This window comes from Nocardia sp. SSK8, from assembly GCF_037034205.1.
In the GTDB taxonomy this organism is placed as follows: domain Bacteria; phylum Actinomycetota; class Actinomycetes; order Mycobacteriales; family Mycobacteriaceae; genus Nocardia.
The window spans coordinates 1-54408 of record NZ_JBAGKD010000005.1 but is presented as its reverse complement, the minus strand read 5'-3'; the positions used below and the strand labels follow the sequence as shown (position 1 = coordinate 54408).

Below are 54408 nucleotides of genomic sequence, written 5' to 3'. Positions count from 1 at the left end.
GCGTCGACCTCGACCACCGGCCCGAACAGGCCGGGGGTGCCCTCCGGGTCGGTCTCGCGCAGGAACTCGCGCAGGATCGCCAGATCGCGCGGATCGGCGCCGAACGACTGCCCGGTCGACACGGCCAGGTCCCAGCCGTGGATGACGAGCTCGTCGAGCGCGACGGTCGCCATGACCGGCGCGGGCAGCACGATGCCGCCCGCTTCGGCGTCACCGTCCCAGGCCTCGGGCGCGTGCCAGGCGGCGGTCAGCGCGGTGAGCCGGGCGGGGGCCAGCGTCCGCCAGTCGGCGGGCAGGGGAATGTCGAGGCTGGGCGGGGCGCTCTGGCCCGCGGACTCCTTGGTCGCGGCCTGACGGAAGGCCTCGGTGAGGCCGACGACGTGGGACAACATCTGGGAGACCACGGTGTCGGCGCACGGGGTGGGAGCGCTGAGCTGGTCGTCGGTGATGCCCTCGACCACGGTGGCCAGCGATCGGGCGGCGGCGGCGAGATCGAATTGCGGTTGCATGCGGACTCCTCGGCGGCGATGGACGGCGTTACCTGTAGAGACGACGCCACGGCCCGGGATTCATCGGCCCGCGCGGGTTGCCGAGCGCGCGTGATCGGCGCACGCTGGAATCGCAGGACCGTTCCATCACCACGTCCGAGGTAGTACCGAGGAGGATCGATGAGCGAGTACGACCCCGCCCGCCCGCTGGACGAAGTCCCCGAGGCCGATCGCGTCGAACAGGAACAATCGGCCTTCCGGGACGACGACGCGGACGATCCGGCCTTCGCCGACGCGGCCGACTACGCCGAGGTCGCCGCGCACGTCGCCCAGGACGCGGGCAACGCCAACCCCGCGGACGTGATCGAGCAGACCCTCTCCGTCCCCTACGAGGACGAGGAGCTCGGCGCCGACCGCTAGCTAGCCCGCGATCTTCGCGCGCACGGTCGCGTGCAGTTCGCGCAGGCTGGAGCGTTCCGTCGCGACCTCGAGCACCCGCAGCCCGTGCGCGTCCCCGGTCAGCTCCACCGCCAGCTCGGTGGGGTCGACCTGGCGGTGCGGGATGCGGTAGGCCGCGCACAGCGCCGCCAGATCCATCCCGTGCGGGGTACCGAAGACCCGCTCGAAGACGCCCGCGTACTGCGGGTCGCCCTGTTCGAGCAGTTCGAAGATGCCGCCGCCGTCGTCGTTGGCGACCACGATGGTGAGGTTGTCCGGGCGCGGTTCGCCCCGGCCGATGAGCAGGCCGGACGCGTCGTGCAGGAAGGTCAGGTCGCCCATCATGGCGATGGTGCGGCCGGGATGGGCCAGCGCGGCGCCGACCGCGCCGGAAACGGTGCCGTCGATGCCCGCCACGCCGCGATTGGACAGCACGCGCACGCCGGGGCGCGGCGGTGCGACCAGGGCCGCGTCGCGCACCGGGTTCGAGGCGCCGAGCAGCAGCTGGTCGCCCTCGCGCAGCGCGTCCATGACGACCGCGGCCACGTGCAGACCGGTCGCCTTGGGGTGCGCGGCCAGCTCGTCACGGACCACCGCGCGGGCCTGCCGGTCGAGGTCGGCGCAGCGCCGCAACCAGGCGGAATCCGGTGCGCCGCTGGTCACCGCGCGGGTGCCGGTGCCGACGACATTGCCGGACACATCGGGCCAGCGCGGACCGGTGGTGAGCGCGAAGACGGTGACCTCCGGGTCGGCCAGCACCCGGGAGACCTGCCGGTGCAGGGTGGGCCGCCCGGTGATGATCGCCTGGGTCGGTTTCAGCAGCGGCAGCGCCAGCGGGTGCAGGGCCGGGCCGTGCACGGGCGCGGTCGGCTCGGCCACGGTCGGCAGGGCCGCGAGCTCGGGACGCAGCCCGGCGCCGTGGCCGGAGATGACCACCGTGTCGGGAGTGAGGTCGATATCGAGGGGAACGTCGAGGGTGGCGTACTGGGTCGCGGTCCACGGCCGGTCCTCGGCGCGCCCCGGCGGCAGCGGATCGGTCGACAGCTCGGGGACCAGCGGCTCGCGCAGCGGAATGTCGAACTGGACCGGTCCGGCATTGCCCGAGCGGGTTCCGCGCGCGGCGGCGAGCACCCGGCACACCGCCGAGCGCCACACACTGTTCTGCCGCGGATAGCTCAGCTCGCCAGCCTCCGCCTCGGCCAGCCCGAGGCTGATCGTGGCCCGGACCTGGCTACCGAACAGGCCCATCTGCTCGACGGTCTGATTGGCGCCGGTGCCCAGCATCTCGTAGGGCCGGTTGGCACTGATGACGATGAGCGGCACCCGCGCGTAGTTGGCTTCGAGCACCGCGGGCCCGAGATTGGCCACCGCGGTTCCCGAGGTCATCACCACCGGCACCGGCCGCCCCGAGGACACCGCGAGCCCGATCGCGAGGAAACCCGCGGTCCGCTCGTCGATGCGCATGTGCAGCCGTAGCCGCCCGGCCACGTCCGCCGCCTGCAGGGCGAAGGCCAGCGGGGCATTGCGCGAGCCGGGGCACAGCACCACCTCGCGGACGCCGCCGCGCACGAGTTCGTCGACGACCACCCGGGCCTGCGCAGTAGACGGATTCACAAACCCCAGCCTGTCAGACCGGGATACCCACGTCTCCCCCCGGCCCGCGTTGCCTGCGTCACGGGCGGGTCGGCGGACCGGGTTCCGGGCCCACCGAGCGCATTCTCCGGACAATTCACCCGAATTTCAGATCGGCCGATGCATATCTGTTGATATGACGAAGCGAGACTATTCAAGAATCCGCAACAAGATCACCAATAAAAAGAAATCCGGTGCGGGCACAGGGCCCGGCACCGGATTTCGGCGAGTGTCCGCGGAACCGCTCAGGAAGCGGGCTGGGTGAGATCCTGGATGCCGATGACGGATTCGATGATGTTGAGCACCGCGGAGGTGCCACTGTCGACCGCGGCGCTGCCCGACTCGAGCACACCGAAACCGGCGGCCGAGCCGGTGGTGAGGTCCGCGGAACCGCTGGCCAGATCGGCCGATCCGCTGGCCGAGCCACTGAAGGAACCGGTGCCCGCGGAGCCCGAGTCGGCGCCCGCGACGGCGACGGGACCGAGGAACATGGCGGCAGCGGCGGCAGCGGCGCCGGTGGCGGCGAGAGTCTTGCGAGAGATCATGAGAACCGAACTTCCTTTCAGCAATTCGCGTTTCGAACCGCTCGAAAAGCAACGTAATCGATGCGATCCGGAACTTTCCACCGCCGCCGCGGCGCCCGAATTTCCGGCGACCTTCGCTTTTCCTGCCGTTCACCCGCGCCGTTATCCGGCTCACAATCTCCCGACCGGAATTTACCGCTGACCGGAAAACACTGTGGCGTGCGACTCCCGGCACGTCGTTACGTGAGTGTGGTCACCGCGCACGCGAAAGGCCGGTGCGGCCCGGAGACATCCCCGGCGGCCGCACCGGCCTTTCGTGACGATCACGGCGGGGGCTGCCCCGCCCCTTGCTCAGCCCGCGTGCTTCTGCACCAGGTCGGCAACCCGCGGCAGCGCCTCGACGACGTGCTTCTTGGCGGAGCCACGCATCGACGAGTAGACCTTCTGCAGAGCCGGACGCGAGGAGGCCTCGGCCCGGGCATCGGTGACAGCCAGCAGCGACTCGGCGACCTCGTCCGACTTCGACGTCAGCAGGTCGGCGAAGGTGCCGGTGCCCGAGGTGGTGAATTCGGCCCAGTACGGCTGGAGCTGGTCGAGCAGCTTGGGCGCCAGCGATGCGAGGGCATCCGGAACGATGGTGGGGCTGATCTTCTTGACCGCCGCGTAGCCACCCTTCACGGCCAGGCCGGACGCACCACCTTTGTCCGAGACCTCGGCGTCGAGAACCTCGACGGCGTCAGCAAGGAAAGCCGGACGCTTGGTGTCGTCGAGCAGGGATTCAGACAGTGCTGCAACCACTTTCAGGTTCCTCCGGATCGGTTCGTTGAACGAGCAGCCGCAACTATACGCACCGGGTCGGTCCGGCACCGCGCGACCGCTCCACCTGCGGTGTCACGACCATGTACCACCGCGAGCGACAGTAGGGCAATAATCGGGGTCGTGACTTTCGATCCGAAGCTGTGGCGGCCCGTCCCCGGGTTCGAGGACCTGACCGACATCACCTATCACCGACATATCGAGCAGGGCACGGTGCGGGTGGCGTTCGACCGGCCCGAGGTGCGCAACGCGTTCCGTCCGCACACCGTCGACGAGCTGTATCGCGCGCTCGACCACGCGCGGATGTCCTCGGATGTCGGCGCGGTGCTGCTCACCGGCAACGGACCGAGCCCCAAGGACGGCGGCTGGGCCTTCTGCTCCGGCGGCGACCAGCGCATCCGTGGCCGCAGCGGCTACCAGTACGCCGAGGGCGAGACCGCCGACACCGTAGATCCCGCGCGCGCTGGCCGGTTACACATCCTCGAGGTGCAGCGGCTCATCCGGTTCATGCCCAAGGTGGTGATCGCGCTGGTGAACGGCTGGGCCGCCGGTGGCGGGCACAGCCTGCACGTGGTGTGCGACCTGACGCTGGCCTCGCGCGAGCACGCGCGGTTCAAGCAGACCGACGCCGACGTGGGCTCCTTCGACGGCGGTTACGGCAGCGCGTATCTGGCCAAGATGGTCGGCCAGAAGTTCGCCCGCGAGATCTTCTTTCTCGGCAGGCCGTACACGGCCGAGGAGATGCATCAGATGGGCGCGGTGAACAAGGTCGTCGACCACGACGAGCTGGAGAACGTCGCGCTGGAGTGGACCGCCGACATCAATGGCAAATCCCCGCAGGCCCAGCGCATGCTGAAGTACGCGTTCAACCTGCTCGACGACGGCCTGGTCGGCCAGCAGCTCTTCGCGGGCGAGGCGACCCGCATGGCGTACATGACCGACGAGGCCGTGGAGGGCCGCGACTCGTTCCTGGAGAAACGCGAACCGGACTGGACCCCCTACCCCTGGTACTTCTGACCCGAGACAGGCGGACCCCATGGAGATTCTCAACAGCCGGATCATCGTGCGGCCCAGCGACTATGCCCGCACGCTGGAGTTCTACCGGGACGGGCTGGGGCTGGCGATCGCCAGGGAGTACCCGGGCGGCACGGTGTTCTTCGCCGGGCAGTCGCTGCTCGAGGTCGCCGGGCACGGCGGCGGCGAGCAGCCGGGCGGCTTCGCGGGCGCGATCTGGTTGCAGGTGCGCGACATCGCCGACGCGGCGGCGGAATTGGCGCTGAAGGGAATCGTGATCGAGCGCGCGCCCGCGCTCGAACCATGGGGTCTGTGGGAGATGTGGGTGCGGGACCCGGACGGGGTGCCGCTGGTGCTGGTCGAGGTTCCGGCCGAGCATCCGATCCGGCGCGATCAGCGTCGGCCCCCGGAGTGAGCGCGACCCGGCCGAGCCGAGTTGCCGATCGTGGTCCGGCCGCGCACGATAGCTGCGAGCAACCGCAAACAGACCCGTTGGCCGGGTCTTGTCGGTCGCATGACACGATCGAAGCCGTGAGGGCGCGCAGCAAGCTGTATCCGGAGGTGAAGGCGTGAGCAGAACGCTGCGGACGCTGCAGATGCCGACCGGTTCCGGTGTCGGCGAAGTGCTTCCCCACCTGCGGCAGGCGCTCGACGGCAGCGGCCCGGCCTGGCTGCCGATTCCCACCACCGACCGCCGTGAGGCGCGCAGGCTCTCCGACGCGCTCAAGCCCGGCGATCCGATCGACGACGACGTCGCCCTGGTCGTGACGACCTCGGGCACCACCGGCATCCCCAAGGGCGCTTTGCTGGGCGCCGAGGCCCTGCGGGCCAGCGGCAATGCCACCCACGAGCGGCTGGGCGGGCCGGGCAGCTGGCTGCTGGCGCTGCCCACCCATCACATCGCCGGTATCCAGGTGCTGCTGCGCAGCATCCTGGCCGGGACCGAACCGACCGTGCTGGACGTGTCGGGCGGGTTCCTGCCCGAGGCGCTGGCCGGGGCCGTGGCCGCCATGCGCGGCCCGCGCCGCTACACCGCGCTGGTGCCGACGCAGCTGATCAAGTCGCTGGACTCGCCGGTGGCGGCCAAGGCGCTGGCCGAGCTGGACGCCGTGCTGGTCGGCGGGGCGGCCACCCCGCTGCCCGTCTACGACCGGGCCCGCGACATGGGCATCAATGTGGTGCGGACCTACGGCATGAGCGAGACCTGCGGTGGGTGCGTCTACGAGGGCGTGCCACTGGACGGCACGCTGATCCGGATCGAGGACGGCCGGGTGGTGCTCGGCGGGGCGATGGTCGCGCGAGGCTACCGCAATCTGCCCGATCATCCGGCCTTCGCCGAGCCCGGCTGGTTCCGCACCGAGGACGCGGGCACCTACACCGACGGCGTGCTGACCATCTCCGGTCGCCTCGACGAGGCGATCATGACCGGCGGGCTGCTGGTGATCCCGCAGGTCGTGGAGGCCGTGCTGGCCACCCATCCGGGCATTCGCGAGTGCATCGTGCTCGGCCTGCCCGACGAGCGGCTGGGTCAGCGGGTGGCGGTGGCGATCGTGCCCGCGCCGGGCGCCGCGCCGACGCTGGACGAGCTGCGCGCGCATGTCGTTGCCGAGCTGGATTCCATCGCCGCCCCGCGTGAGCTGGCGGTTCTCGACGAGATTCCGCTGCGTGGACCGGGTAAACCCGACCGCGCCGCACTGCGCGCGCACCTGCGGGCCGACACCGCGCGCTGAGCTGTCGCGGCCTTACACGGGCCGTGACATGCCGGTGCAAGAGCCACGCAAGGCGGGGTGGGCACCGTAGGTCGCATGACTTACACACCCACTTCCGCGCTCGCCGTCGAGGCCGACGGCTTGGTCAAGGTGTTCGGCAAGCAGCGCGCCGTCGACGGGGTGAGCCTGGCGGTTCCGCGCGGCTCGGTCTACGGCGTGCTCGGACCCAACGGCGCGGGCAAGACCACCACCATCAAGATGCTGGCCACGCTGCTGCGGCCCGACGCCGGGAGCGCCCGGATCTTCGGCCACGACGTGGTCGCCCGGCCCAATGCCGTGCGCTCGCTGGTCGGCGTCACCGGGCAGTACGCCTCGGTCGACGAGGAGCTCACCGCCACCGAGAATCTGCTCATCTTCGCCCGGCTGCTCGGCCTGAGCCGGGTCGACGCCCGGCGCCGGGCGGGCGAGCTGCTCGACGAGTTCGCCCTCGCCGAGGCCGCCGACAAGCCGCTGAAGAACTTCTCCGGCGGCATGCGCAGGCGCCTGGACCTGGCCGCCAGCCTCATCGCCACCCCGCCGCTGCTGTTCCTCGACGAGCCCACCACCGGCCTGGACCCGCGCACCCGCGCCCAGATGTGGGACACCATCCGGCGCCTGGTCCGCGAGGGCGCCACGGTGCTGCTCACCACCCAGTACCTCGACGAGGCCGATCAACTGGCCGACCGTATCGCGGTGATCGATCACGGCCGGGTGATCGCCGACGGCACCGCCGACGAGCTCAAGGCCTCCGTCGGCGGCTCCTCGGTGCACCTCACCCTGGTCGATCGCGCCCAGCTCGACGAGGCCCGCCGCATCGTCGGCGATTTCCTCGGCGTGAGCGCGCAGGTCAGCCCCGAGGCGGGCAGGCTCACCGCGGCGCTGCCCGATCCCAATCTCACCGCCGAGCTGCTGATCCGCCTGCGCGACTGGGAGATCGGGGTCGAAGAGATCACCGTCAGCAAGCCCACCCTCGACGAGGTCTTCCTCACCATCACCGGCCACCCGGCCGAGGATTCCGACGACACCGAACGGAGCGCGGCATGACCGCAGTTCTCACGGCGCCCGCGCCCACCACCGAGCTCGCCGAGGTCAGCGACCGTCCCGGGCTGCGCGCGACCATCTCCACCTCGTTCACCATGGCCTATCGCGGCCTGCTCAAGATCAAGCACAATCCCGAGCAGCTCTTCGACGTGACGGTGCAGCCGATCCTGTTCACCGCGCTGTTCACCTACATCTTCGGCGGCGCGATCTCGGGCAGCGTCTCGAACTACCTGCCGGTGCTGATCCCCGGCATCCTGGTCCAGACCGTGGTCCTGACCTCGGTGGTCACCGGCACCCAGCTGCGCGAGGACATGGACAAGGGCGTGTTCGACCGCTTCAAATCCCTGCCCATCGCCCGGGTCTCGGCCCTGGCGGGCGCGCTGATCGCCGATATGGTGCGCTACGGCATCGCCTCCACACTGACCATCATCGTCGGCCTGTGCCTGGGCTACCGGCCCGAGGGCGGGGTCACCGGGGTGCTCGCCGCGGTGCTGATGGTGGTGGTGTGCTCGTTCGCGATCAGCTGGGTCTGGGCGCTGGTCGGTGTCACCGGCAAGAGCGCGGCCTCGGTGCAGGGCATCTCGATGATGGTGATGTTCCCGCTGACGTTCATGTCCGGCGCCTTCGCCCCGGTGAGCACCATGCCGGGCTGGATGCAGGGACTCAACCACGTCAACCCGGTGTACTACATGGTCAATGCCGCCCGGGAGCTGATGAACGCCAACAGCTTCGGCGGTGACCTGGTGTGGTCGCTGCTCGGCGCGGTCGCGGTGATCGCGATCTTCGCGCCGCTGACCGTGCGGGCCTACATGCGCCGCGCCTGACGACCTGCCGCCGACGGCATCCGGATCGCTCCGGGTGCCGTCGGCCTGTTCGCGGCCAGCGTGCCCGCGATCTCGATGATGCGGCGCGCCGAGTCCGTCCGGCGCACTCCCGCGGCCTGTCGCACGGCCTGGTCCAGCGCCGCCGCCCCGACGGTGCCGCGGTGCAGGGCGAGGTGGCGGGCCAGTTCCATCGACGGATTGTCCTGCCGGGCCACCGATGTGGCGGCCAGGGCCAGCAGCTCCAGCCCGGCGGCCCGGTCGACGCCGGTGGCCAGCAGATAGGACCCGAGCGCACAGCCCACCGCACCGATCTGCGGCAGGTCGGAGTATTTCGTCAGCCGGTCCCGGGTCGCGGCGACCACACTGTCGACCAGATCGGCCGCGTCGGCCGCCCGGCCGGACAGGACATGCGCGCCGACCGCGCCCGCGGCGACCATGAGCCCACCCGGGCCGGGCGTGATGTCGAAATCCGGCCAGCCGAGCAGGTCCAGCGCGCGGCGGTAATGCCCGAGCCCGGCCTCGACGTCGCCGTCGGCCAGTTCGAGTTCGGCGACGGCGGTGGCGACGGTGGCGATCCGATGGTTGCGCTGGATGCCTACGTCATCGATCTGGCGGATGCCGGAATCGCCCGGCCGCAGGGCGAAGTCGAGCTCGCGGCGCGCCTCGGCCTGTCGGCCGCTTCCGATCAGCGCGGCGGCCAGATAGCAGCGGCTCTCCATGATCTCGTCGTGGATGCGCAGCTGATCCATCAGCGTCAGCGCGCGGCGGTAGTAGGTCACCGCCTCGTCGTAGCGCGCCGACTGACCGCACAGCTGGGCCAGGTGCTGGCAGATATTGGCCGCGCCCCAGACCTCGCCGGGGCCGAATTCGTCCAGCGCGCGCAGGGCGTCGCGGGTCGAGCCGCGCATATTGCCCAGGTTCTCCCAGAAGTTGGCGCGGGCGATCAGCGCGGCCAGGCGCACTTCCGGTCGCGGTGAGCGCACCGATTCGGCGAACAACCGGCCGATCCGGAAACCGCCGAGCGGCATCACCATCAACCGGCCGAGAAAGCGCAGACCGGGATCGAGTCCGGGATGGCCGAGCAGCCTGCGGACCCGCAACCGGGCGATCATGATCGGCCGGGTCTCGCCGCCGTGCAGGAACATCAGGTGCGTCAACGACAGCACATGGGTGACCATCTGCAGGTCGGCGGCGTCGCCGGTGGCCGGTTCCGGTGGATCGACAGCGATCATCCGCATCGCCCAGCCGAGGAATTCCAGGTGCGCGCCGCGCATCATCCACAGCGTCGCCACCACCGGGAACAAGCCGTACACGGTGGCCGCGTCGGCACGATCGGTGGCGGTGCGCAGCACGACGGTCAGGTTGTCGAGCTCGGCGGCGACCGCGAGCACCGCCGAGACCTGATCGCCGTCACGATAGGCGTGGATCGCGGCCGCCGCGAAATCTCGCGCCCACTCGGCCATCCTGGCGCGTACCAGCGCGGATTCGGCGCCCGCGGTCTCGGCGTCGATCGCGGCCAGTTGCTCGGCGCCGAATTCGCGGACGGTCTCGAGCATCCGGTAGCGGGTGGCGCCGTTGTCGGGGTCGTCGAGGACAGTGAGCAGCGAATGGCCGACCAGACCGTCCACCGCCATCGCCATATCGAGCACGTCCGGAGACGCCGCCACCGCCTCCGCGGCGGACAGAGTGAACCCGGCTGGGAAACGCGCCAGCCTGCGCAGCACCACCTGCTGATCGGGTTCGAGCAGATTCCAGCTCCAGGCGATCACCGCGTGCAGCGTGCGATGCCGGTGCGGCGCGGTTCGATCGCCGCTGCGCAGCAGGGCGAAGCGGTGTTCGAGGCGAGTCTCGATCTCGGCCACGCTCATGGTGCGCACCCGGGCCGCGGCGAGTTCGATGGCCAGCGGCAGGCCGTCGAGGGTGCGGCACAGGCGCGCCACCGTCTCCGGGTCGAGGCGGACGTCGGGGCGCACCGCGCGGGCCCGGGCGCAGAACAGGTCGGTCGCGGGCGAACCCGCCGCGTCGACGGACAGCGGAGCCAGCGGATAGACGGTCTCGGCGGTGATCGCCAGCGGAGAACGGCTGGTGGTGAGCACGGTCAGGCCCGCGCAACTGCCGACGAGGTCGGAGACCAGGTCGGCGGCGGCTTCGATCACGTGCTCGCAGTTGTCCAGAATGAGCAGCGTGGGCCGCGCGTCGAGAGCTTCGCGCAGCCGTCTGCCCACGTCGACGGCGCGCCCCGTCCGCAACTGCGCCGAATCACTGAGCTCACCCAGGCCCATCACGTACCCGATGGCGGCTTCGATGTCGACGCGCGCTTCGGCGCCCGAACTCGATTCGCCCTGCACCGAGGCCAATTCGACCAGCACCACCGGCGTGATCCGCCTCAGCCGCGCCCCGACCGCATTGGCGACCCGGGTCTTGCCGGTCCCACCGGGTCCCAGAATCGTGGTCACCCGCGACTGCCCGACCATGGCGGCGATGGCGTCGAGATCGTCGGCGCGGCCGAGCAGTTCGTTGGGGGCGGCGCGCAGGCCGAGTGCGGTGGGCAGGGGTGTGTCGCCTCGGCCGCCGCGTGCCGTGGTGCGGTCGTGCGCTTCGTTCCCGGGGTCGGCGTCGCCGCTGTGCCGGGCAGCGCCCTCGCCCGAGGGATCGTCGCCAGCCGCCCCGAAGCTCACGTCATCGCGCGCGCCACCACCCGACTGGTCGACGCCAGGCCGCACAACGCGGGCGTCCGCGCCCGCACCACGATTCGACCGGCCGCCACCGGGCTGCGCGGAACTGCTGTCTGCGCCCGGGCCGCCCACCACGTCGGAGTCCGCGCGGCCGGTGTCGCGGGCCGGGTAGCTGCGCGACCGGTCGATATCGCCCGCCGCGGCAGCGTCGGTATACGTGTGGGTTGCTGGGTCGTCGTACTCCGAGCAGCCGACGGGGACGGATACGTGGGGACCGGCGGCGTCTTCGCCGTGCCCCGGTCGGCGCGGAGTGCTGCAGGCGGGCTGACGTCCGGTCGGAGTGCCGGGGAGCACGATCGGGTCACCGCGTAGGACAGCCGCGTTGAGGGCGAGCAGAGCCGGGCCGGGGTCGGCGCCGAGTTCTTCGATCAGGCGCAGGCGGTAGGTGGCGAAGACCTCGAGGGCGTCGGCCGTGCGGCCCGCGGCGGCGAGCAGGCGGATCAGGGTGGTGTGGGCCGGTTCGTCGAATGGTCGGGTCCCGGCGGCGGCGCGGGCGAGTGTGATGGCGGTGGGGAGGTCGCCATGGGCGGTGCGGGCGGCGAGTTCGATACGGTCGAGGTCGCGGCGCAGGTGGTCCGCGGCGATGCGGAGGTCCTCGGCGGGGGCGGAGTCGGGCAGGTCGGCGCCGGGTTCGCCACGCCACAGGGCGCGGGCCCGGGTGAGCGCGGACAGGCAGTCGGTGAGTTCGCCCGCGGCGAGCTGTTTGTCGGCGCGGCGGGCCAGAGCGTGGGCGGCGGTGAGGTCGACGGCGTCCTCGGGCAGGGTCAGCCGGTAACCGGCGGGGCCGATCTCCAGCGCGCCCTCGGGCAGCAGCGCTCGCAGCCGCGAGATCTGCGTGTGCAAAGCGTTCATCGGCGCGCGCGGTGGCTGCTCGCCCCAGACCTCCTCGACCAGCGCCTGGGCACTGCGGGCCCGGCCTGGCCGCACCGCGAGGGCGGTGAGCAGCAGGCGGGCGCGGGCGCCGGGGAGCGCGCGCAACGAACCGTCGCGACGGACCGCGATCACACCGAGCACGCCGACAACGGCGGCGTCGGCGGCGGGAGGCGGCCCTCCCGGACCGGGGTGCTGTGCAGACATGCCGGATGTCATCGTAGGCCGCCCCTCGATGACGCGTCGTCCCGCGACATCGCGCACCGAACCGCCGGTGCGCACGAATTTGTCACCACCCCGGCCTACGCTGACGTTCATGGGCGACTTCGAGGTGATCCGGCGCACGACCATCGCCGCCGAACCGGCACGTATCCGCGGCTACATCGACAACTTCCACCAGTGGATGCTCTGGTCACCGTGGGAAGACGCCGATCCCCAGCTCGCGCGCACCTACACCGGCCCCGAGTCCGGCGTCGGCGCGCGCTACGCCTGGCGCGGCAATCGCAAGGCGGGTGCGGGCACCATGGAGATCAAGGCCGACGCCGAACGCGAGATCGGCATCGAGCTCACCTTCGAGAAACCGTTCAAGGCCACCAACTTCGTCACCTTCACCCTCGCCCCCAGCGGCGCGAACACCGAGGTGACCTGGAAGATGACCGGCACCCACTCCGGCCTGATGGGCGTGCTGGGCAAGGTGTTCCCCATCGACAACATGATCGGCAAGGATTTCGACAAGGGCCTGGCCCGGCTCAAGACGCTCGCCGAATCCGCCTAGCTTCCGGCACGCGGCTAGGCTTCGGATCATGGCTACAGCTGCGGAATGGATCGAGGGCGCCCGGCCGCGGACGCTGCCCAACGCGATCGCGCCGGTCCTGGCGGGCACCGGTGCCGCCGCGTCGATCGACGGGGCGGTCTGGTGGAAAGCGATACTGGCCCTGGTCGTTTCGCTGGCGCTGATCGTCGGAGTGAACTACGCCAACGACTACTCCGACGGCATCCGCGGCACCGACGACGTGCGGGTCGGCCCGCTGCGCCTGGTCGGTTCGAAGCTGGCCTCCCCCACCGCCGTTCGCACCGCTGCCGTGCTCAGCCTGGCCCTCGGCGCCGTGGCGGGCCTGGTGCTCGCGGTGACGACGGCCTGGTGGCTGGTGCTGATCGGCGCGCTGTGCCTGGCCGGTGCCTGGTTCTATACCGGTGGCAGCAAGCCCTACGGCTACAGCGGTTTCGGTGAGATCGCGGTGTTCGTGTTCTTCGGCCTGGTCGCGGTGCTGGGCACGCAGTACGTACAGGCGCTGCGGGTCGACTGGGTCGGGCTGCTACTGGCCATCGGTGTCGGCGCGTTCTCCAGCGCGGTGCTGGTGGCCAACAACCTGCGCGATATCCCCACCGACACCGAATCCGGGAAGGTCACCCTCGCGGTGAAACTCGGCGACGCCCGCACCCGCACCCTGCACCTGGCCCTGCTGGCCGTGCCGTTCGTCCTGAGCGTCGCGCTGGTGGCCCGCACTCCGTGGGCCCTGGTAGGTCTGCTGGCCGCCCCGCTCGCCGTGCGCGCCAACGCCCCGGTCCGCACCGGCGAGAACGGCCTCGAACTGATTCCCGCCCTCCGCGATTCCGGCCTCGCCCTGCTGGCCTGGTCGGCACTGAGTGCGTTGGCTGTCGGCCTGGGCTGAGTCCGGCGCGGCCGTCCCCATAGCGCGCCAGGGCGGCCTGCTGTGCGCGGAACCGGATTGCCGCGTGCCGCGCCGTGTCATCGGCGGCGCCGATCCGTGTCGCGCTCGGCGTGGACTACCAGTTCGCCATCATGATCCGGTCCAGCGGTCAGGCCGAGGCTGGCTGCGATCGTTCCGGCTCGGTGACCCGCTGGGCTGGAACGTGGGCCCGGATCAGCTCGGCGAGGTGTCTGCCGGTGCGGTCCAGCGGCTCAGCGCTGCGCTGGGCCAGTGACATCACCACCGCGCCCTCAATCGCGGCGATCACCGTCGTCGCCAGTGACAGCGCGGTCTCCGGCGCGACCTGTTCGGCCCGCAGCCGGGCGGCCAGCGCCTGCTCCCACTCGTCGAACGCCGCACCCGCCGCATCGGCCGCGTCGGGCGCTTCCGAACGCCCCAGCGCGGCGGCCACGATCGGGCAGCCCGCGAGGAAATCGCTGGATTCCACGACCGACTTCCACGCCTCGGTGAACGAGGCGATGGTCGCCTCGGGATCGGACCGGCGGGCGAAGGTCTCGATCACGCCGGTCATCGCGCATCCCGCGACCCGGGTGGCCTCGGTGATCAGCTGGGATTTGCCGCCGGGGAAGTTCAGGTAGACCGTCCGGCGGGAGATCCCGCTGTGGTCGAGCAGCCGGGTGACGCCGGTCCCGGCCACGCCGTAGCGGCGCACCAGATCGATCGCGCTCTGCACGAGTCCGTCACGCGCTGCCATCGGCGTCCTTTCGTTCGGTCTCGTTGAAGTATACCGATCGGTGTACTACCGTTCGGGCAAGTACACCGATCGGTGTACCGCGATCGGAGGAGAGTCGACGATGACAGCCCTGAGCGACCCACTGGCCCTGCCTTGCGGCCAGGTCCTGCCCAACCGGCTGATGAAGGCCGCGCTGAGCGAGGGCCTCGGCTCCGCCGAGTTCGGGCCCGACGAGCGCCTCGAACGGCTCTACCGCCGCTGGGGCGCGGGTGGCTTCGGCCTGATCGTCACCGGCAATGTGATGGTCGACCACACCCAACTCGGCGAGCCGGGCAATGTCGTCGTCGAGGACGAGCGCCACCTCGGCGCACTGCACCGCTGGGCCGAGACCGCCAAGGCGGGCGGCGCCCGGATCTGGATGCAGATCAACCACCCCGGCAGGCAGGCCAACCCCCTGGCCTCCAAAGCGCAGCCCGTCGCGCCCTCGGCGATCGCGCTCGATATCCCCGGCCTGCCGAAACCCCGCGAACTCACCGACTCCGAGATCACCGACCTGGTGCGCCGCTACGCCACCACCGCGCGGGTCGCCGAGGCGGCCGGTTTCGACGGTGTGCAGATCCACGGCGCGCACGGTTATCTCGTCTCGCAGTTCCTGTCCCCGCTGGCCAATCAGCGCACCGACCGCTGGGGTGGTGACGCGCAGCGGCGGGCCCGTTTCGTCCTCGAGGTGGTGCGCGCCATCCGGGCCGAGGTGGCCGACACCTTCGCCGTGGCGATCAAGCTCAATTCAGCGGACTTCCAGCGCGGCGGCTTCTCCGAGGACGAATCCCGCGCGGTGATCAGCCTGCTGGCCGCCGAGCGCCTCGACCTGATCGAGATCAGCGGCGGCAGCTACGAATCGCCCGCCATGATGGGCAGGCCAGTGGCTCGCGCTGCCAGCACGGTGGCGCGCGAGGCGTACTTCCTCGAATACGCGCAGTCGGTCCGCACCCTGGCCGGGTCGGTGCCGCTGGCCGTCACCGGCGGCTTCCGCACCCGCTCGGCGATGGACGCCGCGGTCGACTCGCACGAATGCGATGTGGTGGGCCTTGGCCGCCCCAGCACCCTCACCCCCGGCGCGGCCAACGATCTGCTGCGCGGCGACACCAGCAGGCTGCACTCGCCGCAGATCTCGCTGCGCCTGCCCGCCGCCCTGATGACCATGGCGAGCATCAAGGCCGTCGAGGGCGCGCTGGATCTGCAATGGCACACCGACCAGCTGCACCGCCTCGGCGCGGGTGATGACCCCGATCCCGGCCGCACGCCCTGGTTCACCGCGGCGACCATGCTGAAGCGCAACGGCTTCGACGCGTTCCGCAGCAGAAGGAGCTCGACCGCGAAGAAGGACCCGGCCCAGCGCAAGTTCGAGATCGAACGCGCCGTCGGGCGCTATCTGGGCAATCCGGTGGTGCGCGGGCTGAGCCGGATCGGCATCCGCACCACATTCGCGACCGAGCTGGAGACCACCGGCCGCAAGTCCGGGCAAGCCCGGGTGGTGCCGGTCTCGGTGGCCTTCGACGACACCGGCGCCTGGGTGATCAGCCAGCACGGCACCCGCTCGGGCTGGGCCGCCAATATCGGCGCCGAACCGAAAGTGCGGGTGCGCCAGGGCAATCGCTGGCGCACCGGGGTGGCCGAGCTGCGCCCGGGCGACGACGTGGTCGCCCGGGCCCGCAGCTTCGCCCCGAATCCGGTGTTCGCCGGTTTGACCGCCGCGACGTTCCGCACGCTGGCCAGCGATCCCGTCTCGGTGCGGATCACCTTCACCGACTGAGGATCACCCGGCGGCGGCTAGTCGCCGTCGGGCACCAGGATGCCCAGCACCCAGTTGACCAGGGTGATGATCACGCCACCCCACAGCGCGGCCCAGAAGCCGTCCACGCGCAGGCCGTAGTCGGTGATCTCGGTGATCTTGGCGGTCAGCCACAGCATGCCCGCGTTCACCACCAGCAGGAACAGCCCGAGTGTGAGGATCACGAACGGCAGGGACAGGAGTTTCACGATCGGCTTGATCACCGCGTTCACGGCCGTGAACACCAGCGCGACGAGCACGATGACCAGGGCCTTGCCCCAGTTGCCCCACTCCTCGGACCAGTCCGGCGGCACGTAGATATCGATTTTGTCGATCCACGCGGCCGCTGCCCAGATGGCAACGGCGTTGATGACCAACCGTATTGCTAGCTGCATACCCGCCATGCTAGGCCCGGAATCGGACATCGCGGCGGGTCTGACACGATCCCGCGGCCGAATTCAGGCCGCGCGGTCCAGCATCGCGTACACGTCGGCACGCAGCGCGCTCACCGCGTCGGGCCCGCCGAGCAGCGCGGTGCTCCCCGGCTCGCCCGCGCGCAGGACGCCCAGCAGCAGGTGGGCCGTGCCGATCTCGCGGTCCTTGCGGTGGATCGCCTCGCGCAGTGCGAGTTCCAGCGATTTCTTGGCCTCGGCCGTGAACGGGATGTGCCCCCAGTTGGTCCCGCGCAGCCGCCCGAAGACACCGCGCTTGGGTTCGGGTTCGGCCCGGTCCCAGGCTTCGGGGCCGAAGTTCTCGGCGACGCTGGCCTGCACGGCGTCGAGGTCGATGCCGATCGAGCGCAGCGCCTCGGCATCGTCGGCGCCCAGCGGCGTCTCGTCCGCGCGGGCGGCCAGCGCGGTGCGCACGCCGTCGGCGGTGAGGCCGCGGGCGGTCAGGACGGCGGCCAGGCCGGGTTCGGCGTGGGCGAGCACGCCGAGCAGCAGGTGCTCGGGCCGGATCTTCGACGCCCCGAGTTCCTTCGCGTCCTCCTGGGCCACCACCACGGCCACTCGCGCGTGCTTGGTGAATTTCTCGAACATCAGCGGGTTCCACCTCTCCGGTTGTGCTTCTGATGCACGGCCTGCTTGCTCACCTCGAGTGCCTCGGCGATGGCCTGCCAGGACCAGCCGTTGGCCCTGGCATTGGCCACCTGGACGGTCTCGAGCCGGTCGGCCAGCCTGCGCAGGGCGAGTACCGCGCGCAGACCGACCGCGGGATCGGGATTTCCGGCCGCGGCGGCGAGCGTTGTCGCATCGGTCATGTTGTCAATTTTGATTGACGATCCTGGTGGTGTCAACAAAAATTGACATCGCTGAGCGCGAACGGACCAGCGAGCGGTCGGTCGGGAGAGGTCAGCCGTTCCAGCGGCCGGTGGCGGCGAACCCTTCGAGGATCGCGGTCGGGCCGGTCAGGTCCAGGTGCTGGTCGGCCACCCAGGCGTCGTCGAAATACGTTCCGGCGTAGCGGTCACCGCCGTCGCACAGCAGCGTCACCACGCTGCCGCTGCGGCCCGCGGCCAGCAGGTCGGCGATCAGGGCGAAGGCGCCCCACAGGTTCGTGCCGGTCGAGCCGCCTACGCGACGGCCGAGCACGGTGCTGGCGTGGCGGGCGGTGGCGATCGAGGCCGCGTCGGGCACCAGGATCATCCGGTCGACCACCTGGCCGATGAACGACGGCTCCACCCGGGGACGGCCGATGCCCTCGATCCGCGACGGCATGCCCGTCTCGTAGCCCGCGTCACCGGTCTCGTAGCCGCCGAAGAAGGCCGAGTGTTCGGGATCGACCACGGCCAGCTTGGTCGCGTGCCTGCGATAGCGCAGGTAGCGGCCGATGGTGGCGCTGGTGCCGCCGGTGCCCGCGCCGACCACGATCCACTCCGGCACCGGATGAGTCTCCAGCGCCAGCTGCTCGAAGATGGACTCGGCGATATTGTTGTTGCCGCGCCAGTCGGTGGCCCGCTCGGCGTGAGTGAACTGGTCCATGAAGTGCCCGCCGGACTCCTCGGCCAGGCGCTTGGCCTCGGTGTACATCTCCGGCGGACGCTGCACGAAATGACAGCGACCGCCCTGGGCCTCGATCAGCGCGATCTTCTGCGGCGAGGTGGACGCGGGCATGACCGCCACGAAATCCAGGCCGAGCAACTTGGCGAAATACGCCTCACTGACCGCCGTCGAGCCCGACGACGCCTCGACGACCGTGGTCCCCTCGGTCACCCAGCCGTTGCAGATGGCGTAGAGGAACAGCGAGCGGGCCAGCCGGTGCTTGAGGCTGCCGGTGATGTGGGTGGACTCGTCCTTGAGGTAGAGCTGCACGGACCAGTCGGCCGGTAGCGGGTAGCGCAGCAGATGGGTGTCGGCCGAGCGCTGGGCGTCGGCGTCGATCAGCCGGACGGCATTGTCGACCCAGGCACGCGGGGCGCTGTGGTCGACGACCTTCACGCGGCCGACCCGTCGTCGTCACCTCGCAAGCGGGCCCGCAGCTGCGCCTTGTCCTGCCGACGGCGGGCATCGACGATGGCGATGTCCTCGTTGACCTTGGTCCGCAGCGACTTGAACAGGGTGAGCGAGAGCGGCATCGCGACCAGCAACGCGAACAGCGCGGCGACGATGATCGGGATATCGACCCCGATGAGCGCGGCGACGCCGATAATGATCGCGGCGATCACCACCACCAGGCCGAGGCGGGCCAGCGTGTAGAGGGCCAGATTGCGGAAAAGCCGCTTTCCCGCGCCCGAACCTTGCTGACCGGTTGCTTCACTCACGCCAACAGCCTAACCCCGCGACGGGACCGCTCGGCGCAGCCCCGTTCGCGGCTTTTGTCTATTACTTCCCCTTTACCAACAGTAGGTGGTTCGACTAGGTGGGGGTCGCAGTGCGACGATGACGCCATCTGATGAGGGAACTGTCGAGAACGGAGAGGTTAGCTATGACTGCGATCACCGTCGGCGGCCAGGACACTCTGCTGACACCAGGCCAAGTGGCCGCCATGTTCCACGTAGACCCGAAGACCGTCACGCGGTGGGCTCATGCGGGCAGGCTCGGTTCGCTGCGCACGCCGGGCGGACATCGCCGCTTCCGCGAGTCCGAAGTGTTGCAGTTGCTCAGGTCGCTCACCACCGAGGCAGCCCCGCGCTGACCCGTACCGGCGGCGCGAGCCTGTCCTGGGCTCGCGTTTGCCGGATATTTCCCTTCCGTTGCGGATGTGCGCACGGCGCGGACACGGCTACCCTCGATACCAGGAGGTGAGCGACGTGACGTACCTGTTGGCACTCATCGCGATCGTGGCCGTGGCGGTGCTGTGCTGGAAGGCGTTCGGCCCCGAGAAGCCGCATCCGAGCTCCACCCGTCGGCCGGTCCTCGGTCCCGACGACGACCCGGAATTCCTCTGGCGCCTCGGCAAGCAGCACCGCGACGATTCCGGCGATCTCTGACCCGGACGTGGTCTGGACCACGCACTGACCCGGCTCGGCATCATACCGGCCAGTCGGGATGAAACACGGCATCGTGAGCCAGCCCACATACCCCCGATGCGCAGCGAAAAACCCGGCTGGATAACGTATTCCGGTGATCGATGTGCAGCAGGGTTCCATTCCGACCACTTGGCGCGCGGCCGACGGCAGCGCCGTGACGTTCACCGAGGCACGGTCGGCATGGACTCGCGCGGCACACGAGGTGCTCGCCGCGACCGCGTCGCGCTTCAACAACTTCATCGTCAACACCGAGCTAGCGGAACTGGTCCAGGAAGAATCCGGGATCCGCACCCAGGTGAAGTGGCAGCACTGGCTGCCCGTCGTGCTCGACCGCGTCGCCGAGCACTGTCACAAGAACAACGAGCCGCCGCTGAGCGCCCTGTGCGTGCGCCGCAACCAGACCGTCGGCACCGGCTACCGCTACATCCTCGAACTCGCGGGCCTGCCCATCCCCGACGACCTAGAGATGCACGCCGCCGCCGCCCGCTGGCAGTGCTACCAGCACTACGCCACCGACCTCCCCGCCGACGGCGGCCTCCCCACCCTCCCCCCGAAGGTCGCCGCCGTCCGCCAGCGCACCTCCCAGGACCTGGCCACCACCGAAGCCGCCGAAGCGGTCGAGGCCAAGCGCACCGCCACCTCCCGCCGCGCAGTCACGGTCCCCAAGCCCGAACCCGTCCGCAAGCCGGTCTGCCTCACCTGCCACGTGGAACTCCCCGCCAACAAGATCTGCTACTACTGCTGATCCCCGATCATCACCCGATGCCTGGACGCTCCCCGGAGCATCCGGGCATCGTCGTCCCCAGACCCGTCGCCCCAGCCTCGACGCGGTAGACCACCTCTCTCCCCCGCTGCTTCGGCGTCCACCCCCGGCGAAGCGCGCGATGCACAGCCCCCGCCACCACCCGCGGAGTGATGACCGTGCCGTGCTCCACCCAGGTCACCATGCGCTGCCCCCGCCCTTCGGCGATCTCGACGACAATCCCCAGCCCCGGCTCGTCATCCGGCGAGACGACCCACCGATAACGTTCCCCATCCAGATGCAGAATCCGTGTTCCCTGCCGTGCGATACCCATGCGCCCACTGAACACACCGCGATCCCGCACCCGCAAACGATTTTCGAGCCGAGCCCACATTTCCGTTCCGCCCCCGCCGACTTCAGAGCGCCATATGAGTCCAGGGATGCGCTGTACGACATCGAGAACCGTCCAGCCGCGCTGGGCCAAGGGTGCGACTGGAAGCGGTCAGTTCAGACCGGCGTAGCTGTGCAACCCGCTGATCACCATGTTGATGATGAACAGGTTGAACAGCATCGCGACGAAACCGGCGATGTTGATCCAGGCGGCCTTGGTGTCGCGCCAGCCGGAGGTGGCTCGGGCGTGGAGGTAGGCGGCGTAGAGGACCCAGGCGATGAAGGAGCAGGTTTCTTTGGGGTCCCAGCCCCAGAAGCGGCCCCAGGCGGCTTCGGCCCAGATGGCGCCGAGGATGACGCCCGCGCCGAAGAGGGGGAAGCCGATGATGGTGGTTTTGTAGGCGAGCTGGTCGAGGCTGCGGGCGTCGGGGAGGCGGCGGGCGATGGTGCCGAGGATGTTGTTCGATTCCTCGCCTGCTGGCTGGCGCATGCGGTACAGGTACAGCAGGCTGGCCACGCCGGAGACCAGGAAGACGCCACTGCCGATGCTCACGATGGTGACGTGGATGGGCAGCCAGAACGAGCGCAGGGCGGGGACCACGGGGGCCGCGTCGGCGTAGAGGACGGTGCCCGCGAGGAACATCAGGATCAGCACGGGGACCAGCAGGAACGCCCACATGGCCCGGTAGCGCTGGTCGCGCAGGAAGATCAGGCCGATCACCACGGCGGCCGCGGTGGCCATGGTGGTGAACTCGTACATATTGCCGAGCGGGAAGCGGTGCGTGGCGAAACCGCGCAGCACGATCGAGCCCACGTGCAGCGCCGCGCCGACGATCAGCACGGAGAAGGCCATATTGCCGAGGCGCTCGCCCAGCGGCTTGGTCGCGGGCGCCTCGATCCGGCCGGGCACGGCCGGGTCGGCGGGCGCGCCCACGGTGACCAGCTCGCGCGCGGCGACCTGCTTGGCCCGCGTCGAGGCGTACTGCACGATCAGCAGGACCGTGGCCAGGGCGTAGATCGCCATGGCCGACATGAAGGCGAAATCGCTGTAGCGCGCCAGCGTCTCGTCGATCTGCATCAGTTCTCCGCTCCCAGCAGCCGTGCCCGCAGTCGATCGAATTCGCCGCCCCAGCCCGCTTGATCGCTTCTGGCCAGGCCGCCCATCTCTACTACGGTGCGTCGTTGGTCCACGGTACCCGTACCGCTCTCAGCCGGGTAGGCCCGCACCCAGATCCGGCGCCGCTTCACCAGCAGCGACACCAGCAGACCGGCCATCATGGTCAGCGCGCTGATCAGCACCCACTGCTGGGCGGGGTCGTGCGAGACCTGCAGGTTGACGAACTCCTTGGCCCCGTCGAAGCTCACCTTGGTGCCGTTGGGCAGCGTGGTCGACTCCCCCGGCCGCAGGTTGACCCTGGCTTCCTTGGTGAGCCTGCCCTGCTTGATCATCTCCGGGTCCAGCGCGAACAGCGACTGCGAGCGGCCGGTGTCCAGGCCGGTGTTGCCGCGGTAGATGTCCACGGCCACGGCCGGATCGTCCATCCGCGGGAACGACGAGGTGAGCAGGCTGCCGTGCAGCAGCGCGGTGGGCGCGAACAGGCCCTCGATGGCGATCTGGTTCTGGCGGCGCTCTTCGTCGGTGGCGTACATGCCGCCGGGTGGGTCGATGCGCAGCGCGCCGCTGGACAGGAAGGTCTGGGCGTCGTCGGGACGCCACTGGATGGTCTCGGTGCGGGTCTGCCCGTCCGGGAAGGTGACGGTGAACGTCGGCGCGAACCCGTGACCCTGCAGGTAGACGCGGTCCCCGGCCACCCGCAGCGGGTGATTGACCGCGAGCTCGGTGCTGCGCCAGGTGTCGGTGCGCAGGTCGGCACCGGCCTGGTACTCGATATTGGAGGTGAACATCTCGGCCTGGCCGTTGGGCAGGTAGTCGGCCTTGAAGTCCTTGACCTTCACGCACAGCGGGGTCATCCCGGTGCCGTCGTTGACATTGCCCGCGCGGAAGGAGTCGAACACCGCCGGGGAGGTGGTGCAGAAGCCGGGCCCGTTGTCGGCGATCACGATGACATTGCCCTCGTAGCCGAACAGCTTGCCCAGCGCGATCGCGACCAGCAGCCCCACCAGCGACAGGTGGAACACCAGGTTGCCGAACTCGCGCAGGTAGCCCTTCTCCGCCGACAGCGTCACCTCGCCCTCGCGCTGCCCGGGCCGCACCTCGGTGCGCCAGCCGCGCAGCCGCGCGCGCGCCTGCTCGACGAACGCGGCCGCGTCGGCGTCGACGGTGTCGCTGCCGTGGTGCGGCAACCGGCCCAGATTGCGCGGCGCGGCCACCGGCGGCGTGCGCAGCGCCCGGTAGTGGTCCCAGCAGCGCGGCAGGATGCAGCCGACCAGCGAGATGAACAGCAGCACGTAGATGGCGGTGAACCAGAAGCTGCCGAACACGTCGAACAGCTCGAAGCGGTCCATCCACGGACCCAGCGTGGGCCGGTCGAAGATGTACTGGTCGACCTTCTGCGCGTTGAGACTGCGCTGGGGCAGCAGCGCGCCGGGAATAGCGGCCAGCGCCAGCAGGAACAGCAGCACCAGCGCGGTGCGCATGCTGGTCAGGCCGCGCCAGGAATTGCGGACCAGGGCCCAGGCACGCCCCGGCAGCGACTGCTTGCGGGGCGGGGTGGGGGTGGCGGGAGGAGTCAGTGTGTCAGTCATCAGATCGGGAGAGTCACCTCGGAGACGAAACCGTCGCGCACCCAGCTGACGAACTGGTCCCATGCCCCCGTGACCAGCGCGACACCGACGGCGACGAGCAGAACACCCCCGATTACCTGGATGGTGCGCGAATTGCGCCGCAACCAGCCCACCCCGCGCAGCGCCCCCGCCGAGCCGAAGGCCAGCACCACGAAGGGCAGACCCAGCCCGAGGCAGTACGCCACGATCAGCACCACACCGCGCACCGCGGTGGTGCCCTCGGTCCCGGCCGACACCGCCATCACGCCCGACAGCGTCGGGCCCAGGCACGGCGTCCAGCCCAGCGCGAACACCCCGCCGAGCAGCGGCGCGCCCACGATGCTGGTGAAGCGGCGCGGTTCCATCCTGGTGTCGCGCTGGAGCGCGGGCACCAGGCCGATGAACACCAGACCCATCAGGATCGTCACCACACCGCCGATGCGCTGCAGCAGCTCACGGTTGACGTTGAGCGTCTGGATCACGCCGAACACGGTGGCCGTGGCGAGCACGAACACCACCGTGAACCCGGCGACGAACAGTCCGGCGGCACCGGCCACCCGCATCTTCGCGCTACGGCGCGTGGCCGTGAGCGTGCCCGCCTGCGCGGCGGTGGCCGGTGGCGCCTCCGCCCCGACCAGCCCGGCGAGATAGGACAGGTACCCCGGCACCAACGGCACGACACACGGTGAAGCGAACGACACCAGGCCCGCGAGCAGGCAGGCTCCCAGCGCCAGCAACAACGGACCCGATGCCGCGGTCTGCTGGAAGGAATCCCCGACTGCGGCGAGCACCATCACTCTGTGGTGTCTTCGTCACGCTGCTCGTCGCGCGGCAACGACAGGGTGCGCTCGCTCTCGGCCGGTTCCGACGGGCCGAAATCGAACAGACCGGCACCCGCGACACTGCGCGGCACGGTCGCGATGCCTGCCCAACGGTCATCGACCGTCCAGCCAGCGCCCATGCGGCGGGCGCCCTGGCGGGGACGACACGCGGTCAGGTTTCCGGGACGACGACGGCTCACTGCTTCTCCTCGGCGGCGATGCGCTCGACCACGGGCTGCAGGTCTTCGGCCAATAGCGAGCGAAGGAAGACCGCGGCGACCCGGTGTTGACGATCCAGGATCAACGTGGTCGGAATGACACTGGTGGGAAAGTTTCCGCCGAGGGCGAGCAAGGTTCGCATCGACGGGTCGTAGATGGACGGGTATTCGATCTTGTTGTCCACCACGAAGTCCTGGGCCTTGTCGCGCTGGTGATCGCGAACGTTGATGCCCAGGAACGCGACGCCTTTGTCCTTGGTCGCCGCGTAGACCTTTTCGAGTGCGGGCGATTCGGCGCGGCACGGGCCACACCACTGTCCCCACAGGTTCACGACCACGATCTGGTTCGGGAAATCCTCGACCGAAACGGTCTTTCCCTCGTTCATCAGATCGGGCCCCGAGAGCGTGCCGATCGTTCCGCGCGTGGCGGGCGGATCGTAGTAGATATCGGTTTTACCACCCGGCGACACGAATTCGAAGGTGCCGCCGCCGGTCGCCACCGCATCGGTACCGGTCGAGCAGCCGGCCGCCGCGACGATCACCAGCAGGGCCGACAGCGCGGCGGTCACCGCCCGCAGCCGACGGCCACGGGCGGGTCCCGATGCGGTGTGGTGAGTCATGCGCGGTGTTGAATCCGCGCATGACCGGGGGCCCTGCGTGGTTACGCAAGCTACCGCCTCCGGGCCCTGACCGTTCATGCGCCGTGCACCGACGGATCCGAGGCCCCCGCGGGCTCGGAGTAGACGATGTCGACCAGCGTGTCACCGTGGTAGACCAGCGAGGTCAGCGAGGCCAGCGAGCACTGCCGGTTACGCGGGTCGTGCCAGAGGCGCTGACCCTGCAGGAACCGGCGCAGCGTCCACACGGGCAGCTGATGCGAGACCAGCACCACCTCGTGCCCGGCGCCCTCGACGCGCGCCTTGTTGACCGCGGCCAGCATGCGATGGGCGATCTGCAGGTACGGCTCGCCCCAGGACGGGGTGAACGGGTCGCGCAGCTTCCACCAGTGCCGCGGCTTGCGCAGCGCGCCGTCACCGACGGACACGCGCAGGCCCTCGAAGGTGTTGCCCGCCTCGATCAGGTTCTCGTCGGTGCGCACGATCACGTCGTGCGCGGCGGCGATGGGGGCGGCGGTCTCCTGCGCCCGTTGCAGCGGGGAGGCGATCACCAGGGAGATGTCGTGGTCGGCCAGCGAGCGGGCGACGGCGGCGGCCTGCGAGCGGCCGGTCACCGACAGGCTGAAGCCGGGCAGGCGGCCGTAGAGGATGCCGTTGGGATTGTGCACCTCGCCGTGGCGCAGCACGTGGACGATGGTCTCGACGGTCGACGGGTCGTCGTCGAGGCCGGGCGGCGCGGCGGCGGGCGCCGGATGCGGCGCCTCGGCGGCGTCGTCCGTGGTGGCGAGTTCGGCGTCGGGCTGGTCGGAGCTCACGCTGTGGATCCTTCGGGGGTTGCGGCCGCGGCCGCGAGGGCGGCGGCGGGCAGAGCGGCGGCGATACGGTCGAACGCGTCCTCGTCGAGTGCCGCGGAGACGAACCACGCTTCGAACGCGCTCGGCGGCGCGTACACGCCCGCGTCGAGCAGGGCGTGGAAGAAAGCGGGGTAACGCCAGGTCTGGCTCGCCTTGGCGGCGGCGTAGTCGGTGACCGGGCGCTCGGCGAAGAACACGCTCACCATATTGCCTGCGAACTGGACCTGATGCTCGACCCCGGCTTCATCCAGGGCTTTCGTGAACAGCGCACCGAGCCGCTCGGCGTTGCGATCCAGCGCCGCGTACACCGCGTCGTCGGCGGCGCGCAGGGTCGCCAGACCGGCCGCGACGGCGACGGGATTCCCCGAGAGCGTGCCCGCCTGATAGACCGGGCCGAGCGGGGCGAGGTGGTTCATGATCTCGGCGCGCCCGCCGAACGCGGCGGCGGGCAGGCCACCGCTCATCACCTTGCCGAAGGTGTAGAGGTCACCGGCCACGCCCTCGCGGCCGTACCAGCCCGCGGCGCTCACCCGGAATCCGGTCATGACCTCGTCCATGATGAGCAGCGCGCCGTTCTCGTGGGCCAGGGTGCGCAGGCCCTCGTTGAAGCCGGGCAGCGGCGCGACCGCGCCCATATTGCCCGCGGCGGCCTCGGTGATGACGCACGCGATCTGCCCCGGATGTGCCTCGAACGCGGCGGCGACGGCGGCGAGATCGTTGTAGGGCAGCACCAGGGTGTCGGCGGCCTGGGCGCCGGTGACGCCCGGCGAGGTGGGCAGGCCGAGGGTGGCCACGCCCGAGCCCGCGTCGGCCAGCAGCGCGTCGACGTGGCCGTGGTAGCAGCCGGAGAACTTGATGATCTTGGCGCGGCCGGTGCAGCCGCGGGCCAGGCGGACCGCGCTCATGGTGGCCTCGGTGCCGGAGTTCACCAGCCGCACCCGCTCGACCGGATCCACCCGCGCGGCGATCGCCTCGGCGAGCTCGATCTCGGCCTCGGTCGGCGCGCCGAAGGACAGGCCACCGGTGGCGGCCCGCTGTACCGCCTCGACCACGGCGGGGTGCGCGTGCCCGAGGATCATCGGGCCCCACGAACACACCAGATCCACGTACTCGTTGCCGTCGGCGTCACGCAGGGTGTAGCCGTCGGCGGAGGCGATGAAGCGCGGGGTACCGCCGACCGAATTGAACGCACGGACCGGCGAATTCACGCCACCCGGGATCACCGAAGCCGCCCGCTCGAAGAGCTGGGCCGAAACCGGCACCTGCGTGGGGCTGGTCCTGGTCGCGCGCGGAGAAGAACTCACGGATTCCAGTGTCTCAGCTCGCCTCGGCGCGCCGGACGACAGGGTGGAGCACAGTGACCCAGACCGCAGCGACCCACCGGCGACACGCCCGACACACCGCCAGGATCCGCGGGCGAATTCGATCTAGGCCGATCGGCACAGGGCTACGCTGCGGGCTGCTTTGCCGCCTCGCGCGGCTCGACACCAGGTTTCAGCGAGAGGGTATTCCATGCGTTTCGGCGTCACCAGCACTGCCCTTGGCACGGGCTTCGTCGCGGCCGGGGTCCTGTTCGGCGCACCCACCGCCACCGCGCTCGCCCCGCAGATCCAGCCCGACCGGATCGGCGTGGCGCTCAGCCACGAGGAGACCGTCGCGCTCGGCGCGGGCCCGATCCCGGCGGTCACGGCGATGTTCGTGCCGCCGGACCGGATCGGCGCGGGCCTGCATCGCGACACCGCGCTCTACCGCGACGCCCAGGGCGGCGTGCACGCCACGCTGCGGCAGGTGGTGACCGAGGCCGCCGGGCATCCCGACGGCACCGTCAGCGTCTACCTCAACGCGCCGGGCACGCGCGGGACCCGCCTGCTCGACGTCTATCAGCAGTGGAGCGACTAGGTGTACATGCAGGGGAACTCGGCGGAGAGCGTGTGCAGCTGGCACATGATGCCGTTGTAGATCCCGCTGGAGCCGGTCTCGGGGGCGAAGCCGTCCGCGGCCGGTTCGGCGGTCATCGGGGTCAGCGGCAGGCCGGTGGCCTGGGCGGGCGCGGCGGCGAAACCCAGGGCGAGCGCGGCGGCGGCGGTACAGATCCCGGCGGTGAGCTTGGTCATCGGTGTCCTCCTCGATGTGTTCCGAACCCCAACGCACACATCGGAATTCGCTTCACCTAATGCATCGGTTCGACCGGCCCCGGCGCTACACCCCGCGCCGCGCGCACCCGGACAGCGGCGTCGATCACCAGCAGACCCGCGACGATCACCAGCCCGGTGGCCAGCACGATCAGCGGCGGCACGTAGCGCACGGCCTGGAAACCGGGGTGCTCGTCGGTGCCAGCGAAGTCGGTGGTGCGCCGCGCGTTGTCCCAGCTGTAGACCGCACCGGCCAGGACGATCGCGGCCAGGACCAGTTCCGTCAGCGCCGTGGCGAGCCAGCGTTTCATTCCCGCGATCCTGCCAGGGCGGTGTGCAGCGCGGCGCGCAGCCCGGCGTGGTCGATGGCCCAGGCTCGCACGATCGCGTCGTCGGCCAGGCGCAGGCCGACACCGCGGCGGCGCCGGGGTATCCCGCTGAGTTCGCCGAGCGCGCGGGCCTCGGCAGCATCGTCGTCGTCGGCGGGCAGCACCGCCGCGATCTCGGCCACGGCCAGCGATTCGGTGCCCTGGCGCAGCGTGTCGGGGGTGAGTTCGACTCTGGCGTGCGCGCGGCCCGCGACCACCTGCAGCGCGGTGAAGCCGCCGAGCGCGACCGCGCAGAAGCCGAGCGCGAAGCCGTGCAGGGTGGCGCCGGTGAGCGCTTCGATCAGCAGGATGACTGCGCAGAGGGCGGGACCGTAGGCGACCGCGCGCCAGCGCGCGCCGGGTTCGGAGAACAGCATCAGATCGTCGCCGCGCCGCAGCGCCGCGGGATCAGCCGACAATGCTCGGCAACAGCACGAGTGCGATGGTGACGACCGCGAGCAGAACCATCAATCCGATGACCAAACAATCGCGTCGCAGGCTGTGTGGCTGCTGGATCACCACGCGCATCATTGCCTCCGATCGGTGTGACCATCCTCACCATACACTGTGGCCGGTCGGGGGCCAAAGACGCCGGTGGTCCATCGGATGTTCACCGTTTGTTCAGCTGGAAGTACCGGGTCGAGTCGGGCCGGAAGGTCAGATACGCCGCGCCCGTGGCGAGCACGCCCTGCACGATCGCCGTCCCCCCGCTGATCATCGCGGCGGCCCCGGTGACGGCGGAGATGTTGAACATCGTCGTGACCGCGCCCAGCGCCAGCCAGACCGCGGCCACCGTGAGCAGCGTGCGCGCCCACGACTTGCCGCGCCCGAGCTGCTGGGCGAACAGCACCGTGACCGCGCACAGCGCCAGCCCGACCACCGCCGTCAGCGCGAAGGCGGCCAGGATCAGCACGTCGACGGTGCCCGCGGTGATGTTCGGGTCGGTCTTGTGCATCTCGTCGAGGAACTGCTGACTGAGCTCCCCGCGCCTGCCGAACATGGTGGCCACGCTCGCGCCGGTGTAGACGACGCCGAGACCGGCGATGCCCCACCACAGCTGACGTGCGGTACCGACATCCTCGGGCATCGGCAGGGATTCGGGTTTGTTCGGTGGAACGATCACGACAGCCAGTGTGCAGCCTCGGTCGCCCAGTAGGTGAGCACGATGTCCGCGCCCGCCCGCCGGATACCGACCAGCGATTCCAGGATCGCGCCCTTGCGGTCGATCCAGCCGCGCTCGGCGGCGGCGGTGATCATCGCGTACTCGCCGGAGATCTGGTAGGCGGCCACCGGCACGGTGGAGCGATCGGCGACATCGCGCAGGATGTCGAGATAGGACATCGCGGGCTTGACCATCACGATGTCGGCGCCCTCGGCCAGGTCGAGGTCGAGTTCGCGCAGCGACTCGCGACGGTTGGCCGGGTCCTGCTGGTAGGTGCGGCGGTCGCCTTCCAGCGAGGAGCCCACCGCCTCGCGGAACGGGCCGTAGAAGGCGGAGGCGTACTTGGCCGCGTAGGCCAGGATGGCGGTGTCGGTGTGCCCGACCGCGTCCAGTCCGCGCCGGATCGCGCCGACCTGGCCGTCCATCATCCCGCTGGTACCGAGCAGGTCGGCCCCGGATTCGGCCTGGGCCAGCGCCATCTCGACGTAGCGGTGCAGGGTGGCGTCGTTGTCGACGGCGCCGTCGGTGCCGAGCACGCCGCAGTGGCCGTGATCGGTGAACTCGTCGAGGCAGGTGTCGGCCATGACCACGGTCGAATCGCCGACCTCCTCGGCCAGGGCGCGCAGGCCGCGGTTGAGGATGCCGTGCGGATCGCTGGCCTGGCTGCCGGTGGGGTCCTTGTCCTCGGGCAGCGGGACGCCGAAGAGCATGAGCCCGCCCACACCCGCGGTCACCGCTTCCACGGCGGCCTTGCGCAGCGAATCCAGCGAGTGCTGGTACACCCCGGGCATCGAGCTGATCTCGCGCGGCTCGTCGATGCCGTCGGCGACGAACATCGGCAGCACGAGGTGGCGCGGTTCGAGCGTGGTCTCGGCGACGAGCCGACGCAGAGCGGGGGTCCTGCGCAACCGCCGCGGGCGGTCGAAAGCGGTCATATTCCGCAGAGTACGCCTGCGTGCCCGGCGTGGTCGCGCCGCCTAGGGCGCCTCGCCGGAGCGCGATAATTCGCCCAGGATCGACTCGAACGCAGCAAACACCGGGGTGGGTCCGGCCGAACCCCAGGTCTGGTTGGTGAGCAGGATTCCGGTCACCGGCCCGTCGTTGCTCCAGGTGGAGCCGAGACCGCCCGCCCAGCCGTAGGAACCGGCGCGCGGGCCGTCCGGCAGGTCGGTGAGCTGGACACCCATGCCGTGGCCCCAGCCCGCGCTGCCGTCGGGATTCGGGCCGCCGCGCGCGAGCTGCTCGGCGGTGAGGTGATTGGTCGTGAGCGTTGTCACGGCCGGTTCGGACAGGATCCGCACGCCGTCGAACACACCGCCGTCGCGCAACATCCGGGCGAACCGGTGATAGTCCGCGACGGTGGACACCAGCCCGTCGCCGCCGCCCTCGAAAGCCGGCGGCGCGCTCCACTGGCCGTCGACCGGATCGTGCACGACGCGCTCGCCGTCGCGTTCGGTGTAGTGCGGGCCGAACCGGTCGAGTCGTTCGGGTGGGACCCAGAAGCCGGTGTCGGTCATCCCGAGTGGGTCCAGCACGCGCTCGGCGAGGAACTCCGAGAGCGAGGTGCCCGCCGCCCGGCCGACGAGGAAGCCCAGGATCGGCGCGCCGACGTGATAGAGCCAGCGCTCCCCCGGCTGGTACTGCAACGGCAGGGTGCCGAGCCGGGCCAGCCACTCGTCGCCCGGCGGGAGTTGCGCGGGCGTCGGCGGGCCCCAGCCCAGACCGAGTTCGCTCCAGGCGGCGTCGAACGGCTTGGGCGAGAAGTCGGTGAAGTCCATGCCCCAGCCGAGGCGGAAGGTGAGCAGATCGTCGACCGTGATCGGGCGCCGCGCCACGACGGTGTCGGTGACCTCGGCGCCCGGGTGGATGAGCACCTGACGGTCGGCGAGTTCGGGGAGCAGGCGGTCGACCGGTTCGGCCGGGTCGAGCAGGCCGTCGTCGATGAGGACGGCCGCGGCCACCGCGGTGAGCGGTTTGGTCATCGAGGAGATACGGAACAGGCTGTCGGTGCGTACCGGCGCGGCGCGCGCCTGGTCGAGATGACCGATCGCGCCGGTCGACACCTGGTCGCCGACGGCGACGAGCCAGGCCAGCCCGAGCAGTTCGTCCGCCTCCACATGGGCGCCGAGGCGCCGGGTGATCTCCTCCGTTGTCATCGTGCCTCCTCCCCTGTCGACTGTGCCACCGAATCCTGGTGCCACTAGAGCACAGCCCACCGACAGACTCCCGGCGCAACGCCGCGCGGGGCCGGTGGATACGATCGAATCCCACTGGAGCTCAATGGCTTCCGCGAGCGGATAACGAAACTTGTCGGACCCCCTCGGTACAATCGAAAGCGTGTTCGAGGGTTCCCGACGATCGGGGGCGGGACCCATTCGCGACGGGAGGACGCCATGAACGCCATTGCCGCAACGTCGAAGTCCGGTTTCATCGCACCGTACGTGCCGCTGGAGAAGAAGCGGCTGCCCGCGGGCAGGCCGCGCCGCTGGTACATCGCGCACAACCGGCGGCTCAAGGCCATGCGGTTGACCATCGCGTTGCTCGACAGCGGGGTGTACCTGCCGAACCAGGCCACCAACGACACCATCCGCCGCACCGCCGAACAGATCGAGCTGCGGCCGCCGTCGGATGCCACCTGCCGCCTGGTGCGCACCCTGCTGCGCTACAGCCGATGAGCTCGGGACGACGAAGGCCCGCCACGGTGGGCGGGCCTTCGGGTCGTCTGTACCGGCTAGCGGCTGCTGCTGCGGCGGCTCTTCTTGCGCGGCGGCGGCAGCAGGCCCTCGGCGCGCAGGCGCGAGGCGTGCTCGGCCAGGGCCTCCACCAGCGGGCCCACCTGGGCGGTCTCGGGCTGCACATCGACGCGCAGGCCGAACTCGATCGCGGTCTCGGCGGTCTTCGGGCCGATGCAGGCCACGATGGTGCGCGCGTGCGGCTTGCCCGCGATACCCACCAGGTTGCGGACCGTGGAGGACGAGGTGAACAGGACCGCGTCGAACCCGCCGGTCTTGATCATCTCGCGGGTCTCCGCGGGCGGCGGCGAGGCACGCACGGTGCGGTAGGCGGTGACGTCGTCGATCTCCCAGCCGCGCTCGCGCAGGCCCTCGGCGAGGGTCTCGGTGGCGATGTCGGCGCGCGGCAGCAGCACCCGGTTGACCGGGTCGAACACGTCGTCATACGGCGGGAAGTCGGCCAGCAGGCCCTCGGAGGACTGCTCGCCGCTGGGCACCAGCTCGGGGTTGATGCCGAAGGAGCGCACCTTCTCCGCGGTGGCCTCGCCGACGCAGGCGATCTTCACCCCGGAGAACGCCCGCGCGTCCAGACCGAACTCGGCGAACTTCTCCCACACCGCGCGCACCGCGTTGGTGGAGGTGAACACCACCCACTGGTAGCGGCCGTCGACCAAGCCCTTCACCGCGCGTTCCATCTGCGCGGGGCTGCGCGGCGGCTCGACCGCGATGGTCGGTACCTCCATCGGGATGGCACCGTGGGTCACCAGCCGCTCGCTCATCTCTCCGGCCTGGTCCTTGGTTCGCGGCACCAGCACGGTCCAGCCGTAGAGCGCCCGCGACTCCCACCACGACATCTTCGAACGCTTGTCGACCTCTTTGCCGATCGTCACGACCAGCGGCCCGACCAGCTCGGAGGCGGCGTTGTTGAGGGTGGCCAGGGTGGCCTCGATGGTGCGCTGCTGCCGGGTGGTGCCGCGCACGGTCACCGCGACCGGCGTCTGCGGGGCCAGCCCGTGCTCCACCAGCGCGCTCGCGGTCTCGGCCAGGTGGCCGGAGGTGGCGTTGAGCACCAGCGGGCCCGGCGCGGCGGCCAGCGCCGCCCAGTCGACCTCGCCGCGCACATCGGCCTCGGTGTGCCCGGAGCCCAGCGCGATCCCGGCGTAGCTGGGCACCGCGGAGCCGTTGGGCAGGCCCGGCAGCACCTCGAACACCATGTGCGAGCGGGTCACGGCGTTGACCTCGTTGATCACCGAATCGGTGGTCAACGGGTCACCGGCGACCACGCGCACCACGTCGTGGCCGTTGCGGGCCTCGGCGATCAGGGTCTTGGCGACCTCGGTGGGCTCGCCGAGGGCGGGCCGCACGTCGACCGGGCGTTCGCCGTCCTCGCCGGGCTCGACCGCGACACCGATCAGCGCCAGCACGCCCTTGTCGACATCGGGATCGGTGAACGCCAGCGTCGCCCGCTCGAGCACGTCACGGGCACGCACGGTCAGCAGGGCCGGGTCGCCGGGGCCGGAGCCGACGAAAAGGATCCGCCCTGGTTGCTTCTTGGTGGCTCGGCTGCTCATCGGTTGTTCTCCATCGGGCTGGAATTGGTGAAGTCTGTGGCCGGGGTCGGCTCGTCCACGCTCAGCAGAGCGCGGGCGCCGAGATCCAGCAGTTCGCGCGCGAGCGTGCGGCCGAGCTCCGCCGCGTCCTGCGGCGCGCCGACGATCGAGGCGCGCAGCACGTCGGAGCCGTCGATCGCGGCCGCACAGGCGCGCAGCGACAGTTCCTCGAAGATGCGTCCGTCCTCGTCGATCGACTCGACGACCTCGGCGATGGCACCGATCGGGGCGGTGCAGCCCGCCTCGAGCTCACCGAGCAGCGCGCGCTCGGCGAGCACCGCGGCTCTGGTCGGCTGGTCGTCCAGTTCGGCCAGGATGTCGACGAGTTCCGGGTCGTCGCTGCGGCATTCCACCGCCAGGGCGCCCTGCGAGGGGGCGGGCAGCATCTGCACCGGCTCGAGCGATTCGGTGATGGCGTCGGTGCGGCCGATCCGCGACAGCCCGGCCCTGGCGATCACGATGGCGTCGAGTTCGCCCTCGCTCACCTTGCGCAGCCGCGAGTCGATATTGCCGCGCAGCGGCACGATCTCGAGGCCGAGACCGAGGGCGCGCAGCTGGGCGGCCCGGCGCGGCGCCGAGGTGCCCACCACCGCGCCCGCGGGCAGCTCACCGAGGACCAGGCCGTCCCGGGCGACCAGCGCGTCGCGCGGGTCCTCGCGGGGCGGGATGGCGGCGATGGTGAAGCGCGGGTCCTGCGCGGTGGGCAGGTCCTTGTAGGAGTGCACCGCCACGTCGATGGTGCCCGCGGCCAGCTCGTCGCGCAGCGCGGAGGTGAACACGCCGACGCCGATCTTCTGCACGGGATCCGACGACAGGTCGCCGGGAGTCTTGATGACGACCAGCTCGGCGGGCTGGCCCGCCGCGATCAGCGCGTCGCGAACGGTGCCCGCCTGGGTCAGGGCGAGCAAGCTGCCGCGGGTGCCGATCCGCCACGGCGCACGCATGCTGCCTGCGGTCACGGTGTCCTCTTCCTGCACTGTCGTGGTCATGCCGTTTCCTCCTGCGACTCGGTCATGCGGGCCTGCCCATCGCCGAGGTGCCCTGCGGTGAAGTCGTCGGCCAGCGCGGACTCGGCCGCCGCGACCTCCATGGGAGCGGCAACCGCTTGCACCGCACCAGGTTTGAGTTCGAACAGCTCACGCAGCGCTTCGGCGTAGCTGTCACCGCCCGGGGTGGACGCCAGCTGCTTGACCCGCACCGTCGGCGCGTGCAGCAGCTTGTCGACGACGCGGCGCACGGTGCGCGCCACCTCGTCGCGGGCCGGGTCGGCCAGGTCGGGCAGGCGCGAGTCGAGGCGGAGGAGTTCGGCCTCCACCACGTCGGCGGCGCGCTGGCGCAGCGCGGCCACCGTGGGGGTGACCTCTGCCATGCGTTGCCCGGCAAGGTATTTGGTGAGCTCGTCGGCGACGATGAGACGCGCGGCGGCGGTGTCGTCGGCCGCGGCGCCCGCGGCCGGATCGCGCTGCAGCGATTCGATGTCGATGACGGCGACGCCGGGCAGTCCGGCCACGGCGTGTTCCACGTCGCGCGGCAGGCCGAGGTCGCAGAAGACCAGCGGCCGCTCGGCGGCGTCGGTGTTGGCACGGCCCGCGAGCGCGCGATGGGTGTCGGCCAGGGTGACCACCGCGCCCACCGCGCCGGTACAGGTCAGCACCACATCGGCACCGGCCATGGCCTCGGTGAGCCGCGACATCTCGATCGCCTCGGCGTCGACCCCGTGCATGGTGCGCCCGGTCTCGGCGAGACGCTGCGCGCGGTCCAGGGTCCGGTTGACCACCAGGATCCGCCCGATCCCGGCGCGCGAGAGATGCGCGACCGCCAGGCCACCCATCGCCCCGGCCCCGAGCACCACCGCGGTCCGGCCGCCGAGCTCGCCGACGACGCCGCGCGCACGATCCAGCGCCACCGACACCACCGACGCGCCCGCCCGGTCGATCCCGGTCTCCGAGTGCACCCGCTTGCCGACCCGCAGGCCGTGCTGGGCAAGCTCGTGCAGGGTGCGCCCGACGGCCTGCTGCCCGTCGGCGCTGGCGTAGGCGCTACGGATCTGGCTGAGCACCTGCTGCTCGCCGACCACCATCGAGTCCAGCCCGCTGGCCACCGCGAACAGGTGCTCGGCGGCGGCCTCGCTGTAGCGCACGTAGGCATGCTTGGTCAGATCGCCCAGCGGCAGCCCGGAGTGCTTGGTGAGCAGCTCGCTCACCTCGCCGAGCCCGCCGTGGAAGGCGTCGACCACGGCGTAGACCTCGACGCGGTTGCAGGTGGAGACGATCATCGCCTCGGAGACGTGACTGGAGGCGAGCAACCGATCCACCAGCTTGGGCCGGTCGGATTCGCTGATGGCGACCTTCTCGAGCACGGAGACGGGCGCACTCCGGTGCGAAATCCCGACCAATAAGACGCTCATGGGGTGATCACCGATCCCTTGGTGCTTGGCTCCGTTGCCGAGTGGGGCGTGGCCGCGTGCGGCGCGTTGCGTCGCTGCGGCCGGGCGCGCGCCGGTGGCTCCACCGGTGCGGGATGTGTGCGGGTGGGATGCTGCTGCGGCGGCACCCGGTGCGCCACGCGGCCGGACCCGGCGCCCGCGGCCTCGGGCAGCGCGGGCGCGTCGTTGCGCGCGGCGTCGAAGGACAGCATCTGCAGTTCCATCGCCAGGTCGACGCGGCGGACCTCCACGTGGGCGGGTGCGCGCAGTTCGCACGGGGCGAAGCTCAGGATCGAGGGCAGACCGGCCGCGACGAGGCGATCGCACACGTCCTGAGCGGCCTCGTCGGGCACGGCGACCACCGCGATGGTGGGGCTCAGGGCGGGGATCTGATCGGTGAGCCGGTCGACATCGCGCACGACGAGTCCGGCGTACGACTGGCCGATCACCGTCGGGTCGTTGTCGAAGATCCCGACCACGGTGAAGCCTCGTACCCCGAAACCGCCGTAGCCGACCAGTGCGCGGCCGAGATTGCCCGCACCGATCAGCACCACCCGATGTCCCTGCGACAGACCGAGCACATCCTCGATCCTGGTGCGCAATTTGGCTACGTCATAGCCGACACCCCGCACGCCGTTGGGTCCGAGGAAGGAAAGATCTTTGCGAAGCTTCGCCGAATTGACACCCGCCGCGACAGCCAGTTCCTCACTCGATACGATGGCAACACCGGAATCGGCCAACCCGGCCAGAACACGGAGATAGGTAGCGAGACGAGTCACCGTGGCCTGCGGAATGTCCCGCTGAAGAGCCTTGCCGGAGACGCCACCGGGCGTCTCGTGCTGCTCTGTCACGTCGTCGGCTCCTCGTGCCGGGCCTGATCGCGGTCCGGTTCCTGTCGTTCGTTCACCGGTGTGGGTCGCCGCGCGGTGAGGCGGCGGCCGGTCCATGGGGGGCTGTCACAAACCCGGCCACCGCCGCTGCGTGAAGCGGCGGTGCGGATTGCGTGCCACCACCGTAACCGCTTGTGCAGGCGTTCACAAAGTCGGTGAAATTGGCCTCATTTTCCGTCGCGACCAGCGAAACGGCTCAGGTCTGCCCGCAAACGGGGCTCGTCGACGTCGAAATAGCTGTGTTCACGGCCGTCCAACAGGACCACCGGCAGCCGATCGCCGTACTCCGCGCGCAGTCCGGGGTCGCTGACCGCAGCTTCGTCCACGTCGACGGTGTGCACCGGGAGACCGAAATCACCACAGATCGTCTCCAATTGCGCCAGTGCGATGGTGCACATACCGCAACCGGCGCGGGTCAACAGGGTCACGGTGGGTGTGGGATTCGTCATGACCCTTATTTAATCCCCGAGCCCGGCGCGGGTTGTCGGTGAATCCGGTTACTGTGGACATGGTTCGCGCGACTAGCGGAGGGTACTGGTGCCGGAACGTTCGAAGGTGACTAGGGCCGGATTCGTCGCAGGGCGATTCGGGGAGTTCCCGGCCCGGTGGCAGCCCAGCCGCCTCGGTCAGGAGCTACAGGAGCAGTTCGCACGGCTGCCACGCAGCCCGTTCGGGCCGAGCGAGGAGGAGCTGCGCGCCAATCTGGCCGGTGAGGCCAGTGCCGACGCCGCGCTCACCCTGCACGACGCCGAGCTGGCCGAGCAGGGCGAGGACACCGGTCCCGAGGTCCCCCGCGACCTGACCGCCGCCGCGTTCTTCGACGTCGACAACACCCTGGTCCAGGGTGCCTCGATCGTGCACTTCGCCCGCGGGCTGGCCGCGCGCAAGTACTTCAAGACCTCCGACCTGGTCGATGTCGCCTGGAAGCAGGTGAAGTTCCGGGTCACCGGCAAGGAGAACTCCTCCGACATGGCCTCGGGCCGGGAGAAGGCGCTCAGCTTCATCGCGGGCAGGCCCACCGCCGAGCTCGCCGCCCTCGGCGAGGAGATCTACGACGAGATCATCGCCGACAAGATCTGGCCCGGCACCCGCGCGCTGGCCCAGATGCACCTCGATGCCGGGCAGCAGGTGTGGCTGGTCACCGCGACCCCGGTGGAGCTGGCCAATGTGATCGCCAAGCGCCTTGGCCTGACCGGCGCGCTGGGCACCGTCGCGGAGAGCGTCGACGGCAAGTTCACCGGCCGCCTGGTCGGTGACATCCTGCACGGCCTCGGCAAGGCACACGCCGTGCGCACTCTGGCCGTCCGCGAGGGCCTGAACCTCAAGCGCTGCACGGCCTACTCCGACAGCCACAACGACGTCCCGATGCTCTCGCTGGTCGGCACCGCCGTGGCCATCAACCCCGACTCGGACCTGCGCGAGGTCGCCAAGAACCGGGGCTGGGAGATCCGCGACTTCCGCACCGGCCGCAAGGCCGCCAAGATCGGCGTCCCGACCGCCCTCGCCCTGGGCGCGGCCGGTGGCGCTGTAGCAGCGGCCGTAGCCCGCCACCGCGATCACTGAGTTTTTGGAGCGCTGGCGCGCTCGAGTCGCGGCCCCTAGGGGTCGCCGGTCAGGCGCCGTTTCTTGCTCCTTCGTCGCCTACGAAACGACGCCTGACCGGCGACCCGGCCGCGACCGGCCACTTCGTGGCCGCCGCTCCTCAGGGTCGCGGGTGCGGGGCTGGGAATGCTGCTGTGTTCAGCCCAGGACCGGATTGCGGCGCTTGGCCAGGAGCTTGTACAGGGTTTGCTGAATGGTTTCGCGGACCTGGTCGGTGACCTCGAACATGGTCATCGGATCGTCGGCTTCCTCCGGCGCGAACGACGAGGTGGCAATCGGCTCGCCGAACTCGATGTACCACTTCGACGGCAGCGGAATTGCGCCCAGCGGACCCAAATGCGGGAACAGCGGCGTCACCGGGAAATAGGGCAATCCGAGCAATCGCGCCAGCGGCTTGATATCGGCCAGTTTCGGATAAATCTCCTCCGAACCGACGATCGAGACCGGAATGATCGGCACGCCGGTGCGCACCGCCGCGGAAACGAAGCCGCCGCGACCGAATCGCTGCAACTTGTACCGATCGGCGTAATTCTTTCCGACGCCCTTGAATCCCTCCGGGAAAACACCGGCGATGTGTCCGGAGCGCAGCAGCCGCTCGGCATCCGGGTGGCAGGCCAGGGTGTGCCCGGCCTTGCGGGCCAGCGCGCCCAGCATCGGCAGCTCGAAGATGAGGTCGGCAGCCAGCAACCGCAACGCGCGCCGCTCGGGGTGGTGGTCGTGCACGGCCAGCTGCAGCATCAGCCCGTCCAGCGGCACGGTGCCCGCGTGGTTGGCGACCAGCAGCGCGCCACCGGTGGTGGGGATGTTGTCGATGCCCGTCGTCTCGACCCGGAACCAGTAGTCCGACAGCGGGCGCAGAGCGGGCAGGATGACCGATTCGAGCAGGTGGCGGTCGTAGCCGAACTCGTCGATCTGGTAGTCGCCGGTGAGGCGGCGGCGGGCGAATTCGGCGGTCTTCTCGATCTGCGCGCCGAGGGCGTCGCGCACGACCTCCGACAGCGTCTTCGGGGGGCGCGGCGGCATGCCGGGCCTGCGTTCACTCAGCGAAGTGACCGGCATCGCCTGCATCGGCTGATCCGGCCAGCGCCGGGCCGGAGGACGTTGCCGGGTCTCGACATTGGTGTCGAGACGGATGACTTTCGCTCCCTCGTTCATGTATGCGCTCCTGAACCGGCCCCGATGAGGCCGAGCAGTTTGTGTTCCGCGGCGTCGATCCATGCCGGATCGAAGACGGGCCGCAACGCTGCGCCCGCGATGAAGTCGTCGAATGCCTGGACCGTGGTCCACCGGGGGGTGAACCCGAGTTCGGTCCGCATGCGGGTCGTGTCGAGCCCGCAGCCGAAGTAGAGGTAGTGGGGTTGTTCACCGCTGAATGCGCGCATGATCGGGCCCATCAGCGCGCGCCCGACCGTGCGGAAGGCGAAATACGGCACCGGGGCGACGATGCGCCCGGCCCGCCGGATCGCCTGCGACATGGCCAGCGCGCCGTCTCCGGCGACGTTGACCGTGCCACCACCTGCCCGCTGCGCCGCGTGCACCAGCACCGCGACCGCGTCTTCCTCGTGCAGCAGCTGCATCCTGGCCTCGCGGCCGAGCACGGTCGGGGTGATCGGCGAGCGCAGGTACTGCACCCCGCGATCGGCCAGCCGGGGCCCGACGATCGGCGCGAACCGCAGAATGGAGGCGGAGATATCGGGCCTGCGCCGCGCCATCGCGCGCACCAGGGCCTCGATATCGATCATGTCGCGCGCGAACCAGCCCACCGGCGGGGTGCGCGCGCTCATCTCCTCGGTGAATTTCGCCGGGTCCTTGGCGCTACAGCCGTAGACCGCCGAGGACGACCGGACGACCACGCGCCGCACCGACGGCGCCTTCTGGCACACGGCGAGCAATTGCATCGCCCCGAGGACGTTGAGATCCTTCATCACCGCGCGCCCACCCCCGGCGGGTGGACGGGTGAGCACCGAGGCGTGCACGACGGTGTCGACCTCGTTGCCCTCGACGACCTTGCGGATCAGCGGATTGCGGATGTCGGCGCGCACGAACTCGGCGCTGCCCATCCGCCTGCGCAGCTCTCGGCTGGGGGTCATGGTGTCGACGGCGATCACCCGCTCGACACCGGGCGAGGCGGCGAGCCGCGCCGCGACATTGCCACCGAAGAAGCGGCTGGCTCCGGTGACCAGTACGACTTTCGGATCTGACCCCACTCAAAGCCCCCTGCTTCTCATGTTTTCCCGCGTACCAGAGTAGCCGCATTCGCGCCACCCGCCGCCACGATCAACAAGCTTTTAACGATGACGATGGTCACCGCACAGTGAGATTTACAAACCCGACCATTTCACAGCGAGAGCCCGCCACCTCGTAGGTGACGGGCTCGTCGCAGGCATGCGGGCTTACTTGCCGAGTTTGCGCCGCTGCACACGCGTGCGGCGAAGCAGCTTGCGGTGCTTCTTCTTCGACATACGCTTGCGGCGCTTCTTGATCACAGAACCCATAGGGTTTCCTCGCGTTCTCTCTACTCGGCATACACACGCGGTGTCGCGTGCGTCTTCTGGTGTCCGCGCCGCCGGGGCGCACCGGACACCACGAAGCGGTGCCACCGGCAGGCGGACACGAACCGAGTGTTCATGCTACAGCTCGGTCTGCGGGCTGGCGCCCGCGGGTTCTCGACCTGTTCCCTCGATCTTCCCTCCCTACGGGTACTCCTTCGTCGCACCCTCCGGTCAGTCCAGATCGAGGCGGTCGAGAACCTATCCGGCGTCGAAGTAGGACGTCTCCAGGTAGTCGTGCACCGCCTTGGCGTGCACGCGGAAGGACCGGCCAACGCGCACCGCGGGCAGTTCACCCGAGTGCACGAGCCGGTACACCGTCATCTTCGATACCCGCATGAGGGCGGCGACTTCGGCGACGGTGAGAAACTGCGTGCCACCGCCGATCACCGGTTGTCCCTGCGGAGCTCCGGCCCGGGGAGCGGGCGAACCCGATCCACCACCCGACGCCGGGGAATTATTCGCTGACATTCTGTTCGCAGACATCATGGCACCATTGACCTCCGGCACGTCCGCGCCGCCGGCTTCCCCACCGGCGGAACAGACACGCACGTGCTTCTACGAGCTTAGCGGGACCAGTGGGATTACTGCGACGGGTGTGAGAAATCGGTTTTCATCCCGGGTACCCGAACGTCATTCGCTCGACGCGCCGTGTTCGGCGGATCGTTGCTTGGCGGCGTGCAATGCCTCCACGAAGGTCGATCGCAGCGCGCCGCGCTCGAGTTCGCGCAACGCCGCGGCGGTGGTGCCTCCGGGCGAGGTGACGGCCACCCGCAGGTCGACCGCGTTCTGACCGGTCTCCTCGAGCAGGGCCGCCGAGCCGATCATGGTCTGGGTGACCAGCTCGCTGGCCACGTCGCGGGTCAGGCCGAGGCCGACACCGGCGTCGATCATGGCCTCCACGACGAGGAAGAAGTACGCGGGCCCGGAGCCGGAGACCGCGGTGACCGCGTCCATCTGCCCCTCGGGCACGGTGACCACCTTGCCGACGGCCTCGAGCATCTCGCCGACCTCTTCGAGCTGCTCGGGCTTGGCGTAGCGGCCGGGCGAGAGCACGCTCATGCCCTGCCCGACCAGCATCGGGGTATTCGACATCACCCGCACCACGGGGTAGCCCGCGGGCAGCTTGTTCTCCAGGTGCGCGGTGGTGACACCGGCGGCCAGCGAGACCAGCACCTGATCGGCGCCGGTGTCCAGGTCGGCCTTGGACAGGTCGGTGAGCACCGAGTCGACCACATTGGGCTTGACCGCGATCACGACGATGTCGGCGCCGACGACCGCCTCGGTGACCGAGTTGCTCACCCGGATCTTGAACCGCTCGGCGAGCTGGGCGCCACGCGCGGCCGACGGCTCGACAACCACCAGATCCTTGGTCGCCCGGCCGGATTCCAGCAATCCGGCGATCAACGCCTCACCGATCCGACCGCCACCGACCACCGCAATTCTCGTCATGCGGTCCAGGTTAGTGGGGCGGGGTCGGTCAGCGCGCCGCCGGGATCAGTGCCAGCTGGCGGCTCTGCGCCACGACCGCGCCGGTCGAGTCGATGACCAGCTGGTCCTCGTCGAACATGCGCTCACCGACCTCCCTGGCGGTCGCGATGACCCGCAGCCAGCCCGACGCGGGGATGCGGCGCAGGTAGGTGGTCATCTGCACGGTCGGCGACCAGCCGAAGTGGCCCAGGTTCATCGGCACCGGCGGGCTCATGTCGGCGGCCATCATGGCGAAGGCGGCGCGCACGCGCGGATCGGACTCGTCGCCGTCGAACGGGCGCATCCACAGCCGCAGCCGCGGCGCGGCGGTCTCCCCGCGTAGGAACTCCGCCTGACTCGGGTCGATGAGCACCTGCGCGCCCTCGCTGACGTGCACGACCTTGCCCATCGGCGAATCCGGGGTGTAGCGGTGCGCCGCGGCGGTCGGCTCGGCGGGCATGTCGGTGTCGGGGCCGCTCCAGCGGGTGGCCGCGGCGTCGAGGTGACCGAAGGTGAACGCGGTGCGCACCAGGGTGCGGCCGTTCTGGATCAGCTCGGCGTCGGCCAGGCAGATCTGACGGCCCTTCTTGCGGATACGCACCGCGTACTCGACCTCGCCCGGATCGGGAGCGCCGAGGAAGTCGGAGCTGGCCGCGATGGGCGCCATCTGTGCGAGGGACTCGTCGCCCTCGGTGAGCCAGCGGGTGGCCGCGGCGGCGCTGGCGGCGACCATGGTGCCGCCGTGCACCTTGGGACCGATGGTCCAGGTGGGCGCGATGACGCCGGCGTAGCGGCCGGTCTCGGCATCGGTCGTGGTGAGCTCGGTCAGGTCGACGACCTGACTGAACGGCGCGTCGGTCGCGAGTTCTCGCGTCATCGTCACTCCTGGTCGAGGTTCAATTCGTACAGCGTACAAGCAGGGGTGCGCGCGGAGTATTCCCGGCCGCGTGTCCGGGGGTCAGGGCAGGTCGGCGTGGCGCGCGGCCGGGTCCGGGCTCGCGCCGGTGAGGTGCAGGCGGGCGAACTCGAGTGTGCGTGCGAGCAGCGCCGAGCGCTGGGCGGTGGTGCGCGCGATCTGGGTGTTGATCTCGGCGACCGCGTGCCCGGTGAACCCGGTGTGGACCAGGTGCTCGCACAGCTGCGCGCACGGCTGGGTGCCCTCGCCTGGCACCAGGTGCTCGTCGTGCGCGGCGCCGCGGCCGTCGGCCAAGTGCAGGTGCACCAGGCCCGAGCCCATCCGCTCGGCCAGCTCGAGCGCGTCCGCTCCCGCGGTCGCGGTGTGCGACAGGTCGAGGGTGTAGTGGTCGAAACCGATATCGGTGGGGTCGTAGGACGGGCTGAACGCGCTCACCGCGGGGCCGGGCCCGGACCGGCGTTCGAGCCTGCGCACCGAGCCCTCGCGGAACAGCGTGTCCGCGCGCATCGGGAACATGTTCTCCACCGCCACCTTGATCGGGTGATGCGCCTCCAGCTCGCCGACCTGCTCGGCGAAGCCCTTGGCGTAGCGGCGCTGCCAGCGGAACGGCGGATGCACCACCACCGTGTCGGCGCCCAGCGCCTCGGCGGTGCGCACGCTGCGTTCCAGTTTGGCGATCGGGTCGGCGCCCCAGACCCGTTGCGAGATCAGCAGACACGGCGCGTGCACGGCCAGCACCGGCACGCCGTAGCGCTTGGCGTAGGACTGCACGGTCGCGATGTCCTGGCTGGCCGGTTCGGCCCAGACCATCAGTTCCACACCGTCGTAACCCAATTCGGCGGCATACCGGAACGCCGCCTGGGTGTTCTCCGGATACACCGACGCCGTCGAGAGCCCGATCCCGATCTCAGCCCGCGCGTTCCCCACAGCCCACTCCCTGAATTCAGCTGGTACTGAGGAGAAAGGCTAGCGGTCCCAGCGTCACGAAGACGCCTACGACGACGGCGATCACAGTGCTGAAGATGTCGTCGGTGCGCCGCAGCACCCGCACCAGGGCGACCAGACCGAGGATGACGACCATAGCCAGCGCCAGCGCGACCCACGGCAGGGTCTCCCACATCGTCTCGAAACCCTTGAACAGCAACATTCCGGCGACCGCCGCGCCCACGCTCTGCGCGCCCAGGATCATCCACTGTTTGCGGTTGGCGTCCGCGTCGGCGTCGCGTGCGGTGCGCGCACCCCGGCTACCCGCCGAGGCGGTGCCCACCCGGGCGGTGACCCGGCTCGCGCGCGACTTGGCCTGGCGCGCACGCGACTTGGCCCGGCGCGCCACCTTCGAGGCGGCGGCCCTGGTCGCGGCGCGCTTGCCCGCGCGGGTCGGCGCGGGTTCGGCGTCGTCCTCGTCGTCGTAGTAGTCGTCATCGTCGTAGTCGCCGTCGGCGTACTCCGCGTCGGAGTAGTCGTTGTCGGCGTAATCGCGGTCGGCGTACTCGCTTTCGGCGTAGTCGTCGGTGTCCGGGTCGCCGCCCAGCGCGTACACCTCGGTGTGCGCGTCGGCGTCGGGGCCGTGTTCGGCCCGCTGACGCAGCAGATCACCGGCCACCGACTGGCCCGCGAGCAGCGGCTGCTCCTGGCTGACCGGCGACCACGCGGCCGTCGGGAAGCCCCCGCTCTCCGGCGCGGCCTCGGCCTCGGGGCGATGCCTGCGCGCCGACCACGACGGCAGCTTCGACTTCCCGGTGCCCGGCGCGGACCGTCGGCGATCCAGCGCCGGACGCTGTTCGAGGTCGGGGCGCGGCGGGTCCGAGGCGGGAGCGCGGTTGAGCGCCTGAGTGGGACCCGGGTACGGCTGGTCCCCGGCGGGAGCGCGATTGAGCGCCTGAGTGGCGTCCGGGTACGGCTGATCCCCGGCGGGCGCGCGGTTGAGCGCCTGAGTGGGACCCGGGTACGGCTGGTCCCCGGCGGGAGCGCGATTGAGCGCCTGGGTGGCGTTGACGTCCGGGCGCGGGGCGAAGTCGGGCAGACCGGCGAAACCGGGGCCCGGGGCGCCGAAGGGCTGCGGGGGCGCCTCGGCGCCCGGCGCGTAGGGCGCCTCGAAGCCCGTCGGGCCGTAGGCGGGCGGCTGCGGCGCCCACGAGGGTGCGGGCGCGGCGGGGGGCGCGGCGGCTTCCTCGGCGGCCTCGGCGGCCCGTCGGCGCGCGGCCCGGCCGCCGGTGGCCGGGGGCGGCTGCGGCGGCTCGGGGAAGGCGGGGGCCTCGTCCTCCTGGTCGGGCTTGCGGCGGCGTCCACCACCGACCGCGGGGATCGCCCCCGAGCCGAACATCTGCGCGATCTCGGGATCGACAGCCCGGGTCGAGGGCGCACCGAGCCGGAAGGGCCCGCGCCCGTTCGACGGCGTGCCCAGATCGCGGGCCTCGGCGCGGAACGGGCCGAACGGGTCGGCGGCCGGGCGCGGCGCGGCCAGTCCGAGCGGATCACCGGGATCGACGCGCGAGATCGGACCCGACATCGGGGAGAACGCGGGCTCGGCCGGGCCGGGCGGCGGATAGGGGGCGGGCTGGTAGCTCGCGGGCGGGGCCGGTTCGGGCGCGTAGGCCGGTTCCGGCGCGGGCGGCTCCGGCTCCGCGGGCGCGGCGTGCGAGCTGGGACCGGAGCGGACGGTGGCGTTCTCGCCGGTCAGATCGGTGACCGAGAGACCACGGCCGCTGCGCCTGCGCCGCCCGCCGCCCCCGCCGGACGGGGTGGACGCGCCACCGGCGGCATTGCGCGCGAGTAGCTCGGCGACCGATAGCTGTTTGGAATCGTCGTTGCTCATGCGGGCTCCGCTCTCGTCACCGACGCCAGCGGCGGCACGACGGCCGGACCTCCGTTGGGCTCGGCGTCGAGCTTGCGCAGGATGAGTCCCTCACGCAGCGCCCATGGGCAGATCTCGATGCTGTCGAGCGACAACGCCCGCATACTCGCCTCCGCGACCAGTGCGCCGGCCACCAATTGCTGGGACCGGTCCGAACTCACACCCTCCAGCTCCGCGCGATCCGCGGCGGTCATCCGGGAGATGAACGCGATCAGCTGGCGCAGGCCGGAGCTGGTCAGTGTACGGCGCACCCGTGGGCCCGCGGCCGAGGGTGCGGCACCGGTCAGCCGGGCCAGCGAACGGAAGGTCTTCGAGGTGCCCACGGCCAGGTCCGGCTTGCCCGCCGCGGCGATCGCCTTGCTCGGCACGACCAGCTCGGCGTCGAGCCAGTCGCGCAGCACCGCGATCTTGCGCTTGCCCGGCGGATCGTCGCGCAACCATTCCCTGGTCAGCCTGCCCGCGCCGAGCTGCAGCGACAGCGCCACATCGGGTTCCTCGTCGCCGCCGTTGGACAGTTCCAGCGAGCCGCCGCCGATATCGAGATTGATGATGCGACCGGCGCTCCAGCCGAACCAGCGGCGCACCGCGAGGAAGGTCAGCCGGGCCTCGTCCTCGCCGGAGAGCACCTCCAGACCCACCCCGGTGCTGGCGCGGACACGGGCCAGCACCTCGTCGGAATTGGTGGCCTCGCGCAGCGCGGAGGTGGCGAACGGCATCAGTTCGACGCACCGGGAATTGCGGGCCAGATCGGCGAACTCGGCGATCGTGGCGATCAGCCTGGCCTCGCCCTCGGTGGTGATGCGGCCGTCGGCGTCCATGTTCTCCGACAGCCGTAACGCCGACTTCGACGAGCTCATGGGCATCGGGTGTCCACCACGATGCGCGTCCACCACGAGCAGGTGAACGGTATTGCTTCCGACATCGAGAACACCAAGCCGCACACGAATACGGTACTTGGTGATCCGGTACTACAGGCCAGGCGACTGAACTGTTAGCGTCACGAGTTGTGACCGATGGCGCAGCCGGCAACCCCGGGACCGGGCTCCGACCTGGGCGGAAGATGGATCCGAGCCCGGAGGTCGAGCTCGACTTCCCCCGCGAATGGATCGAGTTCACCGACCCAGCAAACGACGAGCACCAGATCGTCGCCGACCTGACCTGGCTGCTGTCGCGCTGGTCGTGCGTGTTCGGGACCCCGGCCTGTCAGGGCATCATCGCCGACCGCCCCGACGACGGCTGCTGCTCGCACGGTGCCTTCCTGTCCGACAAGGACGACCGCAAGCGCCTGGCAGGCGCTGTGAAGATGCTCACACCCGATGACTGGCAGCTGATGGGCGAGGCCACCGAGAAGGGCAAGGTCGTCAAGAAGGGTTACCTCGAACTCGACGAACTCGAGGACGAGCCCGCCCTGCGCACCCGCCGCTACGACGGCGCCTGCATCTTCCTCAACCGTCCCGGCTTCGCCGCGGGCGCGGGCTGCGCGCTGCACATCATGGCGGTGCGCAAGGGTATCGAGCCGCTCGAGGTGAAGCCGGACGTGTGCTGGCAGCTGCCGATCCGGCGCACCCAGGACTGGGTGGAGCGCCCCGACGGCGAGCAGATCCTGCGGACCGTGGTCACCGAATACGACCGCCGCGGCTGGGGTCCCGGCGGCCTGGATCTGGACTGGTACTGCACCGGCTCGCCCGACGCGCACGTCGGCACCCGGCCGGTCTGGCAGTCCTACGGCCCCGAACTGCGCGAACTGCTCGGCGCACCGGCCTACGAGGAGCTGGCCCGGCTGTGCCGCCGCCGCGAGGGCCTCGGCCTGATCGCGGTGCACCCAGCCACCGTCGAGGCCGAGCGCCAGGGCGGGCTTTCCGATCAGCAGGCGTGAAATCCTGGCGGCGAATCGGTTCATCTGCCTGCCATCCGGATGTCACCGAACTAGGGTTGGATTCCCTTTCATGTCCAAGAAAGCACTCTCTCTGGCGACCCTCGTGCTCGGCGCGGGCCTGGCCATGACCGGCGTGGCCAACGCCGAACCCAACGGCGATCCGGCCGCCTACGCCGACTTCACCGCCAGCTTCGTCAACTACACCGACCCGGCGGCCCTCAACGCGGCCGCCGACGGCAAATACATCATCGTGAGCGCGCAGGGCACCTCGACCACCATCGCCTGCCGCGGCAACGGCGCGGATGTGCCGATCTACGACTGCATGCAGGAAGACGCCTACGGCTGGCTGCCGCTGAACAAGATCGACACCCCCCTGGGCGTGGCTTGGAGCGCTCTGTAATTTTGGCGGCTGGCGCCGCGGGGTTTTCGGCCCTGAGGGCCTCACTCCCGAGGGGCGATACTCCGCCTTCGGCGTTACGTCTCGCCCCTCGGGAGCGAGGCGGCCGAAAACCCGGTGGTGGGTTCCGTTCTACGGACCGTTGCTGGTTTCGTTCTACGGTCTGCTCTACGAGGAGAGCCCGGTCTCACATGGGTGAGGCCGGGCTCTTCGGTATCGGGGCCGATGCCCGGTTCTACGCCTCGAGTTTGTAGCCGAGGCCGCGCACGGTGACGAGGTGTTCCGGCTTGGCCGGGTCGGCCTCGATCTTCGAGCGCAGTCGCTTGACGTGCACGTCGAGGGTCTTGGTGTCGCCCACGTAGTCGGCGCCCCAGACGCGGTCGATCAGCTGGCCGCGGGTGAGCACGCGGCCGGAGTTGCGCAGCAGGTATTCGAGCAGGTCGAACTCCTTGAGCGGCAGGGTCACCTGACCGCCGTTGACGTGCACGGTGTGCCGGTCGACATCCATCCGCACCGGCCCGGCCTCCAGCACGCCGTTCTCGCTGCTGGAATCGAGTTCGTCGCCCGCGCCGCGGCGCAGCACCGCGCGGATGCGGGCGATCAGCTCGCGCGCCGAGTACGGCTTGGTGACGTAGTCGTCGGCGCCCAGTTCCAGCCCGACGACCTTGTCGATCTCGCTGTCGCGCGCGGTCACCATGATCACCGGCACGCCGCTGCGGGTGCGCAGCTGCTTGCACACGTCGGTGCCGCTCATGCCGGGCAGCATCAGGTCCAGCAGCACGATGTCGGCGCCGGAGCGGTCGAACTCGGCCAGCGCGGACGGGCCGTCGCCGACGACGGTGACGTCGAAGCCTTCCTTGCGCAGCAGGAATGCCAGCGGATCGGCCAGCGACTCCTCGTCCTCGACGATCAACACACTCGTCATCTGCGTGCCTCCACACCGTTCGCTCGACCAGCGGGGGTGCGCTGGGCGATGGTTTCTCTCGTGCTGAGCTCCGGGCCCGACGCCGTGTCCTCGTCGCCCTCCGTCTCCAGATGGGCGGGGATGCGCAGGGTGAACGTCGAGCCGGTACCCAGCTTGCTCCACAGGGTGATTTCACCGTTGTGGTTGGCGGCCACGTGTTTGACGATGGCCAGGCCGAGTCCGGTACCGCCGGTCGAGCGGGAGCGGGCCTTGTCGGAGCGGAAGAACCGCTCGAACACCCGCTCCTGGTCTTCCTTGGCGATGCCGATGCCGCGGTCGGTGACGGCCATCGCGACGTGATCGCCGCGCAGCGACCGGCTCACCGACACGTGCGAACCCTGCGGCGAGTACGCGATGGCGTTCTCCACCAGGTTCGACAGCGCGGTGACCAGCAGCGTCTCGTCGCCGAGCACCTCCAGCCCGCTGGGGCGGTCGGTGCTGACGGTGATGCCCGCGGCCTCGGCGGTGGTGCGCGAGCGGTCGACCGCCTGCTGCACCACCGTGTCGACGTCGACCACGGCCAGATCGGGCAGCTTCTCGGCGCCCTGCAGACGCGAGAGCGCGATCAGCTCGGTGACCATCTTGCCCAGGCGCCGGGATTCGGCCAGCACGCGCGAGCCGAAGTGCCGAACGGCCTCGGGATCGTCGGCCGATTCCAGCATGGCCTCGGCCAGCAGGCTCATCGCGCCGACCGGGGTCTTGAGCTCGTGGCTGACATTGGCGACGAAATCGCGGCGGGTCGCTTCCATGCGCGCCTGCTCGGAATCGTCGTCGGCGAACAGCACGACGAAGCTGGTCTCCTCGCGGGAGAGTTTGCGGGCCACGCCGCGCACGGCGATCCGCCCGCGGCCCGGCGAGGGGTTCTTGGCGGTGAGGTCGTACTCGGCGGCGTCGCCCGTCGCGAGGACCTTCTCCACCGCCGCCCAGGCGCGCTCGTCGAGCAGCCGGTTGCGCACCAGCCCCAGCTCCTCGGCGCGCGGATTCACCAGCACCACATCGCGATACTCGTCCACCACCGCGATGCCGCTCTCCGAGGCCAGCACGATCAGGTCGAGCACCTGCGACATCGTCAGCCCGGTGTCCTCCTGATTGCGCGCGGCATGGCGGGCATTGACATACGGGATCAGCAGGCCACCGACTGCCAGTCCGACGACAGCCGCGAGGACTGCCAACAGCACCGCCTGCGGAACACTCACATGATTGATCGTACGAGTGCGGGCAGGGGTACCGACGCCGGGTCACAGAAGTTTCGCGCAGGTCACAGCCCCTTGGCACACCGTTCGCCTGCCGTTCACCCACCAGGCACCCACCCCGCCCCCGGGCGTGTCCGCCCGGCGTGTCGGCGGTGCGGGTCCAGGTCAGTCGTCGGGCTCGTCGTCGGCGCCGAGCGCCGAGATCGCCTCGATCAGCCGGTCCTTGTTCGTCGGCTCGATATGCAGATCCCGGAACCGGTGGTAGCTGAGGCACCGGCCGTCATCGCGCACATCGAACCAGGTCAGATAGCGCGATCGGAGACGACACGATCAGCCCGGTCTTGAACGGGCAGCAACGTCGCTTGTTCAGGATCTTCCACGTCTCGAGCTGGGCGAACGCCCGCTGCCGCTGAACCTCCAGTACCCCAACAGCTTTCAGATGGCAGCCGGAAAATGGCTCAGCGAGGTCGATTCCGCGGGCCGGATCCGCGTCGACGAGACCCGGCAGTCCCCGAGCCGGAAGAAGCTCGAGGCGTCCGCGATCGTGGCCGGGGCCCAACGCCGAAAGGCACCCCGCAGGGTGCCTTTCGGTTTCGCAGTCTCGAGTTCGGTTTCGCAGTCTCGAGTTCGGTTTCGCAGCCTCGAGTTACGGAACGAGTTCCGGATTCAGCGTGACAGCGCCGGCCCCGATACCGGCCCCGACGAGCGCACCGATCCCGGCCGCTGGAATACCGGCGATACCGGCTCCGATGGCGGCCCCGATCGCCACACCCGCGACAGCGCCGATCGCGATGGACGGACCGGCGATCACCGCCTGCGCCGCCAACCCGGCGATGAAGACCGGCACGTTGATGAGGCAACCCGTGGTAACGCAGCCCGCGAGCGAGCCGATCAGGATTCCGGCCGCCACTGTGCCGATCCCGATCAAGAATCCGGCACCCGCGCCGATCACACCACCGACGACGGCACCGGGAACAGCACCGACCACCGCCGCGGGAATCCCGGCCGCCGCGGCGCCGACCCCGGCGCCGACCAGCGCACCGGTCCCGACCTTGTCGAGCCCGAGGCTCGGGCCGTCGATGGAAAAGGCCGCCTCCGCCGGATTCGACACAGCCTGGAACGACACCGGGCGGTCATCGAGCCGGACCACATTCTGATCATCGACGGTGAGCGTGTGCCCGTCGATCGTCATCGTCCGATCATCGACGAACGCGATTTCGTGACCGTTGTAGGTCGTGGTGCGCTCGATACTCGAAACCTGCGGTGCGACCGGCGCAGCGGACGCCACATCCGCGCAGGTCACGATGACCGCCAGCGGCAGTGCACCGGCAACGAGCGCCCGGCTGAATTTTCTGGTTGCATGGCGAAGAGCCACGTTTCCCCCCTCGGTAACAAATGGTCGACAGAACGCGATCATTGAATATCACCGAAAGTGGGCGAGCCAAATATTGTGACCCGCCCGACTTTTCCTTTTCAAAGAGTTCTCGATCACAATGAAGACCCCGTGAATCCGGACCTCGTGGCGGGATCATTCGATGGCGGCGAGGAGACCGGGCGCGGAACGGGGGACTGATACCGGGGAGTGAGGGTGGAGTCCTACCCCGGGTCGATGTGGTTGGCGGCTCGGGGTTTCTACCTTCGGGGCATGCGTATTCGAGCTCTCGCTCTCTCGATCTGTACTGCCTCCCTGCTGGTTTCGGTCGGCACAGCCGACGCCGCCCCGGCGGACACCGTGCGCGCTGGTCTCGACGAGCTGATCCGCTCCGGCGCGGTCGGGGCGCTGGCCACGCTCACCGCCGACGGGGCCACCACCCTCACCACGGCGGGCCTCGCCGACGCGGCGTCGGGGACGCCGATCCCGGCGGATCGGCCCGTGCACGTCCGGGTCGGCAGCATCACCAAGACGTTCACCGCCGCCGTGGTGCTGCAACTGGTCGCCGAACACCGCGTCGAGCTCGACGCGCCGGTCGACACCTACCTGCCGGGCCTGCTCACCGGCGACGGGATCGACGGGCGCGTGATCACCGTCCGGCAGATCCTCGGCCACCGCAGTGGCCTCCCCGAACCGGTGCTGCCCGGCATGGACGAGCACCAGGCGGCCGTGCGGGGCCGGACCTTCACCCCGGCACAGGCGGTCGCCCTCGCCCTGCGCAATCCCGCGCGGTTCACCCCCGGCACCCGGTTCGAGTACGCCAACATCAACTACCACGTGGCCGGGATGCTGATCGAGGCGGTGACCGGACACCGCTACGGCGACGAGCTGCGCGACCGCATCCTCACTCCGCTCGACCTGTCACACACCTACCTCCCCGGCACCGGCGAAACCGACCTGCGGACCCCGCATCCGACCGGCTACACGACCGTCGACGGCATCGTCACCGACGAAACCCGCATGGAACCCTCGGTGCCCTGGGCCGCCGGCGCGCTCGTCAGTACGGGCGCCGACCTCAACCGCTTCTACACCGCGCTGCTGGCCGGGCGGGTGATCCCACGGGCCCAACTACGCGACATGCTCGACGGCGTCGACATGGGCAACGGTGACGGCATGTCCTACGGACTCGGCGTCGGCTACACGCAGCTCCCGTGCGGCGCGCGCTACATCGGCCATCTCGGCGACGTCCGAGGCTTCGCCGCCATCGCGGGCGCCACCCCCAACGGCCGAGCGGTGACCATCTCCTACACCGGCACGCCCACCGCCGTGAACCTCGGCGGCCTGCTCACCGGCGCACTGTGCCCGTGACACTTCGTGTCAGCTCAACAGCCTGCTCAGCGCGGCTGATGCCCGGTTTCGGCTGGTTGCCCGGCAGGACACGAGTGTGTAACGTCACACGAGCAAGAACGGCCGCCCGGTGAGCTGGAACTCACCGAACGGCCTGGGTACGAAACAGATAGCAGCTGTTCGCACCGTGGGATGAAATCCTACATGCAACGGCTCGATGCCTCATGGCGTCGGGCCATCGTCGTCATCGGGTGAGGTCTGCCCCGCGCGACGAGCTGACTGTGTCGTGTTCAGGCGTGGCCGCTTCTGCCGGTCGTTATCGGAGAGCCCGACCGAGGGACAGACAG

62 protein-coding genes (1 of these 62 only partly in view) are annotated in these 54408 nt (G+C 70.2%); 19 read left to right on the top strand and 43 right to left on the bottom strand.

The genetic code is table 11. From position 1 onward, the window contains the following. Positions 1 to 509, bottom strand: the 5' portion of a protein-coding gene (locus tag WA675_RS11605) for a TIGR03086 family metal-binding protein (protein ID WP_336084253.1). The gene continues 82 nt to the left of window position 1, outside the view; 509 of the gene's 591 nt are visible here — the first part of the coding sequence; it begins with the start codon at positions 507 to 509; its stop codon lies off the left edge, out of view. Between the two features lie 159 nt (positions 510 to 668). On the opposite strand from WA675_RS11605, the gene WA675_RS11600 reads away from it, so the two are divergent. Beyond that, complete coding sequence (locus WA675_RS11600; protein WP_336084252.1) at positions 669 to 908, top strand: hypothetical protein; 240 nt, start codon at positions 669 to 671, stop codon at positions 906 to 908. On the opposite strand, the gene menD is transcribed toward WA675_RS11600, so the two are convergent. Further along, the gene (menD, locus tag WA675_RS11595) at positions 909 to 2540 is read right to left on the bottom strand and encodes a 2-succinyl-5-enolpyruvyl-6-hydroxy-3-cyclohexene-1-carboxylic-acid synthase (protein ID WP_336084251.1); all 1632 of its coding nucleotides are present in this window, start codon (positions 2538 to 2540) and stop codon (positions 909 to 911) included. Positions 2541 to 2803: 263 nt separating this feature from the next. After that, complete coding sequence (locus WA675_RS11590) at positions 2804 to 3103, bottom strand: hypothetical protein (protein WP_336084250.1); 300 nt, start codon at positions 3101 to 3103, stop codon at positions 2804 to 2806. Between WA675_RS11590 and WA675_RS11585 the strand changes: the two genes are divergently transcribed. Continuing rightward, positions 3102 to 3284: a hypothetical protein gene (locus tag WA675_RS11585; protein WP_336084249.1), complete on the top strand. Its 183-nt coding sequence runs from the start codon at positions 3102 to 3104 to the stop codon at positions 3282 to 3284. The two genes, WA675_RS11590 and WA675_RS11585, sit on opposite strands and share 2 nt — an antisense overlap. Positions 3285 to 3433: 149 nt before the next feature. Here the strand turns inward: WA675_RS11585 and WA675_RS11580 are convergent, their stop codons facing one another. Continuing rightward, positions 3434 to 3880 carry a DUF6918 family protein gene (locus tag WA675_RS11580; RefSeq protein WP_336084248.1) on the bottom strand — a complete coding sequence of 149 codons (447 nt, stop codon included), beginning with the start codon at positions 3878 to 3880 and terminating at the stop codon, positions 3434 to 3436. Between the two features lie 141 nt (positions 3881 to 4021). Between WA675_RS11580 and WA675_RS11575 the strand changes: the two genes are divergently transcribed. The 5 genes from WA675_RS11575 to WA675_RS11555 all read left to right on the top strand — a co-directional run bounded on the left by WA675_RS11575 (position 4022) and on the right by WA675_RS11555 (position 8525). Further along, entirely contained in the window at positions 4022 to 4915 is an 894-nt protein-coding gene (locus WA675_RS11575) for a 1,4-dihydroxy-2-naphthoyl-CoA synthase (protein ID WP_336084247.1), read from the top strand. Between the two features lie 19 nt (positions 4916 to 4934). Further along, on the top strand, positions 4935 to 5327 hold the full coding sequence (locus tag WA675_RS11570; RefSeq protein WP_336084246.1) for a VOC family protein: 393 nt from the start codon (positions 4935 to 4937) through the stop codon (positions 5325 to 5327). 181 nt (positions 5328 to 5508) lie between these two features. Then, a complete protein-coding gene (gene menE / locus WA675_RS11565) occupies positions 5509 to 6642 on the top strand; it encodes an o-succinylbenzoate--CoA ligase (RefSeq protein ID WP_336084528.1) in 1134 nt (377 codons plus the stop codon). A 75-nt stretch (positions 6643 to 6717) separates the two neighbouring features. After that, positions 6718 to 7704 carry an ATP-binding cassette domain-containing protein gene (locus WA675_RS11560; RefSeq protein WP_336084245.1) on the top strand — a complete coding sequence of 329 codons (987 nt, stop codon included), beginning with the start codon at positions 6718 to 6720 and terminating at the stop codon, positions 7702 to 7704. Next, positions 7701 to 8525, top strand: a complete 825-nt coding sequence (locus tag WA675_RS11555) for an ABC transporter permease (RefSeq protein ID WP_336084244.1) — start codon at positions 7701 to 7703, stop codon at positions 8523 to 8525. The genes WA675_RS11560 and WA675_RS11555 overlap by 4 nt, the downstream gene beginning before the upstream one ends. Here the strand turns inward: WA675_RS11555 and WA675_RS11550 are convergent. Then, positions 8507 to 12337: an AfsR/SARP family transcriptional regulator gene (locus tag WA675_RS11550; protein WP_336084243.1), complete on the bottom strand. Its 3831-nt coding sequence runs from the start codon at positions 12335 to 12337 to the stop codon at positions 8507 to 8509. The two genes, WA675_RS11555 and WA675_RS11550, sit on opposite strands and share 19 nt — an antisense overlap. A gap of 109 nt (positions 12338 to 12446) precedes the next feature. On the opposite strand from WA675_RS11550, the gene WA675_RS11545 reads away from it, so the two are divergent. Together WA675_RS11545 and WA675_RS11540 are read left to right on the top strand one after the other, a co-directional pair. Beyond that, positions 12447 to 12905 carry an SRPBCC family protein gene (locus WA675_RS11545; protein ID WP_336084242.1) on the top strand — a complete coding sequence of 153 codons (459 nt, stop codon included), beginning with the start codon at positions 12447 to 12449 and terminating at the stop codon, positions 12903 to 12905. Between the two features lie 28 nt (positions 12906 to 12933). Further along, positions 12934 to 13803, top strand: coding sequence for a 1,4-dihydroxy-2-naphthoate polyprenyltransferase (locus WA675_RS11540; protein WP_336084241.1), 870 nt, complete (start codon positions 12934 to 12936; stop codon positions 13801 to 13803). A gap of 148 nt (positions 13804 to 13951) precedes the next feature. Here the strand turns inward: WA675_RS11540 and WA675_RS11535 are convergent, their stop codons facing one another. Continuing rightward, positions 13952 to 14557, bottom strand: coding sequence for a TetR/AcrR family transcriptional regulator (locus WA675_RS11535; protein WP_336084240.1), 606 nt, complete (start codon positions 14555 to 14557; stop codon positions 13952 to 13954). A 100-nt stretch (positions 14558 to 14657) separates the two neighbouring features. Here WA675_RS11535 and WA675_RS11530 point away from each other — a divergent pair, with 100 nt between their 5' ends. Continuing rightward, positions 14658 to 16349, top strand: coding sequence for a nitroreductase family deazaflavin-dependent oxidoreductase (locus tag WA675_RS11530; protein WP_336084239.1), 1692 nt, complete (start codon positions 14658 to 14660; stop codon positions 16347 to 16349). 17 nt (positions 16350 to 16366) lie between these two features. Here the strand turns inward: WA675_RS11530 and WA675_RS11525 are convergent, their stop codons facing one another. The 5 genes from WA675_RS11525 to WA675_RS11505 form a co-directional block, all read right to left on the bottom strand. After that, positions 16367 to 16762 (bottom strand): phage holin family protein, encoded by a 396-nt coding sequence (locus tag WA675_RS11525; protein ID WP_336084238.1) that lies wholly within the window; start codon positions 16760 to 16762, stop codon positions 16367 to 16369. A gap of 63 nt (positions 16763 to 16825) precedes the next feature. Continuing rightward, a complete protein-coding gene (locus tag WA675_RS11520; RefSeq protein WP_336084237.1) occupies positions 16826 to 17407 on the bottom strand; it encodes a Clp protease N-terminal domain-containing protein in 582 nt (193 codons plus the stop codon). Then, complete coding sequence (locus tag WA675_RS11515; protein ID WP_336084236.1) at positions 17407 to 17628, bottom strand: helix-turn-helix domain-containing protein; 222 nt, start codon at positions 17626 to 17628, stop codon at positions 17407 to 17409. Before WA675_RS11515 ends, WA675_RS11520 begins: the two co-directional genes overlap by 1 nt. A 91-nt stretch (positions 17629 to 17719) precedes the next feature. Continuing rightward, complete coding sequence (locus WA675_RS11510) at positions 17720 to 18805, bottom strand: PLP-dependent cysteine synthase family protein (protein WP_336084235.1); 1086 nt, start codon at positions 18803 to 18805, stop codon at positions 17720 to 17722. Continuing rightward, positions 18802 to 19128: a DUF4229 domain-containing protein gene (locus tag WA675_RS11505; protein ID WP_336084234.1), complete on the bottom strand. Its 327-nt coding sequence runs from the start codon at positions 19126 to 19128 to the stop codon at positions 18802 to 18804. Before WA675_RS11505 ends, WA675_RS11510 begins: the two co-directional genes overlap by 4 nt. A 164-nt stretch (positions 19129 to 19292) precedes the next feature. Between WA675_RS11505 and WA675_RS11500 the strand changes: the two genes are divergently transcribed. The 3 genes from WA675_RS11500 to WA675_RS11490 all read left to right on the top strand — a co-directional run bounded on the left by WA675_RS11500 (position 19293) and on the right by WA675_RS11490 (position 20581). Then, entirely contained in the window at positions 19293 to 19502 is a 210-nt protein-coding gene (locus WA675_RS11500) for a BldC family transcriptional regulator (RefSeq protein WP_278261525.1), read from the top strand. Positions 19503 to 19617: 115 nt separating this feature from the next. Beyond that, on the top strand, positions 19618 to 19797 hold the full coding sequence (locus WA675_RS11495) for a hypothetical protein (protein ID WP_336084233.1): 180 nt from the start codon (positions 19618 to 19620) through the stop codon (positions 19795 to 19797). Between the two features lie 133 nt (positions 19798 to 19930). Next, complete coding sequence (locus tag WA675_RS11490) at positions 19931 to 20581, top strand: hypothetical protein (protein ID WP_336084232.1); 651 nt, start codon at positions 19931 to 19933, stop codon at positions 20579 to 20581. A 10-nt stretch (positions 20582 to 20591) separates the two neighbouring features. Here WA675_RS11490 and WA675_RS11485 read toward each other — a convergent pair whose 3' ends face one another. The 8 genes from WA675_RS11485 to hemL all read right to left on the bottom strand — a co-directional run bounded on the left by WA675_RS11485 (position 20592) and on the right by hemL (position 27506). After that, the gene (locus WA675_RS11485) at positions 20592 to 20912 is read right to left on the bottom strand and encodes a hypothetical protein (protein WP_336084231.1); all 321 of its coding nucleotides are present in this window, start codon (positions 20910 to 20912) and stop codon (positions 20592 to 20594) included. A gap of 168 nt (positions 20913 to 21080) precedes the next feature. Beyond that, entirely contained in the window at positions 21081 to 22046 is a 966-nt protein-coding gene (ccsB, locus tag WA675_RS11480; protein ID WP_336084230.1) for a c-type cytochrome biogenesis protein CcsB, read from the bottom strand. Then, positions 22046 to 23674, bottom strand: a complete 1629-nt coding sequence (gene resB / locus WA675_RS11475; protein WP_336084229.1) for a cytochrome c biogenesis protein ResB — start codon at positions 23672 to 23674, stop codon at positions 22046 to 22048. Before resB ends, ccsB begins: the two co-directional genes overlap by 1 nt. Beyond that, positions 23674 to 24486 carry a cytochrome c biogenesis CcdA family protein gene (locus WA675_RS11470; RefSeq protein WP_336084228.1) on the bottom strand — a complete coding sequence of 271 codons (813 nt, stop codon included), beginning with the start codon at positions 24484 to 24486 and terminating at the stop codon, positions 23674 to 23676. Before WA675_RS11470 ends, resB begins: the two co-directional genes overlap by 1 nt. Then, positions 24486 to 24713 carry a hypothetical protein gene (locus tag WA675_RS11465; RefSeq protein WP_336084227.1) on the bottom strand — a complete coding sequence of 76 codons (228 nt, stop codon included), beginning with the start codon at positions 24711 to 24713 and terminating at the stop codon, positions 24486 to 24488. Before WA675_RS11465 ends, WA675_RS11470 begins: the two co-directional genes overlap by 1 nt. Then, the gene (locus tag WA675_RS11460) at positions 24710 to 25351 is read right to left on the bottom strand and encodes a TlpA disulfide reductase family protein (protein ID WP_336084226.1); all 642 of its coding nucleotides are present in this window, start codon (positions 25349 to 25351) and stop codon (positions 24710 to 24712) included. The genes WA675_RS11465 and WA675_RS11460 overlap by 4 nt, the downstream gene beginning before the upstream one ends. Positions 25352 to 25425: 74 nt before the next feature. Then, the gene (locus WA675_RS11455; RefSeq protein WP_442945608.1) at positions 25426 to 26163 is read right to left on the bottom strand and encodes a histidine phosphatase family protein; all 738 of its coding nucleotides are present in this window, start codon (positions 26161 to 26163) and stop codon (positions 25426 to 25428) included. Then, positions 26160 to 27506 carry a glutamate-1-semialdehyde 2,1-aminomutase gene (hemL, locus tag WA675_RS11450; protein WP_336084225.1) on the bottom strand — a complete coding sequence of 449 codons (1347 nt, stop codon included), beginning with the start codon at positions 27504 to 27506 and terminating at the stop codon, positions 26160 to 26162. The genes WA675_RS11455 and hemL overlap by 4 nt, the downstream gene beginning before the upstream one ends. 208 nt (positions 27507 to 27714) lie before the next feature. On the opposite strand from hemL, the gene WA675_RS11445 reads away from it, so the two are divergent. Continuing rightward, the gene (locus WA675_RS11445) at positions 27715 to 28101 is read left to right on the top strand and encodes a hypothetical protein (RefSeq protein WP_336084224.1); all 387 of its coding nucleotides are present in this window, start codon (positions 27715 to 27717) and stop codon (positions 28099 to 28101) included. Here WA675_RS11445 and WA675_RS11440 read toward each other — a convergent pair. The 6 genes from WA675_RS11440 to WA675_RS11415 all read right to left on the bottom strand — a co-directional run bounded on the left by WA675_RS11440 (position 28098) and on the right by WA675_RS11415 (position 32020). Further along, complete coding sequence (locus WA675_RS11440) at positions 28098 to 28316, bottom strand: hypothetical protein (RefSeq protein WP_336084223.1); 219 nt, start codon at positions 28314 to 28316, stop codon at positions 28098 to 28100. The two genes, WA675_RS11445 and WA675_RS11440, sit on opposite strands and share 4 nt — an antisense overlap. Before the next feature lie 56 nt (positions 28317 to 28372). After that, a complete protein-coding gene (locus WA675_RS11435) occupies positions 28373 to 28645 on the bottom strand; it encodes a hypothetical protein (protein WP_336084222.1) in 273 nt (90 codons plus the stop codon). After that, positions 28642 to 29079 (bottom strand): hypothetical protein, encoded by a 438-nt coding sequence (locus tag WA675_RS11430; protein ID WP_336084526.1) that lies wholly within the window; start codon positions 29077 to 29079, stop codon positions 28642 to 28644. The genes WA675_RS11435 and WA675_RS11430 overlap by 4 nt, the downstream gene beginning before the upstream one ends. 233 nt (positions 29080 to 29312) lie before the next feature. Continuing rightward, positions 29313 to 29825, bottom strand: a complete 513-nt coding sequence (locus tag WA675_RS11425; RefSeq protein WP_336084221.1) for a hypothetical protein — start codon at positions 29823 to 29825, stop codon at positions 29313 to 29315. Beyond that, entirely contained in the window at positions 29822 to 30799 is a 978-nt protein-coding gene (gene hemB / locus WA675_RS11420; protein ID WP_336084220.1) for a porphobilinogen synthase, read from the bottom strand. The genes WA675_RS11425 and hemB overlap by 4 nt, the downstream gene beginning before the upstream one ends. A gap of 42 nt (positions 30800 to 30841) precedes the next feature. After that, positions 30842 to 32020 (bottom strand): serine hydrolase domain-containing protein, encoded by a 1179-nt coding sequence (locus WA675_RS11415; protein ID WP_336084219.1) that lies wholly within the window; start codon positions 32018 to 32020, stop codon positions 30842 to 30844. A 237-nt stretch (positions 32021 to 32257) separates the two neighbouring features. Here WA675_RS11415 and WA675_RS11410 point away from each other — a divergent pair, with 237 nt between their 5' ends. Continuing rightward, positions 32258 to 32539, top strand: coding sequence for a hypothetical protein (locus WA675_RS11410; RefSeq protein WP_278261543.1), 282 nt, complete (start codon positions 32258 to 32260; stop codon positions 32537 to 32539). 56 nt (positions 32540 to 32595) lie between these two features. On the opposite strand, the gene WA675_RS11405 is transcribed toward WA675_RS11410, so the two are convergent. The 5 genes from WA675_RS11405 to WA675_RS11385 form a co-directional block, all read right to left on the bottom strand. Further along, positions 32596 to 34167 (bottom strand): bifunctional uroporphyrinogen-III C-methyltransferase/uroporphyrinogen-III synthase, encoded by a 1572-nt coding sequence (locus tag WA675_RS11405; RefSeq protein WP_336084218.1) that lies wholly within the window; start codon positions 34165 to 34167, stop codon positions 32596 to 32598. Continuing rightward, positions 34164 to 35195, bottom strand: a complete 1032-nt coding sequence (gene hemC / locus WA675_RS11400; RefSeq protein ID WP_336084217.1) for a hydroxymethylbilane synthase — start codon at positions 35193 to 35195, stop codon at positions 34164 to 34166. Before hemC ends, WA675_RS11405 begins: the two co-directional genes overlap by 4 nt. Next, positions 35192 to 36613, bottom strand: coding sequence for a glutamyl-tRNA reductase (locus WA675_RS11395; RefSeq protein WP_336084216.1), 1422 nt, complete (start codon positions 36611 to 36613; stop codon positions 35192 to 35194). Before WA675_RS11395 ends, hemC begins: the two co-directional genes overlap by 4 nt. Beyond that, positions 36610 to 37482 (bottom strand): redox-sensing transcriptional repressor Rex, encoded by an 873-nt coding sequence (locus WA675_RS11390; RefSeq protein WP_336084215.1) that lies wholly within the window; start codon positions 37480 to 37482, stop codon positions 36610 to 36612. The genes WA675_RS11395 and WA675_RS11390 overlap by 4 nt, the downstream gene beginning before the upstream one ends. Positions 37483 to 37688: 206 nt before the next feature. Further along, positions 37689 to 37970 (bottom strand): glutaredoxin family protein, encoded by a 282-nt coding sequence (locus WA675_RS11385; protein ID WP_336084214.1) that lies wholly within the window; start codon positions 37968 to 37970, stop codon positions 37689 to 37691. A gap of 88 nt (positions 37971 to 38058) precedes the next feature. Between WA675_RS11385 and WA675_RS11380 the strand changes: the two genes are divergently transcribed. After that, a complete protein-coding gene (locus WA675_RS11380; protein WP_442945607.1) occupies positions 38059 to 39084 on the top strand; it encodes an HAD family hydrolase in 1026 nt (341 codons plus the stop codon). A gap of 177 nt (positions 39085 to 39261) precedes the next feature. Here the strand turns inward: WA675_RS11380 and WA675_RS11375 are convergent, their stop codons facing one another. From WA675_RS11375 to WA675_RS11335, 9 genes are all read right to left on the bottom strand, one after another. Further along, on the bottom strand, positions 39262 to 40278 hold the full coding sequence (locus tag WA675_RS11375; protein ID WP_336084213.1) for a lysophospholipid acyltransferase family protein: 1017 nt from the start codon (positions 40276 to 40278) through the stop codon (positions 39262 to 39264). Beyond that, a complete protein-coding gene (locus tag WA675_RS11370) occupies positions 40275 to 41330 on the bottom strand; it encodes an NAD-dependent epimerase/dehydratase family protein (RefSeq protein ID WP_336084212.1) in 1056 nt (351 codons plus the stop codon). The genes WA675_RS11375 and WA675_RS11370 overlap by 4 nt, the downstream gene beginning before the upstream one ends. Before the next feature lie 186 nt (positions 41331 to 41516). Next, complete coding sequence (locus tag WA675_RS11365; RefSeq protein WP_003402602.1) at positions 41517 to 41618, bottom strand: 30S ribosomal protein bS22; 102 nt, start codon at positions 41616 to 41618, stop codon at positions 41517 to 41519. A gap of 255 nt (positions 41619 to 41873) precedes the next feature. Next, positions 41874 to 42143 (bottom strand): helix-turn-helix domain-containing protein, encoded by a 270-nt coding sequence (locus WA675_RS11360; protein ID WP_336084211.1) that lies wholly within the window; start codon positions 42141 to 42143, stop codon positions 41874 to 41876. A 162-nt stretch (positions 42144 to 42305) separates the two neighbouring features. Next, the gene (proC, locus tag WA675_RS11355) at positions 42306 to 43124 is read right to left on the bottom strand and encodes a pyrroline-5-carboxylate reductase (RefSeq protein WP_336084210.1); all 819 of its coding nucleotides are present in this window, start codon (positions 43122 to 43124) and stop codon (positions 42306 to 42308) included. A gap of 28 nt (positions 43125 to 43152) precedes the next feature. Then, complete coding sequence (locus tag WA675_RS11350; RefSeq protein ID WP_336084209.1) at positions 43153 to 44019, bottom strand: thioesterase family protein; 867 nt, start codon at positions 44017 to 44019, stop codon at positions 43153 to 43155. Between the two features lie 81 nt (positions 44020 to 44100). Continuing rightward, positions 44101 to 44985, bottom strand: coding sequence for a sugar phosphate isomerase/epimerase family protein (locus WA675_RS11345; RefSeq protein WP_336084208.1), 885 nt, complete (start codon positions 44983 to 44985; stop codon positions 44101 to 44103). Between the two features lie 16 nt (positions 44986 to 45001). Further along, entirely contained in the window at positions 45002 to 46873 is a 1872-nt protein-coding gene (locus WA675_RS11340) for a hypothetical protein (RefSeq protein ID WP_336084207.1), read from the bottom strand. Continuing rightward, positions 46870 to 47853, bottom strand: a complete 984-nt coding sequence (locus WA675_RS11335; RefSeq protein ID WP_336084206.1) for a Ppx/GppA phosphatase family protein — start codon at positions 47851 to 47853, stop codon at positions 46870 to 46872. Before WA675_RS11335 ends, WA675_RS11340 begins: the two co-directional genes overlap by 4 nt. A gap of 119 nt (positions 47854 to 47972) precedes the next feature. Between WA675_RS11335 and WA675_RS11330 the strand changes: the two genes are divergently transcribed. Further along, positions 47973 to 48788 carry a hypothetical protein gene (locus WA675_RS11330; protein ID WP_336084205.1) on the top strand — a complete coding sequence of 272 codons (816 nt, stop codon included), beginning with the start codon at positions 47973 to 47975 and terminating at the stop codon, positions 48786 to 48788. A 70-nt stretch (positions 48789 to 48858) separates the two neighbouring features. Then, the gene (locus WA675_RS11325) at positions 48859 to 49188 is read left to right on the top strand and encodes a hypothetical protein (protein WP_336084204.1); all 330 of its coding nucleotides are present in this window, start codon (positions 48859 to 48861) and stop codon (positions 49186 to 49188) included. 232 nt (positions 49189 to 49420) lie between these two features. Here WA675_RS11325 and WA675_RS11320 read toward each other — a convergent pair whose 3' ends face one another. From WA675_RS11320 to WA675_RS11305, 4 genes are all read right to left on the bottom strand, one after another. Continuing rightward, on the bottom strand, positions 49421 to 50110 hold the full coding sequence (locus tag WA675_RS11320; RefSeq protein ID WP_278261559.1) for a response regulator transcription factor: 690 nt from the start codon (positions 50108 to 50110) through the stop codon (positions 49421 to 49423). Further along, positions 50107 to 51345 carry a sensor histidine kinase gene (locus tag WA675_RS11315; RefSeq protein ID WP_336084203.1) on the bottom strand — a complete coding sequence of 413 codons (1239 nt, stop codon included), beginning with the start codon at positions 51343 to 51345 and terminating at the stop codon, positions 50107 to 50109. The genes WA675_RS11320 and WA675_RS11315 overlap by 4 nt, the downstream gene beginning before the upstream one ends. 162 nt (positions 51346 to 51507) lie before the next feature. Further along, complete coding sequence (locus WA675_RS11310) at positions 51508 to 51633, bottom strand: hypothetical protein (RefSeq protein WP_336084202.1); 126 nt, start codon at positions 51631 to 51633, stop codon at positions 51508 to 51510. Between the two features lie 355 nt (positions 51634 to 51988). Next, positions 51989 to 52717 (bottom strand): hypothetical protein, encoded by a 729-nt coding sequence (locus WA675_RS11305; protein WP_336084201.1) that lies wholly within the window; start codon positions 52715 to 52717, stop codon positions 51989 to 51991. 270 nt (positions 52718 to 52987) lie between these two features. Here WA675_RS11305 and WA675_RS11300 point away from each other — a divergent pair, with 270 nt between their 5' ends. Then, positions 52988 to 54082: a serine hydrolase domain-containing protein gene (locus WA675_RS11300; protein ID WP_336084200.1), complete on the top strand. Its 1095-nt coding sequence runs from the start codon at positions 52988 to 52990 to the stop codon at positions 54080 to 54082. Positions 54083 to 54408 lie beyond the last annotated feature (326 nt).

Excerpts from the sequence above, each read along its gene's own strand:
- WA675_RS11600 (WP_336084252.1), top strand. The coding sequence starts at position 669 with ATGAGCGAGTACGACCCCGCCCGCCCGCTGGACGAAGTCCCCGAGGCC.
- WA675_RS11585 (WP_336084249.1), top strand. The coding sequence starts at position 3,102 with ATGAGAACCGAACTTCCTTTCAGCAATTCGCGTTTCGAACCGCTCGAA.
- WA675_RS11590 (WP_336084250.1), bottom strand. The coding sequence starts at position 3,103 with ATGATCTCTCGCAAGACTCTCGCCGCCACCGGCGCCGCTGCCGCCGCT.
- WA675_RS11570 (WP_336084246.1), top strand. The coding sequence starts at position 4,935 with ATGGAGATTCTCAACAGCCGGATCATCGTGCGGCCCAGCGACTATGCC.
- menE (WP_336084528.1), top strand. The coding sequence starts at position 5,509 with ATGCCGACCGGTTCCGGTGTCGGCGAAGTGCTTCCCCACCTGCGGCAG.
- WA675_RS11560 (WP_336084245.1), top strand. The coding sequence starts at position 6,718 with ATGACTTACACACCCACTTCCGCGCTCGCCGTCGAGGCCGACGGCTTG.
- WA675_RS11555 (WP_336084244.1), top strand. The coding sequence starts at position 7,701 with ATGACCGCAGTTCTCACGGCGCCCGCGCCCACCACCGAGCTCGCCGAG.
- WA675_RS11550 (WP_336084243.1), bottom strand. The coding sequence starts at position 12,337 with ATGTCTGCACAGCACCCCGGTCCGGGAGGGCCGCCTCCCGCCGCCGAC.
- WA675_RS11545 (WP_336084242.1), top strand. The coding sequence starts at position 12,447 with ATGGGCGACTTCGAGGTGATCCGGCGCACGACCATCGCCGCCGAACCG.
- WA675_RS11540 (WP_336084241.1), top strand. The coding sequence starts at position 12,934 with ATGGCTACAGCTGCGGAATGGATCGAGGGCGCCCGGCCGCGGACGCTG.
- WA675_RS11535 (WP_336084240.1), bottom strand. The coding sequence starts at position 14,557 with ATGGCAGCGCGTGACGGACTCGTGCAGAGCGCGATCGATCTGGTGCGC.
- WA675_RS11530 (WP_336084239.1), top strand. The coding sequence starts at position 14,658 with ATGACAGCCCTGAGCGACCCACTGGCCCTGCCTTGCGGCCAGGTCCTG.
- WA675_RS11525 (WP_336084238.1), bottom strand. The coding sequence starts at position 16,762 with ATGCAGCTAGCAATACGGTTGGTCATCAACGCCGTTGCCATCTGGGCA.
- WA675_RS11520 (WP_336084237.1), bottom strand. The coding sequence starts at position 17,407 with ATGTTCGAGAAATTCACCAAGCACGCGCGAGTGGCCGTGGTGGTGGCC.
- WA675_RS11515 (WP_336084236.1), bottom strand. The coding sequence starts at position 17,628 with ATGACCGATGCGACAACGCTCGCCGCCGCGGCCGGAAATCCCGATCCC.
- WA675_RS11500 (WP_278261525.1), top strand. The coding sequence starts at position 19,293 with ATGACTGCGATCACCGTCGGCGGCCAGGACACTCTGCTGACACCAGGC.
- WA675_RS11485 (WP_336084231.1), bottom strand. The coding sequence starts at position 20,912 with ATGGGTATCGCACGGCAGGGAACACGGATTCTGCATCTGGATGGGGAA.
- ccsB (WP_336084230.1), bottom strand. The coding sequence starts at position 22,046 with ATGCAGATCGACGAGACGCTGGCGCGCTACAGCGATTTCGCCTTCATG.
- resB (WP_336084229.1), bottom strand. The coding sequence starts at position 23,674 with ATGACTGACACACTGACTCCTCCCGCCACCCCCACCCCGCCCCGCAAG.
- WA675_RS11470 (WP_336084228.1), bottom strand. The coding sequence starts at position 24,486 with ATGGTGCTCGCCGCAGTCGGGGATTCCTTCCAGCAGACCGCGGCATCG.
- WA675_RS11460 (WP_336084226.1), bottom strand. The coding sequence starts at position 25,351 with ATGACTCACCACACCGCATCGGGACCCGCCCGTGGCCGTCGGCTGCGG.
- WA675_RS11445 (WP_336084224.1), top strand. The coding sequence starts at position 27,715 with ATGCGTTTCGGCGTCACCAGCACTGCCCTTGGCACGGGCTTCGTCGCG.
- WA675_RS11440 (WP_336084223.1), bottom strand. The coding sequence starts at position 28,316 with ATGACCAAGCTCACCGCCGGGATCTGTACCGCCGCCGCCGCGCTCGCC.
- WA675_RS11435 (WP_336084222.1), bottom strand. The coding sequence starts at position 28,645 with ATGAAACGCTGGCTCGCCACGGCGCTGACGGAACTGGTCCTGGCCGCG.
- WA675_RS11430 (WP_336084526.1), bottom strand. The coding sequence starts at position 29,079 with ATGCTGTTCTCCGAACCCGGCGCGCGCTGGCGCGCGGTCGCCTACGGT.
- hemB (WP_336084220.1), bottom strand. The coding sequence starts at position 30,799 with ATGACCGCTTTCGACCGCCCGCGGCGGTTGCGCAGGACCCCCGCTCTG.
- WA675_RS11415 (WP_336084219.1), bottom strand. The coding sequence starts at position 32,020 with ATGACAACGGAGGAGATCACCCGGCGCCTCGGCGCCCATGTGGAGGCG.
- WA675_RS11410 (WP_278261543.1), top strand. The coding sequence starts at position 32,258 with ATGAACGCCATTGCCGCAACGTCGAAGTCCGGTTTCATCGCACCGTAC.
- WA675_RS11405 (WP_336084218.1), bottom strand. The coding sequence starts at position 34,167 with ATGAGCAGCCGAGCCACCAAGAAGCAACCAGGGCGGATCCTTTTCGTC.
- hemC (WP_336084217.1), bottom strand. The coding sequence starts at position 35,195 with ATGACCACGACAGTGCAGGAAGAGGACACCGTGACCGCAGGCAGCATG.
- WA675_RS11395 (WP_336084216.1), bottom strand. The coding sequence starts at position 36,613 with ATGAGCGTCTTATTGGTCGGGATTTCGCACCGGAGTGCGCCCGTCTCC.
- WA675_RS11385 (WP_336084214.1), bottom strand. The coding sequence starts at position 37,970 with ATGACGAATCCCACACCCACCGTGACCCTGTTGACCCGCGCCGGTTGC.
- WA675_RS11375 (WP_336084213.1), bottom strand. The coding sequence starts at position 40,278 with ATGAACGAGGGAGCGAAAGTCATCCGTCTCGACACCAATGTCGAGACC.
- WA675_RS11365 (WP_003402602.1), bottom strand. The coding sequence starts at position 41,618 with ATGGGTTCTGTGATCAAGAAGCGCCGCAAGCGTATGTCGAAGAAGAAG.
- WA675_RS11360 (WP_336084211.1), bottom strand. The coding sequence starts at position 42,143 with ATGTCAGCGAATAATTCCCCGGCGTCGGGTGGTGGATCGGGTTCGCCC.
- proC (WP_336084210.1), bottom strand. The coding sequence starts at position 43,124 with ATGACGAGAATTGCGGTGGTCGGTGGCGGTCGGATCGGTGAGGCGTTG.
- WA675_RS11350 (WP_336084209.1), bottom strand. The coding sequence starts at position 44,019 with ATGACGCGAGAACTCGCGACCGACGCGCCGTTCAGTCAGGTCGTCGAC.
- WA675_RS11340 (WP_336084207.1), bottom strand. The coding sequence starts at position 46,873 with ATGAGCAACGACGATTCCAAACAGCTATCGGTCGCCGAGCTACTCGCG.
- WA675_RS11330 (WP_336084205.1), top strand. The coding sequence starts at position 47,973 with ATGGATCCGAGCCCGGAGGTCGAGCTCGACTTCCCCCGCGAATGGATC.
- WA675_RS11325 (WP_336084204.1), top strand. The coding sequence starts at position 48,859 with ATGTCCAAGAAAGCACTCTCTCTGGCGACCCTCGTGCTCGGCGCGGGC.
- WA675_RS11320 (WP_278261559.1), bottom strand. The coding sequence starts at position 50,110 with ATGACGAGTGTGTTGATCGTCGAGGACGAGGAGTCGCTGGCCGATCCG.
- WA675_RS11300 (WP_336084200.1), top strand. The coding sequence starts at position 52,988 with ATGCGTATTCGAGCTCTCGCTCTCTCGATCTGTACTGCCTCCCTGCTG.